Below are 57671 nucleotides of genomic sequence, written 5' to 3'. Positions count from 1 at the left end.
CATCATGATCGATTTTCCCATCTGCTATCAGGGTTACCTGGTGGATGAGACCAGGATGTTCGCCATCGGATCCATGCCCGAGCTGTTTCTGAAAGCCTACGATGCCTGCCGGGAGATTCAGTATCGCGTCCTCGACAAAGCCCTCACGGGCATGGGCAGCGACAAACTTTTTGAGTATTCACTGGATCTGGCCCGGCAGATGGGCTTCGGCGCCAACTACCTGGGCGTGAAGCAGCACCGGGTGAGGTTCCTCGCCCACGGCATCGGTCTCGAGCTTTCGGATATGCCCTTCATCGCGGCCGCCCACAAGTATCCCATTGAAAAAAACACCGTATTGGCCATCGAACCGAAGATGGTTTTTCCCGGCAAAGGGATCTGCGGCATAGAGAACACCGTCCTCATAAAGGACGGTGCATACCGGGTGCTCAGCAATACGGATGAGAGGGTTGTCGTCGTTTAGCCGCATGCAAGGAAACAGCGTGGTCAGTCGATCCAGCGGACGAACTTGTCCATCGTGTCACGCGGGGATGTGAAATGGTTGATGGGGCTGTCCCAGTCGGGATGCCCCAGGGCGACGGAAATCACCACCTCCTTGTTCTCCGGGATGTTGAGGGAATCTCTCACCTCGTCTTCGTAGGCCGCAATGAGGCCGATGGGGCAGGTCCAGATGCCGTGGGCATGGGCTGCGAGCAGGAGGTAGCCGAGGGTGATGCCCATATCCACGAGACGGGCCTTGGAAAAGGAATCATCCAGGCAGAGGATGATGGCGGCCGGCGCTCCATAAAAGTTGCAGCTCCCCTCGTTGATGAAGGTGTTGAAATCGACCCCCATCCGGTCCAGGATGGGCTTCATGGTCTGAAAAGATTCCACTCCCCGGGCGGTGAAGGCAGGGGCGAGGGGCTTCACATTTCCCGGGCTGCAGGAGATCTGCTTTTCCCGGTAAGCCTTGACGAGCTTCCTGCTCAGTCGGGCTTTCTCCTCCCCCAGGACCACCGTGAACTCCCAGGGCTGCAGGTTGATGGCCGACGGGGCACTGACGGCCAAATCGAGAATGGCTTCGATGGTCTCACGCTCGACGGGGTCGGGCTTGAACGCCCGTATGCTCTTGCGCTCCTTCATTGCTTGAAAAAGGTCCATGTGCTCACCATCACTTTCTTGGGCATGAGGCAATGAATGAAGATCGGTTTGGGGATATCCGTCTTGTGCTCGGTAACGTTCCACGGACGGGTGGCTCCCGAGGGAGCAAGCGCCCCTCAAGCCTGTCATGGCGATTACACCAATCCCCCAGTCAAGTCAAGAATCCTTCGAGCATCGAGGAAGACAAGATATCCAAGCCCTTTGAGGAGATTCGTACCGGAGTCTTTTAAAAATTCCGGGCGTCATCCCGCCCCTTGACAAAAACGGGATCGGCCCGTTACCCTGCGCTCCTCACACATGGAAGCAGCAAAGGAGAAGCAATATGGTTCGAGCAAAACTGTGGTTCCGCTGTGCGGCAATGCATGACCCCGTCACCCCCACGGTGGTGCGTCCGGCCCTCGTGGGGTGGGAAGCCAGGCACCGGAGGGTGGATCTCACCATCGAACGGGCCTTCAACGGCGAGGAGCTCGTGAAGCGCATGAAAGGCTGGGTCACGACGGACCCCCGAAAAGTGATCGACGTCGTCAACCAGTATGGACGCCTCAAGGTCCTCGACGACACGGAGCTCGTGGTCGAATTCGAAAAGCCCGAGGCGGCGGAGAATCTTCAGAAGGCCTTGGACGAAGCCTTCAAGGGGGAAGTGGATATCGAGGTGGTGAAGAGGTGAGTGCAGATCCACTCGAGGAAGTCAGCTCGGGCATTCGCGCAGCGAAGCTGCGCGAACGGGCGGACAACCCGCAAATAACCACGGCCAAAGATTTCGAATATAGCCAACGGATCTGCCTCGTGGTTGCTTGTCGGGTTCATTCGATAGTTGGGCTCGTTTTAGAGTCGATCCTCCCAGCAGTTTGGCTCTCTGTGCAGGTTTTCAACAGCAATAACAAGTATTTCCGCTTTTCGGATCTGGTAGATGATTCCATATGGAAAACGGCGCATCTGACACCTCCGTGTCCTCTTTGAGCAGGGATGCCATGCTTCTGGAAACCTCGCAATCCGATCCAGAGTATCCAAGACTTCAGTAAGAAAGTCATCGCCAAGTCCGGCGACCTCATAGTTGTAATACTGAATCGCCTCGTCGAGCTCGATCTCGGCAATTTCCAAAAAACGGATCCGCATTCCGTATCCTATCTATACTTGTTCAGTACCCTTTCCAAAGTCACTGCCTTTATTTTGCCCTTTTCATACGCGTCGATCCGGCTCTCGGCCTCTTTTGCCCACAATTCGTCGATGTCCTTATCCGGCTTATCCAGGCTTGAGAGCAGTTTATCGATTAATTCAGCTTTCTGAGCCGGTTTCAGAGTCAATGCTTCCTTCAATACCGCATTTGGATCGGTCATTGTTAACTCCTTTCTGTATGTGAATGGCGAAGTCCCAGGAAAGAAAACACCGCTCTGAGCTTAGTCGTCGGGGGAACGAGCGTCGACCAATGCGTCTCGCCAGCTGATGCCGTCGGCCTTTGATTTTTGCTGATCTACGAACTGTTCCCCCTGCTGCTCATGAGCGTCCCATAACTTCACATGAGCAACGCCGGATTATATCTTATGCCGAGCACCTCGTTGGCCTCACTAAGCTTCTTGTCATAGCTCCACAATGGGACACTTGTTAAGACAGCCGAAGCAGAGAGATGAACGTCAATATAGCCGAGTCCTTTACCCATCAGTTGGTTCGATTCAATGAACTGGAGGATCTCTTTGTGCGTCGCCAGGGTCACCAGGGGAAGGAGTTGCAGGAGCGAGAGGACTTCGCGTCTGTTCTTTATGTTACCACAGGCGAGTTCGCCAACAATATATGGGTGACACATCACTTGTCCATTATTCAGAAGTCGTTCAAGGTCAGAGTCGCCCTCCCGAAGGTGACGTACCCACACCGATGTGTCTGCAAGAACCATCTCTAATTCTCCGAAATCCTTCTGCGTGGAATGGCCTTCAACTGTTTCTCCGTCCCACCCAGTTTCGCCAGCCTTCTGGCACTTTCTCTGGCTATCAACGCCTCGAGACCAAGTTTCACCAAGGTGGTTTTTTCCTTGATCCCCGTTAATTCCGATGCCTTTTCAACCAATGCGTCTTCAATGTTCAGCGTGGTTCTCATCTTAATTCACCTTTCATTCTGAATGATATGCATCAATATGTATCAATGATATGTCTGTGTCAATGGATTTGTACCCTTTGCAGAACGCCCGTCATCACCGTCACGCAACCACTGCGCTGACGTCGCAATGGAGGGACATGTATTGCCTCCCGTCCGGCGAATAAATTTACAGCTCCTCACGATATTCGTCATTTCACGAGAAAATAGTTGTTGACATTCCGTGCGGCGTAAAGCTATGTTGTAGCCGTAATATAGCTTAATGTACCAGGCCGCTCGTTTTTGGGAGAAGACAAATTTTTCGGAGGGACGGCAACAGAGGTCTGTTGCCGGTCTTCGATGCGTATAGAGCGCATGTCTCATGGGGGGCAGGCGTATTTTGTCGTTACTTTCCGGGATGCGTTCAGCGGTTGGTAGCCAGGCCGGACAATTGAGGAGAAAACGTATGGGCAAGGTTGGAATTATCGGTGTAGGGCAGAGCACATTTGTTCGCACGTATCCCGGATCGATCCGGGAGCTGGTGTTCGAAGGCTTCAAGGAAGCCATGGAAAATACCGGGATCACCACCAAGGATATCGACGCAACGGTGGTTTGTTCCGCGCCGGAGTATGACAAGCAGCGGTCCCCCGCCGGCGTCATCGCAGAATACCTCGGCTTGAACCCGCAGCCCACATTCTATGCGGAGACTCTCTGCTCTTCCAGCAGCACGGGCGTCAAGCTCGCCTACTCGCTGGTCAAGTCGGGACTGCACGATGTGGTGATGGTCATCGGTTTCCAGATCATGTCTCAGTTGACGTCGGCGGAATCCCAGGAGCGTATGGGCCGCGGCGCCGACATTCAGTGGGAATCCCCCTTCGGAACCATGATGCCGGCGTATTATGCGCTCCATGCGCAGGCTCACATGGCCAAGTACGGGACGACCCCCGAAGATCTGGCCCTCATCCGGGTGAAGGCCGCCACCTACGGGCAGCTCAATGAAAAGGCCGTTTACCGGAAAGCGGTCGCCCTGGAACAGTTCACAGACCCCGCCAGCCCCATGGGATCGCCGGTATCCAGTCCGCTCCGCACGGGCGACTGCTGTGCCAACGCCGACGGCAGCTCCATCGTCATCGTCGCCAGCGAGGAAAAGGCACGTGCCCTGTGCAAAAAACCGGTGTGGATCAAGGGCATCGGTGCGGCTTCGGCTCCGGTGAATATGGCTGGCCGTGACCAGCTGAGCGGGCTCGCCGTGGCCAGGGAATCGGCTCGCCAGGCCTACGCCATGGCAGGCATCACCGCCGCCGACATCAATGTGGCCGAAGTGCATGACTGCTTCACCATCGCCGAAATGATGGCCTACGAAAACCTGGGCTTTGCCAAGCCCGGCGAGGGCAAGGAGCTCATTCGCGCCAAAGAGACCTACAAAGAAGGGCGCATCCCCGTCAACGTGGATGGTGGACTCCTTTCCAAGGGTCATCCCATCGGAGCGACGGGTGGATCTCAGATCCGGACCATCGTTCTGCAGCTCAGGGGCGAAGCAGGCGCCATTCAGGTGAAGGACCCGGCTTTCGGCCTGGTGCACAACATCGGCGGCGTCGGCCTCTACGGGAATGTCACCATTTTTGGCCTGGATTGATGCTCTCCGCGTCTGATCCCCTGTAGTATGGGGGAGGGCGATTCGTCCTTGCCTCCCATACGACCACCGACCGGTTTTTATGGAGAATTAGAGATGGCAAAACAAGAACTGGATACACGATTCGCAAAATTCGGAACGGTCAGCTTCGCCAGTGTCACGCAGGTCAACGATTTCATTGGACACCTGGAGGGCGGCAAATTGATGGGAACACGCTGCAAGGATTGCGGGAAGCATTTCTTCCCGCCCCGTGCGCACTGCTACCAGTCGCTTTCCGGCAACATGGAGTGGTTCGAGGTTACAGGGAAGGGCAAGCTCGTCAGCTATTCCACGCTGCAGTATGCTCCCACCGGCTTCACGGATGACCTCCCCTACACCATCGCACTGGTAGATTACGGCGACTACAAGGTCTTCGGACGCATCGACCGTTCCGTTCCCGTCGGGGAGCTTTCGGTGGGGATGGAGATGAAAGCCGTCGTCAGCAAGACTTCCAACGACAAGCTGACCTACGTGTTTCAGAAGGCATGATCTTATCAGATTCCTGAAATTTCAGGCCCGGGATGCATTCCCTCCGCAGGGGAATGCCGTGGATCCCTTTCGATGGTGGGGCGCAGTCGCTGCGCCCCACCGAGATGGCCTGCCGTCTATTTCACACAAGGAGGAGAACACATGATTCTTGAGTTGAACGAAGAACAAAGAATGGTTCAGGAGCAGGCACGCCGTTTCGCCGAAAATGAAATCATGCCCACCATGGAGCAGGACGAAAAAGAGCACCGTTTTCGTCCGGAACTGGTGCAGAAGATGGGTGAGCTGGGCTTTTTCGGCTGCGCCATCCCCGAAGAGTACGGCGGAAACGGCATGGGTTTTCTGGAATCCGCCATCATGGCAGAGCAGATCGCCAAGGTGTCTCCCTCCTGGCGCGTGCCCTTCAACATGCAGAACCTCGGACCCGCCTGTACCGTCAACAAGTTTGGGACCAAGGAGCAGAAGGAGAAATTCATCCCCGGTTGGGTATCCGGTGAGAAGCTTGGCTTCTTTGCCATCACCGAGCCCAACGTCGGCTCCGATGTCTCCGGCATGAGGACGACGGCCAAGGACAAAGGCGACCACTGGGAGATCAACGGTCAGAAGATGTGGATCAGCAACGCCCACGTCGGCGACTATGGGCTCGTTTATGCCTACACGGACAAGGAAAAGAAGTATAAGGGCATGACCTGCTTCATCGTGGACCTGAAGAATTCCCCGGGCGTCACGGCTCTGCCCATCGAAACGAAGCTGGGACTCCACTGCGCCCCCACCGGTGAAATCTCCTTCGACGCCGTCAAGGTCCCCAAGGAGAACGTCCTGGGCGAAGTGGGCCAGGGATTCAACATCTGCATGTTCCAGCTCAACAACACCCGTCTGGGCTGTGCTGCCGGAGCGCTGGGCGCGGGCGGCGGTTGTATCGATCTGGCCATTAAGTATGCCAACGAGCGTACTCAGTTCGGCCAGCCTATCTCCAAGTTCCAGTTGATCCAGGGGCAAATCGCCGAAATGGTCGCCGAGCATGACGCTGCTCAGCTCCTCGTCTACAAAGCCGCTTATTACAAAGACCAGGGCAAGCCCAACCAGCACGAAACCTCCATCGCCAAGTTCTTTGCCTGTGAAGCAGCCGTCCATGCAGCCAATGAATCCATGAAAATCTTCGGTTCTTACGGTTTCTCGACGGAATACCCCATCGAGCGCTACTATCGTGATGTCAAGTCTCTCCAGGTTGTGGAAGGGACCTCCAACATCCAGAAGACGATTATTGCCGGCATCTCCTGCGGCCATTCCCAGAATCGATAAAACACCGCCAAGGGGGCCCCGGTTTTTCCGGGAGCCCCAACCCGGCATGTCCGGGAGCACCGTACGATCGTACTCCCGGACATGAAAATCTCACGTCGGGCGTCACCTCCCGATTTTTTTTCGTTTTACGGGACGAGCGGTGTGAAGATCCGACTTGAAGATCATCGTTTTTCGCAGTAATACAGCATGAATCCTGAAAGTTATCACTCCCAACGACATACAGCTTGCTCCCTTTGAGCTGACCCGAAGAGGAAAAATATCTATGAAGCCTTATTTTGAAAAAATGCCCGAATTCGGTCGTCCGTTGACGGACCGACAGCTGTCCGATTCCGCCGAGAGCGTTGAACAGATCAAGCAGGTGGAGAAGCTGCTGGCCGAAGAGATTCAGCGCGTCAAAAATGCAGGCATTCCCGAGAAGAAAGTCAACGATCGCGGACAGATGACCGTCTGGCAGCGCCTGGAATACCTGGTGGACCCCGGCACCTGGTGCCCCCTCCATACCCTTTATGATCCCATGCAGAACGAAGAAGGCACCACCGGCGTGATCGACGGCCTGGGGAAAATCTCCGGCAAGTGGGCCGTCATCATCGGGTTCGACAACAAGGTGATGGCGGGTGCATGGATCGCCGGACAGTCGGAAAATATCCTCCGCGTGACGGACATGGCCAAGCGCCTGCACGTGCCCCTCGTCTGGCTGGTGAACTGCAGCGGCGTCAAGCTCCCCGAGCAGCATCTGGTCTATGCCAACCGCAGAGGAAGTGGAACGACCTTTTTCCGCCATGCCGAACTGCAGCAGATGGGCCTTCCCGTTCTGGCCGCCATCTATGGGACGAACCCCGCCGGAGGCGGCTATCAGGCCGTCAGCCCCACGATTCTCATTGCCCACAAGGATGCCAACATGGCAGTCGGTGGGGGCGGTATCGTCAGCGGCATGAGCCCCAAGGGCTCCTTCGATGAGGAAGGCTGCGAGGCCCTCATCGATGCGACGAGAAAGTTCAAAGAGCTGCCTCCGGGAAGCGTGCAAATCCACCACGATGCCACGGGTTTCTTCCGCTACGTGTACGAAACCGAGAAGGGCGCCCTGGATGGCATCAAGGATTACATGAAGGACATGCCGGCATATAACCCGAAATTTTTCCGCGTCGCCGAGCCCAAGCCCCCCCGTCTCGATCCGGCCGAAATCGAGCGGATTGTGCCCTTCAACCAGAAGAGAGTCTACTCTTTCGACGAAGTGGTGGCCAGATTGGTGGACGGCAGCGAGCACCTGGAGTTTCGCCCGGGGTATGGACCCGAGATTTATTGTGCTCTGACGAAAGTGGACGGCTTTCCCGTGGGTGTCATCGGCAACCGCCAGGGCTTCATGCCCAAAGGCTATCCCGAATACGCCGACTATCCCGGCATCGGCGGCAAGCTCTATCGACAGGGCCTCATCAAGATGAACGAGTTCGTAACCCTGTGCGGACGCGATCGGGTACCCATCGTCTGGTTCCAGGACACCAGCGGCATCGATGTGGGCGACATCGCGGAGAAGGCCGAACTGCTGGGGTTGGGCCAGTCTCTCATCTACTCCATCGAACAGACGGACGTTCCCATGATGCTCGTGGTCCTGAGAAAAGGCACCGCCGCGGCTCACTATGTCATGGGCGGCCCCACCGCCAACAACCACAACGCTTTCACCCTGGGGGTTCCCACGACGGAAATTTACGTCATGCACGGTGAGACCGCCGCGGCAGCTTCCTATGCGCGAAGGCTGGTGAAAGACAAGGATGCCGGCAAGCCCCTGGCTCCCACCATCGACAAGATGAACGAGCTCGTCCAGCTTTACACCGATACGTCCCGGCCCGCCTACTGCGCCAAGTCCGGCTTTGTGGATGAGGTCGTGAGCTTCGCCGACATCAGAAAATACATGCAGGCTTTTGTCGGCTGTGTGTACCAGAATCCCAAGTCCATCTGCGCCCAGCACCAGATGATTCTCCCCAGGATCATCCGCGGGTAAGTCTGCAATACCCTGCGCCCCGGCTCCACACATCGATCGCCGCCGATCATCGTGGTGCCGGGGCGCTCCTTACGGCAGGAATGAGGTGATCGATATGGATACACTCAGCCAGGGATTGGTAATCATGTTCGTTGGCATGGGCGGGACCCTTTTGAGCCTCGGATTCATTATCCTGGTGGTGAACATCGGGAAGCGCCTGCTGCCTTACACGGAGGAAGAGGCCGTGGAGGAGAATAAATAATGGAATCGATGATTCTGTCCGCGCTGAGCAGCCTGGTCATGGGACTCAGCGCCCTCACCATCGAGGGTGTGGTGATGATGGCTGTGGGATGCATGCTGCTCTGGCTCGGAATCCAAAAGGGCTATGAACCGCTGCTCCTGCTTCCCATCGGATTCGGGGCCGTGATGGTGAACATCCCCATGAGCGGGGTCATGGAGGAACATGGACTTCTTCGGTTCTTTTATGATTTTGGAGTCATTACGGAAGTCTTCCCTTGCCTGATTTTCATAGGGATCGGGGCGATGACCGATTTCACGCCTTTATTGGAAAATCCCAAGATCCTGCTCCTGGGGGCTGCCGGCCAGTTCGGTATTTTCATCACGTTGCTGGTCGCGTTGGGGCTGGGATTCAACCTGCTGGATGCGGCCACCATCGGGATCATCGGGGCCTGTGACGGTCCGACTTCCATCTATGTCGCTTCCAAGTACGCTCCACATCTCCTGGGTGCCGTCTCCGTCGCGGCCTATTCATATATGTCCCTCGTTCCCCTCCTTCAGCCTCCCATCATGAAGCTTCTCACAACGGAAAAGGAACGGAAGATCCGCATGCCGTACCCCAAAAAGTCCGTTTCCAAGAGCTTGAAAATCCTCTTTCCCATTGGCGTGACGATCCTGACCTGCCTCATCGCCCCCATGGGAACACCTCTCATGGGCATGCTGATGCTGGGGAATCTCATGAAGGAAAGCGGGGTCGTCAGCCGCCTCACAGGTGCTGCGGAAAATGAAATTCCCAACATCGTCACGCTCCTCCTGGGGCTTTCCATCGGTGCCACCATGGAAGGGGCGGCCTTCCTGAAAGCACAGACCCTCATTATCCTGGCGCTGGGACTGGGCGCCATCTGTCTCGACACCGTGACCGGGGTCCTTTTTGGGAAGATCATGTGTGTCCTGAGTGGCGGCAAGATCAATCCCCTCCTGGGAGCCGCCGGAATTTCCGCCTATCCCATGGCGGCACGTGTGGTGATGACGGAAGGCCGCCGTTACGACAGGAACAACTGGCTGTTGATGCACGCCATGGGCGCCAACACGGGAGGCCAGATCGGCTCCATCATGGCCGCCGCCATCATGCTCTCCGTACTCAAGGGAATGGGCCTGGGTTAGGGGCGGTTTTCGGCTCGCGAGTGTGGCGATGGGTAGAGGGCTTTCTCTGTGGCCCTCCTCCGCGTCTCATCTCGATGCAGTTCCGGAAAAAGGAGGATGACCATTGGACTGGAGCACACTGACAAGTTTTCATTTAGACTGGAATTTTTTCACTGCCCTCTTCAGTATCGTCATCATCGACCTGATCCTGGCAGGGGACAACGCAGTCGTCATCGCCATGGCCGTGCGGTCCCTTCCTGCAGACCAGAGGCGAAAGGGCATCTTGTTTGGCGCCGGTGCTGCGGTCATTCTGCGTGTCATTCTTACCTTTTTTGTCTCTCAGCTCCTGCAGATCAACTACATCAAACTGGTGGGCGGTTGCCTGATCCTGTGGATCGCCGTGAAACTTTTCATAGAGGGCGCTCCTGAGGAAAGCCTCGACAAAGAGGCGACGACCATCGGCCAGGCCGTCAAGCTCATCGTCATCGCAGACATCACCATGGCCCTCGACAACATGCTGGCCGTGGGAGGGGCCTCTCACGGAAACCTGTTCCTGCTCCTGTTCGGCCTTGGGTTGAGCATTCCCTTCGTCGTTTTCACGAGCAACCTGTTGTCCATGCTCATGGACAAGTATCCCATCATCGTTTACATTGGCGCTGCGATACTGGGCAGGGTGGGGGCCGAGATGATCTTCACCGATCCCGTTGTCACCCGTTGGCTGGCTCCGAGCAAAGCGTTCCAATATTCAATGGAAGCTCTTTTTGCCGTCGGCGTCATCGTGGTGGGCAAGCTCTGGATCAAGTGGATGGTCAGGACGCAGGAAGCCGCGGAAGGGCATGGTGAGCACGGAGGTCGTTCCGGGTGAGCTGCATAACGGGTGCATGCCTGTGGATGAATGCCTCGACGCATGCAGTGAAGGCTGAACCGGTGAACCAGGATGAGGAGCGGGTGAGGTAATTATGGCCATTCTATCAGTGTCGCGGGAATTTGGGAGCGGTGGAAGGGAGATCGGTCAGAAAGTCGCGGAATCCCTGGGATATGAGTATGTGGACAAGGAGTCCATCCTCAGCGAGATCAGGACCCTTGGGGACAAATGGGAGAAATGGGCAAAAGATCTCGATGAGCACTCTCCCAGTATCTGGGAGAAATACGACTGGTCATTCCGGGGCTTTGGCGCCATGATCCAGAAAACCATCCTGACCCATGCCGCCGGGGACAATGTCGTTATCATGGGCCGGGGGGGTGGGTTTCTCCTGAAAGGGATCCCGCACGCTCTCAGCATTCGAGTCGTCGCCCCACTGGATGCGAGGGTGGAAAGGATCATGAAGCGTGATTCCGTGGATCAGGGGATGGCCCGCTGGCTCGCGGAGAAGGTGGATCGCGAAAGAGTCGGCTTCATCCGCGCCCTCTACGGCAAAGAAGTGAATGATCCTTCCGAGTTTGACTTTACCTTCGATACGGGTAAAATGTCGGTCGAAGAAGTGGCGGCGGCAGTCATGGAGCTTCTGCGTGATCGGGATGGGCGAAAGACCGAAGCAGCTCAGAAGACACTTCTGATGCGGGCGGAGGCGGTGCGGATCAAGGCCGCCATTCTCACGAATCCCGCCTTTCTGCTTCCAACGTTCGATGTGGAATACGACGGCAAGCAGTTGGTGCTGCGAGGAGTGGTTCACAACCCGAAGGAGCACTCCCGGGTCGAAGACTTTGCTCGAAAGCTGGCCGGGGAATTGCCTGTCAAATGCGAGCTGCATTATCGCGGATAAGCATCCGGTGCGTACACTGCTGCTGGACGTGTTTGGAGCTCGAGCCCTGGAGGGATCGAGTGGGGCTCGGCAGTTCGTTGTGCCGTGATGGAGTAAGAAAAGGGATCAGGCGCCACCAGGCATCGAGGCGCCGAAGTTGAACTTGTTGAAGCATTTTAGCAAAGAGGAGGAGTAGTCAATGGCAACAAGTATTGAAGCACCAATGCCGGGTAAAGTCTGGGAGCTGACAGTCCAGGAGGGGCAAACCGTCAAGGAGGGCGATGTTGTGGTGGTGTTGGAAGCCATGAAGATGGAAAACGCCATCGAAAGCCCTGTTGCGGGTGTTGTTCAGAAGGTCAATTTCAAAAAGGGTGACGCCGTGGACGAGGGTGCTGTACTGCTCGTCATTGGTTGATCCCACGAGCAGTCCATGAGCTGACATTTCTTAGCATCTGACAGTCTTGCTGACTGAGTCACACCGGCCTCATGCCTTTGGCATGAGGCCGTTTTGTTTCATGGGCCTCCGTAAGTCTGTCCCCCATCCCTCGACGGGAGTCCGTCGTTTTCCGTCCCTCGTTCCCTCCAGTGGCGATTCCCACACGTGCTGGGATACTCCCCACGAATCATGGGTAAATTCATTATACTGAATTGAATTTAATTCATACCGATGAATTAAAAACCGCTTGTCATCTTCTGAAATTCCTGTCATAAGAATCTAGACATCTCAATATTTCTCTTGTTTTTATGGTGAAAATTTCATAATCCTATTATCGAGAGGATAGATCGAGTTCATTATAGTAAATTTATAACCACAAAAGAGGCGATTTTCTCCTCACCCGGACGGGACGAGTGTTCCTCCAGGAATCGGGCTGGATTTCACTCCAATGGATTGCCTGCGCCTGGAATGTCTTCAGATTCTCATCCCCACGGAAGCGGTGGATCAGCCCATGCATCTTTCCATCTCACGCTGTAACCGTTCCCGCTGATGCCGTCAGAAGCTGCCCGACTGCCCAGGATCCGCAGTCGCACACGTTGTCCATATGGTGTGTGACTACAAAGGTTTGTATTCTCCACGCGGATTCAAGGAGAAGCCGAACCGTCGGTGAATTGGTGAATAGAAGAGGTAAGGACCCTTATCATGCCCGTCAAAGAGGAGACCAGATCGATGGAATTCAAAGACATAAACATTAAACCCTGGGAAAATGGCTTTGCACTGCCGGAACAATTCAACATGGTAAGCCTGCTCTTGGAGCGGCATATTGAGAATGGACGGGGAAACCGGATAGCCATCTATTTTAAAGATGAAAGGATCACCTATCAGGATGTTTACCGCCTCACCAACCAGACGGGAAATGCCCTTTCCAAGCTGGGGGTTCAGAAGGGCGATCGTGTCCTGATGATGATGCACGACAGTCCCGATTTCATCGCCGTTTTCTTCGGGGCCATGAAAATTGGAGCGGTTCCCGTACCCCTGAACATCCTCACAACGCCGGCGGATCTGCAATACTTCATCATCGATTCGGAAGCCACGGTGCTGGTCGTGGAAGAAGATCTGCTCTCCAAGATCGCTGATTTGTCCGTCAGCCAGACAAAACTGAAGCGCATCGTGGTGCGAGGAAAATCTGTTGGGGATCACCCCTCCCTCGGACAAATCCAGTCGGAGGCGTCACCCGCCCTGGATGTCTATCCCACCACTCCCACCGACCATTCCTACTGGCTTTACACCTCGGGTACGACAGGGAAGCCCAAAGGGGTGATCCATTTGCACAAGGACCTGGTTTATGCTGTGGAAACCTATGGGCATCATGTTCTCGATTTTAAGCCGGACAATATCGTTCACGGAGTTCCAAGGCTGTTCTTTTCCTACGGCCTGAACATGGGGCTCTATCTTCCCTTTTATTATGCGGCGGCAGTCGTCCTGGATGAGCAGCGTCCGCTTCCTGAAAACACCCTCAACAATCTCCAGAAGTATCGGCCAACCATGTTTTTTTCGGTTCCGACCGCTTACGCCCAGATGCTGCAAGCCCTGGATGAGAAAAAGCTCCAACCCGATTTCAGCTTTCTCCGATATTGCACGTCGGCCGGTGAAGCGCTGCCGGGCCCCATCTACAAACGGTGGGTGGATCGCTTCAAGGTCGAAATTCTGGACGGGCTGGGGTCTTCAGAGGTCAGTTGGATTTACATCAGCAATCATCCGGGGAAGGTGAAGATCGGCTGTTCCGGCACGCTGCTGAAGGGCTACCAGGTGAAGATCCTCGACGACGATCTCGCCGAAGTCCCCATGGGCCAGACGGGTGATTTGTGGGTCACCAGCGAATCCCTTGCGGTCGGCTACTGGAACAAGCCGGAGCAGAATAAGGAGACCTTCAGAGACGGATGGATGAAGACCGGGGATGTCGTCTCCATTGACGAGGAAGGGTATTTCCACTACAGCGGCCGTTCCAACGACACGCTGAAAGTCAGCGGCATTTGGGTTTCACCCCTGGAGGTGGAAGCCACCCTGCTGGATCACCCGGCGGTCGCCCAGTGTGCCGTGGTGGCCAAGCGGGATGAGGAGGACCTCATCAAACCCAAGGCATTCATTGTCCTCAACAAGGGCTTCACCCCTGGAGATGACCTTGGAAAGGAGCTTCAAAAGTTTGTGAAAGATCGCCTTGCCCCTTACAAGTATCCCCGATGGGTGGAGTTCACGGCAGAGCTGCCCATGACCGCCACCGGAAAAATACAGAGATTTAAGCTGCGTGAATAGCGGACAAAGGTGAAAGTCACTGCGTACTTCCGTTTGGCGACCGTTGCGGTATGGTAGGGACACTGTGCCGCAGCGGGGAGTTTTGAAGGGAATTGCAGCGGGGATTCCGGTCTCAATGTCGTTGACTTAAGCTCCGATCGTCATTCCGGCAAAATCGGGAATCCAGGCAAATCCAGACTTTGGAGCCCTGTTTTCACTGGGGTGACGTCAAGTCAAGAACATTGAGTCCCGGTCTGAGAACCTTCCATCTCTTGACTGAGGTTGAGGCTTTGTCCATCTCAGTCGGAACCTTCCACGACGGCCAGTACATCGGGTAACAGGAGAAGGGATACTATGTTGAATACAAGGGTCCTGGGAGTTGTCGCGTCAGTTTTGATTGCATTGATCATAGGGCTGGTCGCCCCTTTTGCAGGGCTGCCTCAGCAGGGGCACTGGATCCTGGCGACCGTCATCGTCACCCTGGGCTTCTGGATCTTTCGACCCGGCGGTCTGCCGTTCATGGCGGGCGGTTCGCTGCTCCTGGCCGGGTGCCTCATCTTCGGCCTCAAGTACAATGTCGTTGCCGCGGGCTTCATCAGCCCGGCGGTGTGGGTGCTCATTCCCGCCCTCTATTTCGGCTTTGTCCTGCAAAAGACGGGGCTCGGGAAGCGCATCGCCTACCTGGTATTGAAGAGCTTCGAGCCCAGCTGGCTCTCCATGGCCGTGAGCTGGTTCATCATCGGCATCGCCCTCTCGGCTCTGACTCCGTCCATCACCGTCCGTATCGCCATCGTCATGCCCATCGCCGTCAGCGTCGTCGAGGCGTGCAAACAGGCCCCCCATTCCAAAGGGTCTGCCTTCATCACCATCATTGCCTGGGCCATGTGTCTTTTCCCCGGCACCGGCTGGCTGACGGGTTCTCTGACGGGCCCCATCATGCTGGGGTTCCTGCCGGCCGAATTGAAGGGCATGGCCACCTTTGACTCCTGGTTCCAGATCCTGGCATTGCCCTGGCTCCTGATCACGGTGATCTTCATCGTCTTGATTTATCTTACCATGCGGCCGAAGGAAGCCATCGGCATTCCCCGCGACACCTTCAGGGCACAATATGCCGCCCTGGGGCCCGTTACCCGTGACGAAAAAGTGGCGATTGCCATCCTCATCGGCTCTCTCATCATGTTCACGACGGAAAAGATGCACGGGATCCCGACAGCTGCTGTTGCGTTGATGGCGCTGGCATTGCTCATTATCTTCAAGATCATTGCCGTTCCGGAAGTCAGCACGGGTGTCAACTGGGACGTCATCATGTTCTTCGGGGTTGCCATCAGCCTTTCGCCCATCTTCGTCAATGCAAAGGTGTCCGACTGGATCGTACCTATCCTGCAGCCGAATCTGATGTCCCTGGCGGAAAATCCATTGGCATTCCTGCTCGTGACCACCTTCGGCATCATGGCGATCCGCTTCATCGATGTCCCCTGGGGCTTTTCGACCATCGCTCTCACGGTTCCCATCCTCATACCGGTCTTCAACCAGTTCGGCATTCATCCCCTGGTCGCCTCCATGGCCTACATCGTGGGCATCAACTTCTTCCTGCTGAGCTACCAGCAGCCCTTCACCCTGATGGCCGAAGGCATGATGCAGGGCAAAGGGTGGGCGCCGCACCATGTGACGCTGGCGGGTGTGTCCTATATCATTTCGGTGGTCGTGGCATTGCTCATCAGCATGCCCTACTGGCGCATGATCGGTGTGATACGCTGAATTATGGCCTGAGAGGTTTCTTGATTGCGGTATATCCGTTTGTCAGTATGGAACAAAATTCTCCGGTCGGTCAGTGGACAAAAGCATCCGTTGCCGGTGAAAACCGGAATTCAACTCGCTTCGAGACCCAGGATTCCAGCTTTTGTCCGGTGGTTTTCGATGGAACAAAGCTCAGCGAGTTTGATATGATTTTTGGACTCTTTCTCTGCGGTAGTTCCCTCCGTGGCATGTTCGGATGCATCGCTTCAGTCCAGCAGGCTCCAGAGAGGAGAGCTTTTTTGTAGATTCATTTTTATGGCGCCAGTGCTATTGGGTGAAGTGTCTGGCAAATTCATTTGATTCAGCATAAGCCGGTAAAGGATTTAAAAACTCTAAATTCAGCGTTCAAATTGGAGGTGTAATATGGAAGGGACACAAAAGTTTCTGACGGGATGTGCGCTTTGCTACCATAGCTGCGGCATGGAAGTGACGGTGGAAAACGGAAAGGCCGTGAAGGTGGAGGGGCAAAAGTCTCATCCCCTCAACAAGGGATACCTTTGCCCCAAGGGGCATGCAGCCATCGAGCATCTTTATCACCCCGACAGACTCAAATACCCCCTCAAAAAAGTCGACGGGAATTGGGTGCGCGTAACCTGGGACGAAGCCCTGGATGAGATTGCGGCGAAGTTGATGGACCTCAAGGAAAAGTACGGTCCTTCGGTGATCGCGTTCTTCTGTGGGTCCATCGGGGTTGAAAACCTGGAGATGATCTCCCTCACTCACCGGTTCAAAGCAGCCCTGGGCTCTCCACACTTTTTCTCCGTGGAAAGCATCTGCTATCGCATGAGGATCCGGTCCAGGCAGATCACCTTCGGGAAATACCCGGTGGAGGAGATGGACTCGAATCTTTACGTCCTCTGGGGCCATAACCCGGCATCTTCAGATTTCCCCCTGGCCCTGGCCATGGAAGAAAACATCAAGAAGGGCGCCCGGGTCATCGTCATCGACCCCAGGAGGATCTCCATTGCAGACCGGGCCGAAATGTATCTCCCCATCCGGCCGGGTACCGATGGTGCCCTCGCCCTGGCTCTCATCCATGTCATCATCAATGAAAAACTCTATGATACCGACTTTGTTGAAAAATGGACGATCGGTTTCGACGAGCTCGTACCCCACGTTCAACAGTACACGCCCGAATGGGCCGAGGCCATCACCTCCATTCCAGCGAGGGACATCCGAATCCTTGCACGCCGCTTTGCATCGACAAAGGGCGCCAGCATCTTTCATGGCACGTGCACGCAGGATCAATGCGCCAACGGCAGCCAGAATGGCCGCGCCTTTTCCATTCTCCAGACCCTGACGGGGAACATCAATGTCCCCGGCGGTTGGGTGCTGAGCCCACGGCTCAGGCTGGCGGACGTCAGCCTTCCATTCCCCGGAAAGCCGCTGGGAGCGGATGAGTATCCTCTCTTCTACGAGCTCTGGGGACGGACCAGCCCGTATGCCGTCATGAACATGGTGCCGGAAAGCGTTCCCGACAAGCTGAAGGCCTTCATCGTGGCCGGCGGCAATCCCCTGGTCACCATGCCGGATTCCAATGCCTTGAGGGATGCCTTCCGCAAGCTCGAACTGGTCGTCGTTTTCGATCAGTTCATGACCGAAACGGCGGAATTCGCGCATTATGTTCTGCCTGCGGCCAACCAGTTCGAATTTGCCGGGCTGGCCTATAACTACAACGTGTGTCACTGCATGCCCTACCTCATGTACCGTCAGCCGATCCTGGGGCGCTATCATGAATGCAAGTCCATCCGGGAGGTCTACACGGAGCTGTCTCAACGTTGCGGCTTCGGAGAAAAATTCCCCTGGAAAACCGGGGAAGAGCTGGTCGCTCACGAACTCGGACCCAGCGGCATCACGCTGCAGCAGCTGAAAGACCGGCCCGATGGCCGCGTTTACCAGGAGAAGCAGTACGGCTGCACTGAAAAGTCCTTCGCCACGCCTTCGGGAAAAATCGAATTGTACAGCGAAGCCTTTGAGAAAGTGGGGTTCGATCCTCTCCCCACCTACCTGGAACCTGAAAAAAGTCCCCAAGGATCGCGCTGGGTCGAGCTTGGCGGCAAGTATCCCCTCGTCCTTTCCACGGGACCCCGGGATCTCTATTACAATGGATCCATGCTGCACAACGTCGAAACCATCAAGCGCAAATCGCCTCATCCCAAGGCTGAGATCGGACCTAAGACCGCCCAGAAATTTGGCGTGGCACACATGGATGACGTCATCGTCGAGAATGACATCGGGTGGGTCAAGATGAAGGCCTACGTGGACGAACGGGTGATGGAAGGGGTCGTGCTGGTGCCCCATGGGTGGAGCGGAGACGCCAATTGCAACAACCTGACGGACTGTACCCTCAGGGAGCCCATCATGGGCTATCCTCACTGGAAAGGAATCCTGTGCAATATCAGGAAAGCTCCTGCCGAGGCAGCGTCATGATGCCGGCTCCATGAATCCGGGCCTCCCTTGACCGGGTGCTCCATGACTTGGTTGCATGCCCCACCGCCGGCTCGGGTCGCCGGGGGTGGGGCTGAGCCCTTTCCCCGTCCGGCAGGGAGGGACGGCCCACGTTTTTCGATCTGCCTTTCCGGACCATGTGCCGGGGATTTTCAGCTTGACAAATTTCCCGGCAATGTAATGATAATATTACATATCTGTTCTGGCCAGGTGCGGGCATCGGTAAATTGCTGCGAAGAGAGGGCAGTTTTGGACTCCACCGGTCGGGGGGAAACGGTAGATTTATCAGCAACGGGGCGTTCATTCATGCCGTTCGATTGGTCGGAGTTCTTTGACAGTCACAGCAAGAGCATCATCGAGGAATGGGCCCATCGCCTGCACACGGAAGTGCATCCCCTGTATGCCGAGCGGCCCATCGAGGAGCTCTACTGGACGGTGGGGCAGGCGATGGACGCCAACTGCCAGGCCATCATCCAGGGCGACTACACCCTCATCAACCGCTTCATCAATAAGATCTCCCAACTTCGACTGGCCGGCGGGTTTTCCATCAACCTGGTGGTGATGGCCTTCGAGCTGTTTCGCACCGTAACGCTCCCGAAACTCTACGAAGAAACGAGCCGGGATGAGCTTTATCGATGCCTCATTCAGATCAACGAATGCCTCACCTATACTTATCACTGCTTCATCGACTTTTTTGAAGAGCTTCACCAGCAGGAGCTGGTGAATTACACGCGCCGCCTGGAAGCGGATGTGGAGGCCAGGACTGCTGAGCTCCTGGAATCTCAGCTCAAGTTCAAGAACCTCATTGAAGAGATCAATGACGGCTACGTGATCCTGCAGAATGAAGTGATCGTTTTTGCCAATCCTGCCTTCTGCGACATGCACGAATGTGCGGTCGAGGAGGTCCTGGGGAATCGCTTCGATGCCTTCGTGTACCCGAGTGACCGGAGGCGCCTGGGGCGGTTGTGCTCCGGGGGGATGCCGGCTGGAAATGGACTCGCTCCCGTGGAATACATGCGCCTTACGCACAGCGGCAAGTCCAAGCCTACTGAGCTCAGTGTGAAATCAACATGTTATGGTGCAACCCAATCCACCATTTGCATCTGCCGGGACATCACCGAGCGTGTGACCATGGCGGCGAAGGTCAGAGAGGCCGAGCGGATGGCGTACATCGGCCGCATCACCACATCCCTTTCACACGAAATCCGCAATCCGCTGTCCGCCATGAAGATGAACCTGCAGATCCTGCAAAGGAACCTCAATCTCCAGGGAAACGATCGTCGCCGCCTCGACATCTCCCTGAGAGAAATGCAGCGACTGGAAGGCATCCTGGAGCAATTGCTCGATTTTGCCAAGCCTTTGCGTCTCCATCGGGCTCCCTGTGACTTGAACCGTTTCCTTCCGTCGTGTGTGGAGCTCCTTGAGAGCCGGTTCGACGAGCGTCACCTCTCCATCCACCTGCAGCTCGACCCCGCCATGCCCCAAATTTCCGCGGACCCCAATAAGTTGCGGCGTGCCATCCTGAACCTGCTCATCAATGCGGTGGAGGCCTCGGGACCGAGGGACCACATTCATGTCATCAGCAGGTCGGTCACCGGGGAATCTCCTCGCCGGGTGGAATTTGCCGTGGCCAACCCGGCCGCCATTCCCGACGAGGTGCTCCCCGATATATTCAAGCCTTTTTTTACCACCAAGCTGGAGGGAACCGGGCTGGGGCTCACGAACGTCAAACGTGTTGTGCAGGCCCATGGGGGGACAGTGACTGTCGAAACCGACCCCAAGGCCGGGACGGTCTTCCGGGTGCGCTTGCCCATTGGAGATGTGGATGGCCAAGATTCTGGTTGTTGATGACGAACATTCCATCTGTGAATCCCTGGAGATGTTTCTCTCGGAAAAGGGTCATACCGTTCACGCTGCGGGAAGTGCCTCGGAAGCCCTCAGCAGCTGCAGCCGACTGAAACCGGATGTCGTGATCCTCGACATCCGGCTGCCGGACAGGAGCGGGATGGAAGTCCTGGAGATCCTCAACACCACCCCGACTCCCCCCAAAATCATCATGATCACGGCGTTTCACGACATGGAAACCACCATCCAGGCGATGAAGACCGGGGCCTACGATTATATCCATAAGCCCCTCGATGCCGATGAAATCGAAAGTGCGGTGGACCGTGCATTGAATGTGTTGAAGGAAGATCGTGAGGCCGTAATCCAGGATGTCCCCGAAGAGTCCTGCCACAGCGATGAGATCATCGGCAAGTGCAGCTGGATGCGGGAAATCTTCAAGACAATAGGCATCCTGTGCCGAAGCCGCACGACGGCCCTGATCCAGGGGGAGACGGGCACCGGCAAGGAGTTGATTGCCCGCGTTATTCATCGGAACAGCCCTTTCAGCGCCGAGCCGATGGTCACCCTGGACTGTTCGTCCATTGTCGAAACCTTGATCGAAAGTGAGCTTTTCGGGCATGAAAAGGGGGCCTTTACCGGTGCCGTGGCGTCCAAGCCGGGCAGAATCGAAATGGCGGGGGAGGGGACCCTCTTCCTGGATGAAATCGGTGAGCTTCCCCTGAACATGCAAAGCAAGTTTCTCGGGTTTCTGGAGCGTCGCGAATACACGGCGGTGGGCGGGAGAAGGGTGCTGCATTCACGCTGCCGGATCATTGCGGCCACCAACCGGGATCTGGCGGATATGGTGCGCCGGGGCGAATTCCGCAAGGACCTCTATTACAGGCTCAAGGTCATCACCATTCAGATACCTTCCCTGCGGGAGCGCGCTTCGGACATCCCCCCTCTGGCCGAGCATTTCCTCAAGAAGGCCAATCGCGAGTTGGGGACGGCGGTATGCCGCTTCCAGGACGGGGTGATGGAACGGCTGCAGCAGCACCCCTGGACGGGTAATGTGCGAGAGCTGGAAAATCTCGTCACGGCGGCCGTGATCCGGTCGAGGGGAAAGGTCGTCCTGCTGGATGAAGTGGAGACGCTGCTCTTCGGGTCCCAGTCCATGAGCGGAGAGGAGTCGTCGTCCCTGTCCCTCTCCCACGCCGAGCGGGAACAGATCAGCAAGGTGCTCTCCCTGGTGCGCTGGAACAAGAGCCGTGCGGCCCAGCTGCTGGGCATCACCCTGCCGACCCTCCGGAGCAAAATCAAGGAATACGGCATCACTCCCAGCAGCGTGACCCTCCCATGAGCCCATGGTGGTGATGTGGTAGAAAGAAAATTTCCGGTAGGAAAAAAATCTTGCATGCTGCGTTCCCCCTGTTTCCCCATTCAAATTTTCTCCTAAAAAATATCACATAAAATCAGCTTCTTAGCCGGACCGTTCCGGACCCGCTTCTCTCTTTCTCATGGCACGATGCTTGCCTATGTAAGAGGACCGTATTCCCGAAACAGTGGACCCGTAGCTTTGGAACCTTGGGGAGCGTACCCCTGTTGTTTTGAGAAGATCAATACATCAACCAGGACCAGAAGACAGAAAACAGAAAATTCAAAGGAGCGAAACAATGCAATTTGACCTGCAATTACCGGAACTTTTCAACGCCTCAGACTATTTTGTGGATCGACACATTCGAGAAGGCCGTGGTGGCAAGATTGCCGTGAAATGCCAGGATCGTTCCTTTACCTATGCCGACATCCAGGCAGGGATGAATCAGGTGGGCAATGCCCTCAAGAGCCTGAATGTCAGAATGGAAGAGCGTGTGGCACTGCTCCTCCTCGATACCGAAATTTATCCCCAGGCATTCTTTGGAGCCGTCAAGATCGGCGCCGTCCCCATCTGCCTCAACACCCTCATGCGCCCCAAAGACTACCTTTATTTTCTCAACGACAGCAGGGCGAGAGTCTTGCTGGTCGATGCGGCCCTCTACGCCAATATCGAGGAAATAAAGGCTGAGACCCAGTTTCTCGAGCACATCGTGGTGGTGAATGGGGCGGCCCCTGCCGGGACGACGGCCTTCGCGGACTTCATAGCGGGCAAATCCAAGGAGCTGGAAGCGGCGCCGACGACGCCCGATGACTCCTGTTTCTGGCTCTACAGCTCCGGTTCGACGGGCAAGCCCAAAGGGACGATTCATCTACAGCACGACATGGTTTATGCGTGCGAAACCTATGGGAAGCAGGTCCTGGGGATCCGTGAAGACGATGTCTGCTTTTCGGCAGCCAAGCTCTTCTTTGCCTATGGATTGGGCAACGGCCTCTATTTCCCCTTCAGCGTCGGCGCCACCACCGTGTATATGCCGGATCGTCCGGTACCCGCTTCTGTGTACGAAACCATCCGCAAGTTCAAACCGACTCTGTACTTCGGAGTTCCCACGCTCTACGGCAGCATGCTGCAGGAAGAGGGGAGCATGGACGGCGTGAGGCTTTGCGTTTCCGCCGGTGAGGCGCTTCCTGCCGATATCCTCAAGCGCTGGGTGGAACGGCATGGGGTCCAGATTGCCGACGGCATCGGCTCCACGGAGCTCGTTCACATTTTCATTTCCAACCGGCCCGATGAGATCAAGCCGGGAAGCTCCGGGAAGATCGTCCCGGGCTACGAGGCTCGCATCGTGGATGAAGACTGGCGGGATGTCGCCGAGGGAGATGTGGGTACGCTGCTCATCAAGGGTGACAGTGCCGCAGCCGGCTACTGGAACAAGCACGAAAAAACAAAAACCACCATGCTCGGTGAATGGCTCAACACCGACGACCAGTACTACCGAGACAAGGACGGCTTCTTTTATTATGTGGGGCGCAGCAACGATATGCTCAAGGTAGGCGGCATCTGGGTTTCCCCCATCGAAGTGGAAGCGTGTCTCATCGAGCATCCCGCAGTCCTCGAGTGCGCCGTCGTAGGGTCTCCCGACAGTGAGAACCTCATCAAGCCCAAGGCCTTTGTCGTGCTGGATCACGGCTATACCGGGGATGAAAAGCTGGAAAAAGAGCTCAAGGAATATGTAAAGACCAAATTGGCCCATTATAAGTTCCCCCGGTGGATCGTCTTTCTCAACGAGCTTCCCAAAACCGCAACAGGAAAGATCAAGCGTTTCGAACTGAGAAAAGGAGACTTTGCATAATCTGATCTTTTCCTGAGGGAAAGCGTTGCAATGAATCCATTCCACCAACTGGGACACGAAGCGCAGAGGGAGGGCGATTCGTGTCCAGGTGGTGAGAAAATCATCCGCCGGTTCATTTCAGACGAGTTTGACGACAGGTTTTGCGGGGGCATGAGGTACGGGTCCTCCGGTGCAAGGGTCGAGGTTGGCCTGGAGCTGGCCTGGGTTGAAAGAGTCTGGAGCTCCGGCCGCCGCTTTGGAAATAACCGGGAGGGATACAATGTTGAATACAAGGGTCCTGGGAGTTGTCGCGTCAGTTTTGATTGCATTGATCATTGGGCTGGTCACTCCTTTTACAGGGCTGCCTCAGCAGGGGCACTGGATCCTGGCGACCGTCATCGTCACCCTGGGCTTCTGGATCTTTCGACCCGGCGGTCTGCCGTTCATGGCGGGCGGCTCGCTGCTCCTGGCCGGGTGCCTCATCTTCGGCCTCAAGTACAATGTCGTTGCCGCGGGCTTCATCAGCCCGGCGGTGTGGGTGCTCATTCCCGCCCTCTATTTCGGCTTTGTCCTGCAAAAGACGGGGCTCGGGAAGCGCATCGCCTACCTGGTGCTGAAGAGCTTCGAGCCCAGCTGGCTCTCCATGGCCGTGAGCTGGTTCATCATCGGCATCGCCCTCTCGGCTCTGACTCCGTCTATCACCGTCCGCATCGCCATCGTCATGCCCATCGCCGTCAGCGTCGTCGAGGCGTGCAAACAGGCCCCCCATTCCAAAGGGTCTGCCTTCATCACCATCGTTGCCTGGGCCATGTGTCTTTTCCCCGGCACCGGCTGGCTGACTGGGTCTCTGACGGGCCCCATCATGCTGGGGTTCCTGCCGGCCGAATTGAAGGGCATGGCCACGTTTGACTCCTGGTTCCAGATCCTGGCGCTGCCCTGGCTGCTGATCACGGTGATCTTCATCGTCTTGATTTACATCACCATGCGGCCGAAGGAAGCCATCGGCATTCCCCGCGACACCTTCAGGGCACAATATGCCGCCCTGGGGCCCGTTACCCGTGACGAAAAAGTGGCGATTGCCATCCTCATCGGCTCTCTCATCATGTTCACGACGGAAAAGATGCACGGGATCCCGACAGCTGCTGTTGCGTTGATGGCGCTGGCATTGCTCATTATCTTCAAGATCATTACCGTTCCGGAAGTCAGCACGGGTGTCAACTGGGACGTCATCATGTTCTTCGGGGTTGCCATCAGCCTTTCGCCCATCTTCGTCAATGCAAAGGTGTCCGACTGGATCGTACCTATCCTGCAGCCGAATCTGATGTCCCTGGCCGAGAACCCATTGTCTTTCCTGTTGGTGACCACCTTCGGCATCATGGCGATCCGCTTCATCGATGTCCCCTGGGGCTTTTCGACCATCGCTCTCACGGTTCCCATCCTCATACCGGTCTTCAACCAGTTCGGCATTCATCCCCTGGTCGCCTCCATGGCCTACATCGTGGGCATCAACTTCTTCCTGCTGAGCTACCAGCAGCCCTTCACCCTGATGGCCGAAGGCATGATGCAGGGCAAAGGGTGGGCGCCGCACCATGTGACTTTGGCGGGTGTGTCCTATATTGTCGCGGTGATCGTGGCCCTGCTCATCAGCATGCCCTACTGGCGCATGATCGGTGTGATTCGCTGATTTCCCGGGACGTCGGGTGTGAATCCGACATGAGCGTGCCAGGCAGGGTGGTGTGAGCATACGACTTTGGCGAGCACCCGGCGTCCTTGGAAAATTTTTCGGCAACCGCAATGCAAAAGGCTTGGTGCTTCCAATGGAAAAACCGACTGAGTGACGCCTTAGTACGACAACGAGACATTGTTTTCCCACGTAGGGTGGGCTTTGCCCACCAACCAATGTGTTCGGCGCAGAATGGTGGGCAAAGCCCACCCTACGCAAGAATTCTCGTTGTAGTAATAGGCAGCTCCAAAGAAATAACCTCGCAAAGGGCAGCTTGCTTTGTAGGAGCGGCTTCCAGCCGCGACCAAGCCGCATGGCGGCTTCTCCGATGTCGCGGCTGGAAGCCGCTCCTACAGTTCTGGTACCCTATTATTTGTGAGCTGCCTTAGGATTGTTTCTAACGGCAAGATGTCGATGCATTGTGGCGGGGGGCGACGTGCTCCGGTGGGCACGACAGAGTGTGCCCACCCGTTTTTTCATATGCTGGGCGAAGAGCGCTACAAGAGGGTAACCCAGCCCTTCACCCGATCTCCCGTACCGGGTGTCATTAGCTCTTCTGCTGCAATGTGGTTGGATATTACAAGGGCTTGGACAAGTTGATGAGCTCGCTCCTGTCGAAGCCAAGGCTCTTGAAAAAGGACAGAACGTCCGTCGAATCCCATCGAACCGACGTGTGAATCACGCTGATGCCCCGATCTTTGTAGTGGCTCAAGATCTCCCGTGCCATCTTTCCACCGATGCCCTGCCCCATATATTTGGGGTGAACGCCCATGGTGGCGATCCACGCACTGCTGCGCTCTATCCCAAATCCGAAAGGGAGGATGTAGGTGATCATGAATCCCACGATCTTCCCATCCCATTCCGCGACAAAACAGATCGCCGGGCCCTCCTTCTCGGCATGCTCTTCCAGCAACCTCTTGAAGTCGGACTCTACGAGCTCTTTGGTGATTTTGCCGTAAATGTCGCAGACTGCTTCGGCATCGTCTGCATTCATCCTTCTGATGGAAACATCCTCACCCACTGAAACCATTTTTCCCCCAAGCCATTTCAGTCAATCCGTATGATTTTCACCTGATGGCCAACCCAGTCGGGAGGAAGGTAAACCCTCCCGCTGTTGCCGCTGAGCTTGACTTCCTTCTCCAACATCTCTTCGCCAAAAACTTCGAACTTGACCCTTTTGGGAACGGCTGGAGCCGCGCCTTGAGACTGCTGGGCGCTCTCGGTGGTTCTTTCACTGTCAGTGGTTTTTTTTCCAGTTGCCACTTTCTTCATTGAACCTCGCTGAAAAAAACTGAACGGGGAGGTCTTCCCCGCAGCGCGTCATCGCAGCCTCTTCCACCTCGGGCAACGTGCCCTGCCGCGGTGGGCTCCATGGAAGACTCCCGCTGTCGCAATACGTCTCTCGGTGTTCGTGACGCATCCCGAGGAAGCAAGTGAGGTTGTCATGCTCTCTCCAGGAGTGTGGACGTGAAACTACCATGTGAAGGTAATCACGTCAAGAAATCGTGAGGCTAAAACGGCAGCTTCTTCGGAAGGTCACGTGAAAAGGGGAAATCTTGGATGCGCTGAATTCGGGCAGGAAATAAAAAAGCCCGGTTTTTACACCGGGCCTCTTTGGAGACGATCTTACTACGACAACGAGACATTGCTCTCCCGCGTAGGGTGGGCTTTGCCCACCAACCAATGCTGTTGGCGCAGGATGGTGGGCAAAGCCCACCCTACGCAGGAAATCTCGTTGTAGTATTACATCCAGGTCAGTTGATCTTCAAAACAAGACCCGCCCCGGTGTCGCCCGCTGCGCATCCTGCAAAGAGAAGGTAACCGCCGCCCAGTTGCACCGCTTCCTCGATGCCTTCGATGACGCATCGCCCGGCCGTCGGTCCCTGGGGATGGCCATAAATCAGCGAGCTGCCATAGTTGTTGAAGCTCATGACATCGATATTCATCGCCTTGGACATATAGAGATCGTTGGCCGCAAAGGGATTGTGGGTCTTGATGACCTTCATGTCCTTGATGTTGAGGCCGGCCTTGTCCAGGGCCATCTGCGCGGCTGGAACCGGGGCCATGGCCATGAATCCCTTTTTGGCCCTGGCGAAGCCGTAGGAAACCACCTGGATTTCCACGGATGAATCGGCGCTGAGCTCTTTGGCTTTTTCGCGGGATGTGACGACAATGCCGCAGTTTCCATCGGCGGGGTGAGTCTGGGCGCCGAAGGTGTGAATGCCGCCGGGCACGACCGGCTTGAGACCCGCCAGCCCCTCTTTTGTCGTAGGCGTGATCCCTTCATCGGTTTCCACGAGGATCGTCTTCTTTTTGGAAACCTTGACTTCCGCAGGGAACATGTAGCGCTTCTGAAATTCCCGGTCATTGGCCATGCCCATCAGGTACTGCTCGTAACGGCGCAGAGCGACTGCATCGGCTTCCTCGCGCGTGCACCCGCTTTCAGCGGCCACGTTCTCCGCAGTTTGAATCATGGCGTTCTTGGCGTTGGGATCATAGCCGAAGTTGTCCATCATCCAGTTCTCGGAAATGACTTCGCCGCCGGGGCCCGAAGGGTTCGGCCAGACGGTGTGCGGGCCGTTGGAGCATCGGTCGGCCATAAGGCAGAAGGGATTCTGGTACAATCCCGTCTCGACACCCACGGCGGCCTGGTAGATGCAGGTGACGGATGTGGTGCAGGCCTGGCTGATGGTCATGCCGGGAGTGCCGGTCGCCCCCATGAGGGCTGCGGCCCAGGTGCTTCCGTAAAACCAGCGGTGCTGGCCGATGGTTATCCCCAGAAAGAGATAATCGAAGATTTTGGGATCCCAGTTCTTTCCTGCCAGCCATCGACCGGCTGTCTCAGCCCCCAGCACAATGGCGTTCTCATTGGCCATGCTCCCCTGCCAGCGAGCAAACGGTGTGGAGTAATAACCTCTGAAGGGGATATACGCTTTTTTCAACATTACCAAATACCTCCATATGTTCGAGTTTTTGAACCATGCATCGGGGGCTCTGCACGACCTGCGCCGTTTCGCGCTGCGTCACGCTCCGTCAGTCGTGCCGGGACAAAACCCCAAGAATACCCCTAAACGACGTATTTGCCGACTTCGGATATGCTTGCGGCGATTTCCTGCTTCAATGCAATGACATCATCGGGAGCATATTGCATCAGCTTGGACAGGTCGGCCATCAAGGTCTTCGCCTCCTGGCCGCTGCAGAGGGCCGCAACGACTTCGCCGGCAAGCAATCCAAGCCGCGGAAGTCTCGAATAGATAAAGGCCCTGGCCATATTCATTTTGCGCTTGGCCAAGGCTTCGCTTTCCCGTCCCATGGCCTTTTGGGCCCGCAGCCATGAGCATTCCATGGCGAATGCCGTGATGACCATATCCGCGAGACGAGCCAGAATTTCCTGCTGCTTCAGCAGTTTTTCGCCTGCTTTCTCCCAGGCAAGCCCCATAACAAACAGAAAAATGTCCTTGGATGCCTGCACCAGATCTTCGACGCTTTCCCGGGTGGACATGCCGGATGTTAAACGTGCCTTGATCTCTTTGGCGGCTTCCAGCAGGGGAAGGTCTCCCTTGCTGGCCTTGCGGACCAGCAGAGTGGGAATAAGAACGCGATTGATTTCGTTGGTTCCTTCGAAGATCCTGAAAATGCGTGCATCGCGATAGAGTCTTTCGATGGGATACTCCGAAATGAACCCGTAACCGCCATGAATCTGCACGCCTTCATCCACCGCAAAGGACGTGACTTCGGTGGCAAAAACCTTGTTCAGGGAGCACTCCAGGGCATATTCCTCGATCCCCTTCGCTGCCACACGGCCCCCATCCGGCCCACTCGTGTCGAGGCTGTGCATGATGTCTTCCAGCAAGCCACCGGTCCGGTACACCATGCTTTCGGCGGCATAGATCTGGATCGCCATCTCGGCCAGCTTTTCCTTGATCATACCGAACTGAGCAATGGGGACTCCGAACTGTTTGCGTTCATTGGCATAGCCGGCCGAAAGCTCCAGGGCGAACTTCGCCTGTCCCACGGAATTGGCCGCAAGCTTGTAACGGCCCATGTTCAAAATGTTGAAGGCGACGACATGCCCGCGCCCGATCTCGAAAAGCAAATTCTCGACGGGAACCTTCACATCCTCGAAGTAGACCGTCCGGGTGGAAGAGCCCTTGATTCCCATTTTTTTCTCTTCGAGCCCCGTGGTCAACCCTTCGGAACCGCCTTCCACGATGAACGCGCTGAACTTGTCGCCGTCAATCTTGGCGTACACGATGAAAATGTCCGCCATACCGGCATTGGTGATGAACTGCTTGGCGCCGTTCAGGATGTAGTATTTCCCGTCCGGGCTGAGGACGGCCTTGGTCTTGGCCGAAAGCGCATCAGAGCCGGCACCCGGTTCCGTCAGGGCGTAGGCACCGATGCTCTCACCCGTGACAATGCCGGGGAGGTATTTTGTCTTTTGCTCGTGATTTCCAAAAAACACGATGGGCAGACTGCCGATACCCACCTGGCCTCCGTGGGTCATGGCAAAGGAGCCCGCCCTGCCCATGCCTTCAGCGATAACGGTGGAGCTGATCTTGTCCATCTCGAAGCCATTATACTGCTCAGGCACTTCAGCGCCCAGAAGCCCCAGTTCGCCTGCTTCCTCCAGGAGCTCCCGGATCAGCCCCTCTTTCTGGGATTCCAGCTCTTCAATTCTGGTTAGAATCCTGTCGGCCACAAATTTGGTGACCGTCTGCTCGATCATCCGGTGCTCTTCAGCAAAGTCTTCAGGCGTGAACACGCTTTGGGGGTCTGTCGGCTGAATGAGAAAACTTCCCCCTTTTGGCAACTGCGACATTGGTTTTCCTCTCGTCGAACACTCTATTATTCAGGGAAATGAGAGTGTGTTTTGCATGAAAGACTCAATACGTGCCGGCTACTTGGAATAGAATCCACCGCCGGTCTTCTTGCCCAGCTTGTTGGCCCGGACCATCTGTTTGATGACTTGAGGCGCCGCATACTGGTTGTTTCGCAGCTCGTCCGCAAAATACTCCATGACGAAATAGCTGATATCGATCCCCGTATAGTCCATCAGCTCGAAGGGACCCATGGGATAATTGAGACCCAGCTTGACGGCGGTATCGATGTCCTCGATGGAGGCCACCCCTTCTTCATAAAGGCGGCAGGCCTCGATGAACTGGGGAATCATGATGCGGTTGACGACAAAGCCCGGAGAATCCTTCTTGACCTCGATGGCCTTCTTGCCGAAGGACTCGGCCAGTGCTCTTGCAGTGGCGACGGTTTCGTCGGATGTTTGCAGTCCCCGGATCACTTCCACCAGCCGCATGATCTGTGCGGGGTTGAAGAAATGCATGCCGCAGACCTTGTCCGGTCTGCCCGTGCAGGCGGCAATGGCCGTGATGGACATGGATGAGGTGTTGCTGGCCAAAATGACCTCCGGGCGGCAGAGCTTGTCGAGGGCCTGGAACACTTCCTTCTTGAGGTCCATGTTCTCGATGACAACCTCGATGACGAAATCTACATCGGCGAAGTCGTCCAGCACGATGGTTTTTTTGATGCGACCCAGGGTAGCCTGGCGCTGCTCCTCGGTCATTTTGCCCTTCTCGACGGACTTGGCCATGAAGTTGTCCATGTTTTTCACGGAATTGTCCACGTAGGCCATGTCGATATCACGCAAAACCACATTGTATCCCGCCATGGCCGCAACATGCGCAATCCCTGTTCCCATGGCTCCTGCACCCACCACTCCGATTGTCTTAATGCTCATTGATATCCCTCCAGTTTAAGAATTCGTGCTGCATTGCCGCCGAGAATATTGTCCACCGATTCGGCATCCAGCGGAAGGGCGGCAATGGCTTCCATATTACGCTTGATATAAAACATTCCCGGCCAGTCACTCCCGAAGATCACCTTCTGTGTATTTCGGGGGAGCTCCGGGAAATAATCCAGCAGGCGGGCCGGGGGCAGGCCTGAGACTTCCATGTAAACGTTTTCATGCAGCCTGGATAGGAAAAAAGCCCGGTCGTACCAAAAACCTCGCCCCGAATGCGCCATGATGAGGGGGAGGTCGGGAAAATCCACCGCGACATCGTCCAGGTGCAGGGGGTCGCCGTACTTCAGTCGCGCCCCCCGAAACACCGAAGAGCCCGTGTGAATCAAGACGGGGATGCCCAGGTCCCGGGCGGCCTGGTAGATGGGGTAGATGCGCGACTCGTTGAGGTAAAAATGCTGGTAGGTCGGGTAGAGCTTTACCCCGCGAAAACCCTCCTCTTCCACCAACCTCCTCAGTTCCTCGCCCGGCCTGGCATAGAGGGCGGGGTTGACGTCGCAGAAGGGAATCAGGCGACGCCGCCCCCGGCAATAATCCCTCACCTGGTCGTTGGTGGTGACCCCGGTTGTGACGTAGGATTGCTCCACGAGGACACAGGCATAATCGACACCCTCACGGGTCAAAAATTCTTCAAAAAATCCAGGATCCTTGTATTGTTCAATGAATTCATCAAACTTTACCGGAAGGTTCCGATTGTACCATTCGACCACCCAAGGCTGCATGAAAGTACATATACCCGGATGGATATGGAAATCGATCCTTGGAATTCGCTTCCCTTGTCCTGTCGTCTCAATCAACATCACCATCCTTCTGCCACCCAGGCCCAGCTAAACGTCGAAGAATCAGCCTACTTGATGAACGGCGTTGATATGGGCAGGACCTGTCTGCCAAAGTGCAAGTTTAGAGAGAGCGCCCCCGCCAGATAGATGGCCAGGATGCCGGCGCCGAACAGGCACAGGGAGCAGATCTGCCTGAGGATGGCCAGCTTCAATCCAAAATTCACAGAGACGAGGCAGACCAGTGCAATGCAAAGGAGAAAGCCCAGGATGAAGAGGATCTTGGGGCTTTTCAGAAAGCATGGGAGCATAATGAAGATCCAAAGCGATGTCGCCAGCCACAGCCACCCTTCGATGGCAGGATCGAAAGTCATACCGGCATGGTGCAGGAAGTACTTGGCCCCGTTGCTGATGGCTCCCGTCAGCATGAAGATGCAGGAGAACACAAGGAATACGTTGGCGCCCGGCAGATTTTTGTCTCTGAATTCAATGATGGCAACGACGAGCTGCACAAAGAAACCGCCAAGGAGCCAGGCAGCCAGGATCGGTGCTGCATCATGCGTGACCAGGCCCGACATGATGGCCCCAAAGCCGAAACATGCTATGGCCAGAGCCCCCAAACCGGCGGGAAGAGGATTCGAGAACAGGTGATCTTGAGCGTGTGCGGACATGAAATCTCCTTGAGTTAAAATTCAGTTCATTCGACATGTGAAAAGCAATGCAACAACCTACCGTGAATGCTGCTCTCTGAGCTTGTATTTCAACAGCTTACCGCTGGCGCTCATGGGAAGTGTATCTACGAAAAGAACCTTCTTGGGCACCTTGTAGCCGGCGATCTCTTTCTTGCAGAAGGCCCGGATGTCTTCTTCCGTGGCGTCCACATCGGGCTTTTTGATGACGAGAGCGGTCACAATCTCACCCCATTTCTCATCCTTCAGACCGATGACCGCTGTCTGAGCGACGGCAGGGTGCTTGTACAGGACACTTTCCACCTCGGCCGGGTAAACATTCTCGCCGCCCGTGATGATCATGTCCTTTTTTCTGTCCACAACGTAAATGAATCCTTGTTCATCCACCTTGCAAAGATCCATGGAGTAATACCACCCGTCGCGGAAATCTTTCCGAGTCTCGGCTTCCTTGTTCCAGTACCCCAGCGTCGTGCCCAGTCCGCGGACCCGCATCTCCCCTACGGCCCCGGGAGGGACAGGGCGATCTTCCTCGTCCACCACCTGGCTCTGCATGTCGGCAAAGGACCGCCCGCAGGAAGCGAGGATATCCGTACGACCTTCCTTCAGTGCGTCGGCAATTTCCTCGGTCCTCAAGATCGTGGCCTGCCCCACGGTTTCCGTCGTTCCAAAAAGGTGGACGAAGACATTGCCGAACCGCTCGATGGCTTTCTGAAAAACGATGGGGGTGACAGGCGCGCCGGCGAAAAAGATCTTTTTCAGGCTGCTCAGATTGTATTTCTCCGCATCGGGATGCTGCACGAGGAACAGCATCATGGGTGTTGCCAGCATGCCTGTCGTGACCTTGTGTTTTTCAACCAGGCGCATGAATTCCACCGTGTCCCATGCGGTCAGGATGACGGAGGGCGTCCCGCTGTACATGTCGTTCATGAGAACGACTTCACCGGTGGCGTGGAAGAGGGGAGAGGCAATGATGCCCACGTCATCGCGGGCCATCTTCATTTCGAGGGTCAGGCTCCTGCCGGCGTGGTAATAATTGATATGGGTCGCCATGCAGCCTTTGGCTGCCCCGGTCGTGCCGCTCGTATACATGAGGGCGGCCAGGTCTTCTTCGAAAACCTCCACCTCGGGCTCGTGGGAGGGGGTTTCGGCAATCAAGGTCTCGTAATGGTACCATCCGGCGGGCGTTTTGGCCTTGTCCCCGATGAAGACGAATTTCTTAACAAAATCCAGTTCTTCTTTGATCTGTTCGTACTGTGGGAAGTACTCTTCGTTGACCATGAGCACCGATGCCCCGGAATCCTTCAGGATGGAGAGGATTTCAGGCGGAGCCAGCCGGAAGTTGAGCATCACCATGACGAGACCCGCATTGGGGATGCTGAAGTAGGATTCGGCATTCTCGATGCTGTTCTTGCTGAGGATGGCCACCCGGTCTCCCTTCTTCAGCCCGAATCCCAGCAGCGCGTTTCCAATACTGCGCGTCCGGTCGGCAAATTCCTTGAAGGAGTATGTTCTCTCCCCTTCAATGAGCGCGGTTCTGTCGGGGTTGTACTCCAGATTCCGAATGATCATCTGTCTGAGCGTGCAAAAATTTCCCATGTTTCAAAACCTCCTTTTCATCCAGTCCTACGGTTTAAAGTATGAACGGCTGCCGCGGTGGGAAAGCCCAGGCTGATTGTCCCATCGGGGAAAGGACCGGGCAATCCGGCCGTCAGCGGGAGCCTGGACCACCACCCCTATCATTTGCTCCCTTCTTATTGCTCACCGGCAATGCTGCCCGTGTCGGCACTGTGGAAACTCCCGGGACAAGTCCCTCAGGCGGGTTCATCAAAATGCTTTCCTTGACTTTCGACATATCCCAGCTCCGCGGAGATCCCCCTGGCGCTTTCCTTCACCAATTGGATCAGCATCTGGTGATTCTCGCCAAAAATCCTGTCTGAAGACCCGGCCACCGCGACGGACGCGATGACATCCCCCTTGTGATCAAAAATCGGGGCGCCGACGGAACAGATGTCGCAGATGCACTCGGAATCGCTTTTGCTGAACCCTTCTCTTCGGATTGCCGCCAGTTCAGCGTAGAGCTGCTCCACGCCCGTGATGGTATTCTTGTTGAGTTTGAGAAGTCCTGTGATCTCTATGAGCCGGTCTATGAAAGCCCGCTCCTTGAAGGCCAGGACAGCCTTTCCGGGAGCCCCGGCGTACAACGGAAGCGTTGCACCCTTGTTGGTGGTGATCCTCCAGGCCCTGGGACTGTGCCTGACGTCGACGCAGACGACCTGGAGACCATCCGGCACGGTCAAAACCGCAGTTTCGTGAGAGCGCGCGACCATCGATTCGAGATAAGCAGAAGCGACCTCGATGACGGAGGTTTTTTCCGCGGCCAGAAGACCCAGTTTCAGGGCGTTCAGCCCAAGGTAGAATTTGTTGGTCTTTTCGTTTTTCAGGAGGAACTGTTTGTTCAGGAAGGCCTGCAGGTACTTATAGGCCGAGCTCAAAGGCATGCCCAGCTTCTCCGCGATCTCCAGCGCGGACAACTCCGGATGCTCTGATGTGAAGAGGTAGAGAATATCCACTGCCTTTTCGACAGCGCCGATGGATCTCGTCATTGTATTTTCTCCCAATAGGCTAATCGATTGTCCTATTGGGAGAGAGCATAAATGGCTCCATTTCTCTGTGTCAACAAAAAAATAACGGTGTGATTGTCTGAACCGGGAGATTTGCAGGTATGGCGAGCAGGGGCGCGATGTCGGGGCAGGGGCCGGGACATGCAGCCCGGGAGCATGCAGTCGTGAGGCTTGGGACGATGATTGGAGCAATCAGCAATGAAGGGAGGGATCCCATGGGCTGACGTGCCCCTGCCGGCGGCGATAGCTCTTTTTGCAATGCAGGCTGCTTCCTGGGCGTGCGAGAGGCCGGGGTGAGCGTCGGCAGCGGACTGTCGCACTGGATCAGGGGTTTCCCTGCATGTCCGGGCAGACAGGCCTGGAGAGCCGCTATCCATCAGCTCCGCAGTGTAGCTGAATACCGGCAGGGGGCGCAGGGTCTGACAATATCTCGTCAGATGCAGGGCCGGCAGCGGCTTCCCCCTCGGGGAGGCGGACCGTCCGCATGGTTTTCGGTCTCAGTCTATGCGAATCACTTTGACCTTATGGCCGACCCAGTCCGGCGGCAGGTATACCCGGCCGCTGTTGCCGCTGAGCTTGACGCCCTTTTCCAGCATTTCTTCACCGAAGACTTCAAACTTGACCTTTTTCCGGGAACTGTCCGCCGCGCTGTCTGCCTCAGGGGAAGTATCGCGTGAGGTCTCCTCTTCCTTGAGCATTTTCTTGTTCAGTGCCACTTTGATTGCGCCTCTGCATTGGTACCAATTGGGATTGAAGGATTTGGCAGAGATCCATGAAGACGGGGTCACTTAGCACTGCCACGCGGTAGCGTTTTCCCTGCACCCATCGCAGGGCGCCAACGGCCTCCGCCGGTGGGGGGCGTGCACGCGTCCGCATTGAATTTTTTACCCAGATGGAGCATTCCATGGGATCCAAATGCTCCCAAGGCACGCGCTAGAAAAGTTAGCATTTGTCAAAGAGCAGGTCAAGCTGTAATGTAGCCATATCGTGATTACGTTCTAGCTATTTTTTAAGGGGCACGGTGGACAGGGCCGCGGGTGTCCGGACGGGCTGCTGGAGTCTCGTGAGGCTCCCGCTGGTCTCAGGGTATACCCGGGTCTCACTTTTACTATCAGCGAGGGAGGATAATGCAAATGGCAAAAACGCTGCTCGGTATCGTTGGTTCTCTCAGGAAGTCCGGCAATTCAGAGTTGTTCGTGAAAGAGCTCTTCAGGCAGCTTTCGGGGGATTGGGAGCTGAAGCTTCTCAGGCTGCCCCAGATGGACATTCGTCCCTGCAAAGCCTGCTATCAATGCATTTTTGACGAGGGGAAGTGTCCTCAAAACGATGACTTCAGCCTGGTCCTGGATGCATTGATCCATGCCGACGCCTATGTCATCGCGTCTCCCACGTACCTGCTGGGGGCCAATGCAAGCCTCAAGCGTTTCCTGGACAGGGGGCTGTGCTTTTATGGCCATCTTGACGGACTTTGGGGGAAACCCGCTGTTGCCGTGGCGATTGCGGGCATCGAGGGGATGGAAGGCCATACCAAGCTGGATGTGGAGAGCTTTGTCAAGTTGACCATGGGGGACCTCAGGGGCTCCGCCGTGCTTTACGGGGCCCTGCCGGGCGAGATTTTCCTGAAAAGTGGGGCGCGCGAGACGGCATTGCGCCTTGCCAGGGCGCTGGAAGGGGGCGGCGAGCCTGCTCAGCCCTCCGTGCCGCTCTGCCCCGTCTGCGGGGGAGATACCTTCCGCTTTCTCCCTGAAGGCCAGGTACGATGCATGCTCTGCAGCAGCGCTGGTCCTGCCGGTTGGGAAGAGGGGCGACTCCGGGTGCATACCCGGGCCGGTGAGCACACCCTTTTCCTGAGCTACGAAGAAGCCAGGCATCACGCCGATTGGCTTCGGACCATGAAGGACCAGTTCCTGGCGCGCAGAAATGAGTTGAAGGAAGTGGCCCAGGCCTATGCCGGGGAGGGGAACTGGGTGACACCCCAAAAGGCTTGAGGCCTTCTGTACTGAAAATGCCGCCCGATCCTGCGCACTTCTCTGCGAGGGAGGTGGAATGACCGTTGCGCCGACTACAGTGGTGCGACAAATTTTGATGAAAGTATCAAGTTCTTCTTGACTAAATACATTATAGCTGTAACATAGCTTTTATTTAGGCGGGTGCCAACTGAACGGACGTTGGGCTTTCGGCAAGAAGCTTGCCATATATCTTTAACTTTTATTGATGAACAGGGGTCATTATGCTGCTCGAAGGAAAAAACGCAATTGTTACGGGTGGATCGCTGGGTATCGGTGCCGCTACTTCCCTCATGCTTGCTGAGGAAGGTGCCAATGTTTGCCTGACGTATCGTAAGCACGAACAAGAGGCCAAGGATTTTGCGGAGCAGATCCGTAAGATGGGTCGGAAAGCTCTTGCAGTCAAGTGCGATATCGCGGTGTTTGCCGAGGCGGAGAATGTCGTGAAGCAGGCACTCGAGGCGTTCGGACGCATCGATATCCTGGTCAACAACGCGGGAATGAACTGGGATGCCGTTTCGTGGAAAATGACCGAAGAGCAGTGGGACCGTGTCATCGAGGTCAACCTGAAGGGCTATTTCAATTTTACCCGTCACGTGGCACCTCTGTTCAAGGATCAGAAATACGGAAAGATCATCAATGTGACCTCCATCAATGGCCTGCGGGGCAAGTTCGGGCAGTCCAACTACTCGGCATCCAAGGCCGGCATCATCGGCTACACCAAAGCGATAGCCAAGGAACTGGGAGCCTTTGGAGTCAATGTAAATGCCGTGGCGCCGGGCCTGATCGAAACGCCCATGCTGAGGGATTCCGAGGCGCGGGATAAGATTGTCGATATGGCCATGGGGGAAATCGTTCTCAAGAGAGTCGGGCAGCCCGAGGACCTTGCCAATGTCATCGCCTTTCTCGCTTCGGACAGGGCTCGACATGTCACGGGTGAAGTCATCAAGGTGGATGGCGGACAGTATATCTAACGGTGCCTGCGGTGAAAATGGCGCCTGAGCTTTCTGCAGCGGCCGATCGTTGCGCCGGCAATGGGGATTGTATGTCTTCGCCTGGAAATCCCTGAAACCACTGAACGGGAGAATTGGCAGATGTCCGATTTTAAGAACCTGATTGTAGAAATGACCGACGGAGTTGCCCGGATCACCCTGGCGCGCCCGAAGCATAACGTGTTGAACATCGAAATGATGAATGAGCTCAACACCTTGCTGGAATCACTCATTGCGGACAAAGAGCTGAAATGCGTGGTGATACGGGGGGATGGCAAAAGCTGGTGTGCCGGTGTCGAAGTCGGCGACCACAAGCCGGATATGGTTGGCGAGATGGTCAGAGTGTTCGGGCGTATTTTCGAGCTCATCAACCAGCTGGATGTGCCCATCATTGCGGCAGTGCACGGGGCTTGCCTGGGTGGCGGAATGGAGCTGGCCATCGGTTGCGACTTCATCGTGGCCTCCGAAAGTGCCAAGTTCGGTCAGCCCGAAATCAAACTGGGCTTTTTCCCGCCCTATGCCGTCGTCCGGCTGCAGGAGATCGTCGGCCCGGCCAAGGCCATTGAAATCTGCACCACCGGCAAAACCTATACCGCCGGGGATGCCCTCAAGCTGGGATTTGTCAGTCATGTGGTGGAAGATCACCATTTCGACCAAGCCGTCATCGACATGGTGGAAGAGATCCGCTACAACAGCCCGCTCATCATTCGCATGAACAAGCGCGCCGTCAAAATGACCCTAGGGCTCCCGTTTGCAGAAGCCTTCCAGAAATCCAACGATTACTTCCTCAATTCACTGATGAAGACCCAGGACACGCTGGAGGGAATCAAAAGCTTTGAGGAAAGACGCTCACCGGAATGGAAGAACTGCTAAGTACCCATAATACAAAAGTTTTCGAACATTTTGGATAGCCCTCATGCCTTTGTGTCATTCCGGTATGTTTCCAGCCGGAATCCAGTCTTTGCACTGGCCTGGATTCCGGCTTAGAGACTTCCGGAATGACGTGGGAGTGTTCGAGAACATGTGTTCAGGTACTTCAGTAGCCGGTGGTGCCGAGAATATTGTCCCCAGGAGAGTTGACCCAAAGCAGGTCAATTCCCTGTCCCCCAGAGGCAGCTTCGAGGTGGGTCCCTTCCCGCATGACCCTCCCCTCGGAGCTGTTTTCGTGCTGATGAGCCCCCTTGTGGATGTTTTGGGTCGGGCTTCCGACCCGCGTCCCATCACTCCGCAGTAAAACCCCTCACCATCTGACTTGTCGAAAAGGAGAATTTATGGGCAGTGATCCTGTGGAAAAACCCGCGTTACTCGTCATCGATATGGTCAAGGACAATTTCGTTGAGGCGAAGAATCTCCCCATTACGCCTTTTGCAAGAAAAATCATCGAGCCCATCAACCGGTTGGCAGAGGCATTCAGACGACAGGGATGGCCCGTGATTTATTCCACGGATTCCTTTCACGAAGGGGATTTCATCTTCAAAGGGAGGATGAAGCCTCATTCTCTGGCGGGAACGGAGGGGGCTGAGATCATTGATGAACTGAACCGCCAGCCGGAGGATCTCTGGCTGCCCAAGCCCAGGTTCTCTGCATTTTTTGGAACAGACCTGGACCAGTGGCTCAAGAGTCGGGGTGTGACGCTGTGCGCCGTCGGAGGCATTGCCACCAACTTCTGCGTCCTCACCACCGTTATGGACGCACTGTGCTCGGATTTTAAAGCGGTCCTGCTGGAAGACTGCTCCGCCACATGGTCGGAAGAAGTCCATAACCAGACATTGAACATCTACCGGCGCAATCCCCTTCACCCCCTGTTTCGAATTGCCGGGTCCGGTGAGCTGCTGAAAGATCTGGGGGTGTGAAAAAAGCCCGCCGAACCAGTGCATGAGTGCATTCTCTGAGTAACTGTCTGAAAATTCTTTTGCTCGTCATTCCGGCGGTCTTGAGGCCGGAATCCAGCCCGGCGAAAAAACTGGATTCCGGCTTCAAGACCGCCGGAATGACGAAACAAGGTGGATGCTAGAAGCGATGGACTCATTTCTCAGACAGCCTCCGAGGGAAGGGTGACCCTTTCACCCTCTCCTCGGCAAAGAGATTCAAGCGCCGGGAGGGGGGGGCAATTCCCGGCTACTCGCCCACCCGCCGCTGCATCTCGGCAAGCTTTCTAATGTGCCCCTTTTCCTGTTCGATCAATTCCTGGACAACCGCCCGATCCGATTCTGACAAATAGGGGATGAACTCTCTGAAGTACAGGATCGCGTCCTTCTCGAAGCCAATGGCTAAGCTGAAGACGTTCCTGGCCTCAATCGCTTGTTGGACAAACTCTTTCGAATCGATGCGGGAGTAGAGGCGCTCGTCAATGACGGAGTCCATGTAGGCATCCATGTCCGCACTGTACTCGCCGGAATCGGAACCCTCGGGCAGGCTGTCGCGAATCTGGGCGAAAGCCGCCACGTGCCGGGCTTCCTCTTCCGTCAGGAACTGAAAAAGATCTTTCATCTCCTGGTCCGTGCTCAGTTCGGCGACCGCGGCATAGAAACCCTTCCTCTTCTTTTCCTTTTCCACCGCTGCTTCGACAACTTCACGCGCAGAAAATATAACGGCCATCAAATACCCTCCTTATAAATACTCTCCTTAGAGAGTGGTCGTCGTCACCAGGCGTTTTGAAGCGGATCTGGAAGAGAGCGAGGGAAACGCCAGCGCTTCGGTCAAATGGTAGGCGGCCTGCAAATAAGACGTCGGACAGAGGGGAAAGCACTCTTTGCAGTTCCAGCACTCGCCGGCGGCGATCTCGGGAATGAAATTGATTTCCCGTCTTGCTCCGTTGTTGATGAACCCGACAGCATACTTCTTTTTGATTTCGGCGCAGTATCTTATGCAGAGTCCACAGAGCACGCAAAAGGAGGCTTCTTTCTCAAACCGGTCTCTGTCTGCACGGTATTCTCGAGCCAGGTCCTGGAGTTGGGGGGAATCCGGTGCGTGCGCCAGCAGCAGCTCCAGGATCATCTTGCGTATGGAGTCGATCTTCTCAGTCCGGGTTCTCACGATCAAATCGGGCTCTACGGGGTAAAGGCAGCCGGCAACGAGTCGTTTCCTGCCGCGCGTCTCAATTTCCACCGTGCAGAGGCGACATCCGCCGTAAGGCTCCAACTGCTCGTGGTGGCAAAGGGTTGGAATGGCGATATCGGCGCTTCGAGCGGCATCCAGTACCGTCATGCCCTGCTTTGCCTTCACTGCTTTTCCATCTATCTGCAAAAGGATTTCGCTCATCGTTGTATGCTTTCTCTGTCTTGGCTGTGCATTACTTGCCCTTGATGCTCGCCTCGTATTCTTCCCTGAAGTAGCGCAAGGTGCCTTTGAGGGGGTCGGAAGCGGTTTTCCCCAGAGAGCACAAGGACGCTGCACCGGCTACTTCGGCAATTTCTTCCAGGAGCTCGATGTCGCCTTCCTTCCCTTTTCCTTCGCACATTTTCGTCAGAATTTTGAGCATCTGGCGGATGCCTTCACGGCAGGGAACGCACTTGCCGCAGGACTCGTTGGTCAGGAAGTCCAGGTAAAACCGGGTCAGCTCCACCATGTTGGTGTCTTCATCCAGGACCAGCATGCCGCCGGCACCGATGGGGGCCCCCAGCTTCGACATGGCGTCAAAATCCAGGGGAGTATCCAGGAGACTCTCGGGAACGGACCCTCCCATGGGACCCCCGAAATGGACCGCTTTCAGCTTCTTTCCATTGGGAATTCCGCCGCCGATGCCGTAGACGATCTCCCGCAGGGTGGTCCCGAAAGGAACCTCCACAACTCCTGTATGGCAGATATTCCCAGACAGGGACAACAGCTTCGTTCCTTTGCTCCGCTCCGTCCCGATGCCGGTGTACCATGCAGCGCCCTTGCTGATGATCTGGGGGACGTTCGCCCAGGTCTCCACATTGTTCAGGTTGCTCGGCTTGTCCCAGATTCCACTGACGGACGTGCGGATGTACTTGGGCCTTGGCTCCGGGTTCTTCCCTTCAATGGATCGCATCAGTGCGCTGGATTCCCCCGAGACGAAGATGCCCACATCGAAATGCACCTCCACATCGAAGTCGAAGCCGGAGCCCAGGATATTTTTCCCCAGGAATCCGTATTCCCGGGTTTTGGCAAGGGCCGTGTCGATATTCGCCTTCAATTGAGGGGTGTCATGGCGCGTGTAGATGAATCCCTGGTGAGAGCCGATGGCGTGGGCACCGATGATCAGCCCCTCCAGCACGCAATGGGGGTTGCCCGTAAAGAGCGCCCTGTCCATGAAGGCGCCGGGCTCCCCTTCGTGAGCATTGACGATGACGTATTTCTCCTCGCCGGGAGCGTTGCGGGCCGTTTCCCATTTCAGGCCGGCAGGGAATCCCCCGCCGCCTCGACCGCGCAGGTTGGCCTTCTTGATTTCCTCCAACACCTGCTTGGGACCCATTTCAAAGAGGGCTTTGGACAAGGCGGAGTAGCCGCCTCCCGCCAGGTAATCCTCGATGCTACTGGGATCGATCCGGGTGTTGTTGCTGATGAGGTTCCGCATCTGGTTCCTGTAAAAAGGTATTTCCGACTGATGCGCCGCCTTTTCCCCGGTCATCGGGTCCGTGTAGATCAGGCGATCGATCACCTTCTTCCCCAGGAGGGTCTCCGAGACGATCTCCGGGACATCTTCGGGCGTTACCTGCAAGTAGCAGATTTCTTCGGGATAGAGGATGACATTGGGTCCCTTCTCACAAAATCCATGGCAGCCTGTTGCGCGAATCTCGATTTGAGCCTCGAGGGACCGCTTTTTGATTTCTTCCTGAAAGGCGCTGATGACCTTGTCGTTGCCGAGGCCCAGGCAGCCTGTTCCCGCACAGATGGCGATGGCAGGCTTCCCGGGATCTCGCCTGGACAGGATATCTTTCCTGAGCGTCTCCAATTCAGCAGCTGAATTTATCCTTGGCATGATTTTCCCTTAATTATACTTTTTCAACACTTCTTCCGCCTTTTCCGGCGTCATCCTGGCGTAGTGCCTGCCATCCACGACGATCTCCGGACCCAGGGTACAGCAGCCAAGGCAGTTGCCCTTTGCCAGGCTGAATTTTGAATTGGAATCCGTTTCTCCAGCCCTGATCCCGAGGAGGCTTTGGATTTTGTCGAGGACCCGCTGCGAACCTCGAATATGGCAGGAAGTGCCCGTGCACACGTGAACTTCATGATGCCCCTGGGGCGTCAAACTGAAGGTTTTATAAAAGGTGGCGATTTGCATCACCCGTGTGAAAGGCACACCAAGTTTTTGGCTCACCTTCGCCAGCGCCTCCCTGGGGATCCAGTGATTTTTGCTTTGAATCTCCATCAAGACGTGGATGAGTGAACCGGCTCTGCCCTCATGCCTGTCGATGATTTGATCGATGGTGTCGTTGTCCATGGTTGTATCCTGATGGTATGAATGCATTGCCCTGTTTGCCTTTGCGTGTTGCACTAGGCGGCGGCAATGAGGTTTCGCGTTGCGTCGAATTTGACCAATCCCTGTCTCGCCGATACATTGAGGTGCCTTGAAATGTCCGACGGGCTCAAGCCCAGGATCTGGGAGAGCTCTCCCGTTGACCGGGGTTTTTCTCGCAGGAGCGCCATCATTCGGCATATTTCAAATTTATCGGCTATCAGTTCCTTGAAGAGCCTCTCCACTGCGTCACTGTTGAAGAACTGTGTGTAAGCTTCCTCGGATTTGACGGGCACCCGGAGCCTTTCTCTTTCCACCAGCTTGATGTAGGGGACCATGGCATTCAATGCATCGAGCTTGAGCTTCAATCCATCCTCGCTCATTCCCGCGCCGTTGCCGATGGGACCGAGCTCCCTCACCTTGAGAGAAAAATCATTCATGACTTCGGCAAATCGGCTTCCCTCGGAGGCGGATATCCATTCGAGTCTCACCCTCTCGGGGCCGATCCCCGCCAGCTTCAGCAATTTCCTGGATAAGTGCACCGTGCTCAGTGCCAGGTAATTTCCCTCGGTCACATAGTGGCATTCGCCGGGCCAGCATCCGCCGATGAACACTCCGTCCGCTCCGTTGGAGAATGCTCGGAGTATGAATGCCAAATCGACCCTGCCCGTGCACATGAGACGGATCAGCTTGATGTCTGTCGCGTATTGTTGTCTGGAAACTCCAGCCAGGTCAGCAGCCGAGTATCCTCACCAGTTGCATAGAAAGCCTAAGATCTTTGCCTTAAACACAGGTCCTGTAGCCATAATAGGGTCACTCCTTCGTTGGCATCGCCTGTCCTGATACGAGCCTCATTTCTTCAAGAGCCGGTTCAGGCCGGCTGTGAAGCGGGAAGCGCTGCGTCAATCTGGGAAAAGACTTCGTCGTCGGTAAAATGCTTGAGCGTGATGGCGCCGGTGGGGCATCTCGAATTGCAGAGCCCATCGCCTTTGCAGAGGACCGGATTGACGGTGGCTTTTTTGCCCCGGGGAGTCTCGTGAAAAGCTATGGCGCCGTAATTACAGACAGAGATGCATGCCCCGCACGATACACAGTCGTCTTCTTTCACTTCGCACACGGCGCCGGAGGCAACGACGGAATCCTTCGTGAGAATCGTCACCGCCCGTCCGGCAGCTCCGTAGGCCTGGCTGATGGTCTCCGTGATGTGCTTGGGGTAGTGGGCCGTGCCGCACAGAAAGACTCCCTCGGCGGCAAAGTCGACGGGCCGCAGCTTGACATGGGCTTCCTGGAAAAATCCATCGGGATTCAAGGACGCTTTGAACAATTTGGAGATGGTATTGGTGTCGGCCGAGGGAACGATCGCTGCGGCCAGAGCAAGGATATCGGCGTCCAGGGCGAGCTGATTGCCCAATACCGGATCGGTGACGGTGACCCTCAAAACCGGCCGGCCCTCCTCCTCGACGGCCTCCACGGCGGGCTTGTCCTGCGGATCCCAGCGGATGAACCGGGCATCCTTTTCTGAGGCCTCCCGGTAGTAATCTTCCTTGAGGCCGTAGGTCCGCATGTCCCTGAAGAGGATGTAGACATCCATCTGAGGGTTTAATTCCTTCAATTTCAAAGCATTCTTGACAGAATGACTGCAGCAGATCCTGCTGCAATAGTTTCGATCTTCGTTTCTGCACCCCACGCACTGGATCATCACCAGGCTCTGGGCCTGAGCCACTCTTTCATCGCCCCGGGCGATGGCCTCCTCCAGTTCCACGGACGTGACGACTCGCTCGTCTTCCCCGTACAGGTATTCCGTCGGCTTGTATTCTTCGGCACCGGTGGCGATGATGGTGATGCCATGCCGAATCTCCCTGCGCATCATCCCGGATCTTACCGTTGTCGTGAAATTCCCCACGTATCCCGACGCATCCAGGAGTGTCGTGTCGGTGTAGACGTGAATGGAGGAATGCTTGTAGACCTTGCGGATCAAATCATCCAGGTACCCCTGAACATCGAGTCCTTCCAGGGTGTAATGGATTCTCCGCGCCATCCCGCCTAAATCTTTATCTTTTTCCAGGAGATAGACTTCGAATCCCTGGTTCGCCAGGCTCAGGGCGCTGGTCATTCCGGCGATGCCGCCCCCGATGACGAGGCCCCTCTTGTCTACCGGCAGTTCAAATTCCTGCAGGGGCTCCAGGAGGGCTGTCCGAGCCACGGACATGCGCACGACGTCTTTGGCCTTTTGGGTGGCATCCCTCGTTTCCCGCGAGTGGACCCAGGAGCAATGCTCCCGGATATTGGCCATTTCATAAAAATAGGGGTTGATCCCTCCCTCTCGCAGGGTGTCTCGAAAGAGCGGCTCATGCGTCCGGGGGGTACAGGCGGCGACGACTACCCGGTTGAGCCCTTTCTCCAGGATGGTGTTGGATATTTGCTGGGCATTGTCCGTGGAGCATGCGAAGAGGCTTTCTTGTGCATGGACCACATTGGGCAGGGTGGAAGCATATTCAACGACGGAAGGAACATCCACCACTCTGCCGATATTGGCGCCGCAGTGGCAGACGAACACGCCCACACGGGGCTCCTCTTCCGACACATCCTTTTCGGGCGGATAGACCCTTTCCTTGTCCAGCTTCCCGCGCCGGTAGGCGAGGAGCTGACTGCAGAGGGCATCCGCTCCGCTGGCGCTCACCACCGATTCGGGGATGTCTATGGGGCCCTGGAAGGCTCCACTGACAAAAATTCCAGGGCGGGATGTCTCGATGGGATTGACTGGATTGGTCCTGCAGAATCCGTGAGGGTCCAGCTCGATGCCGAACTTGTCGGCCATTCCCTTCACATGGCGGGGAGGGTTCAACCCGACGGACAGGACCACCAGGTCGAATTCTTCCTCCTGGACTCCATCCTCGAGGGTCGAGTACCGGATGGTGACATTCTTGCTTCCCGGGATCTCCTTTCCCACGGAGACATAGCTTCTGATGAATCGAACCCCCGGGAGATTCTCGGCCCTCTGGTAGAAACGTTCGAAGTCCTTGCCGAATGCCCGGATATCGTTATGGAATACGGTGGCTTGCAGATCTGCGTCGTGGTCTTTGGCCAGGATCACCTGTTTTTGGGTGTAGGCGCAGCATACCCCGGAGCAATAGCTGTTGTCGCCTGGAGTCACCCGCCTGGAGCCAACGCATTGAATCCATGCCACCTTATGGGGATGCTTCAGATCGGAAGGGCGCCGGATCTCCCCTTCATAGGGGCCCGTGGCGCAGAGCAGCCGTTCGAAATCGAGGCTCGTGACGACGTTCTCCATCCTTCCGTAGCCGTAATCATTCCGCCGCCCGGGGTCGAAGATTTCATAACCGGGAGAGAGGACGATGGCTCCCACCTCCACCTCGACCTCTTCGGCCTCCTGGTGAAGATCGATGGCGTTATTCTTACACGCTCCCACGCAAATGTTGCATTTCTCGTCCTGGAAGTACAGGCAGGTGTCGGGGTCCACATAAGTGATGAGGGGAACGGCCTGGGAAAAATAGATATGGATGGCCTTGTTCAGCGACAGGTTTTGGTTGAACGGGTCAGGGGCTTTGACGGGGCAGTACTCCACACAGGTGGTGCAGCCCGTGCATCGCTCCTCTATGACGTATCTGGGTTTTTTGATGAGGGTTACTTTGAAGTCCCCGGCCTCGCCGCGTACTCTGTCCACCTCGGTATACGTCAGGATCTCGATATTGGGATGCCGGGCACATTCGATGAATTTCGGAGATTCGATACACATGGAGCAGTCATTGGTGGGAAAGGTCTTGTCGAGCTGGGACATCTTGCCGCCGATGGCGGGGGATTTTTCCACCAGGAACACCCTGAAGCCCGTCTCAGCCAGATCCAGGGCGGCTTGAATACCGCTGATCCCTGCACCGACCACCATGACATCTCCGGACTCAATGTCTGCCCTTCTCTTGACAAACTCTCCTTCAAAAAATTCTTTTTCCACTTTGCGTCCTCGTCAGGTTTCTTCGGTGCCTAAATCATTTCCTGGATAATTTCGGTGATGTCTTTCACCTCGATCTTCTCGGCAAAACCCATGGTCAACCTGCTGTCCTCGAAATTGGTGATGCAATAGGGGCAGGCGGTGGCGAGCACCTCGGCCCCCATCTGGGCGGCCTGGTCGACCCGCAGGTCGCAGAAGCGCTCCCCCTTGAGGGTCTCCATCCAGATCCGGCCCCCGCCCCCGCCGCAGCACAGGCTGTCGGACCTGGAGTCGGGCATCTCCCGGAGCTCGAGGCCAGGCACCTGCCTGAGGACCTCCCGGGGCTCGTCGTAAATGCCGTTGTGGCGCCCCAGGTAACAGGGATCGTGCCAGGTGACCGCCCTGGGGTACTCTCCCTTGAGCTCCAGCCTTCCCTCCCGGAGGAGCTCCAGGAGGTACTGGGTGATGTGAACCACCTCGAAGTGCACCATGAACTCGGGATATTCGTTTTTGAAAGTATGGTAGCAGTGGGGGGAGGAGACGAGGATCTTCTTCACCCCGTTGTCCACGAAGGCCTTGATGTTTTCTTTGGCCAGGCGCTTGAAAACGTCTTCGTCGCCCGTCTTGCGGATGCTTTCCCCGCAGCAGCTCTCCTGGGAGCCCAGGATCCCGAAGTCGACGCCCGCCTTGTTCAAGATGGCGGCCGTGGCCCGGGAAACCTTCTTGAGCCTCGGGTCGTAGCTCAGGTAGCAGCCGGGGAAGTAGAGGATTTCCATGCCTTCCGTGAAGGTGTTGACGGGCAGGTCCTTCGCCCAGTCGCCGCGTTTGGCCCGGTCCTCGCTCAGGGGGTTGCCTTCCCCCACGAGGCTTCCGCTGATGGTGCGGATGGGCTTCACGGACTGGGGAAAAACCCCGTATTCCGTGGCGATCCTGCGCAGGGCCACCCCGGAGTCGATCTGCCTGACGTCCCTCGGGCACTGCTGAGGGCACCTTCCACAGGTAGTGCAGCGCCAGATCTCTTCGCTTTCGATGTCCGTCAGGCCGAAGGTGGCTTCCCGGACGAGCTTGCGCATGCTGAAGTTTCTCACCCGGTTCCAGGGGCAGACCACGTCGCACAGCCCGCACTGGAAGCATCGCTTGAAGGCGTCTCCACCGCTCGCTTTGATGACTTCAATAATATCTTTATAAGGGGCTACGGTTTCCACTGTTTTTTTCAAACCTCTTGTTTCGCCTGAATGTTTTCGTGCCTACCTCTTGGAAAGCCGGGAAGCGGTTTGCAAAACCTGCTTCAAGCCGTATTTCTTGATCAGCGACTCGAAGGCGATCTCCATTTCGTCCCGCTTCAGCTCCTCCTCCTCGTATTCCTCTTCCCGCTCTTCGTAAGTCAGTGCATCGAACTCGCATGCCTGTACGCACATGGGCTCCGGCAGGGGTGGTACGCTCTCGCACATGTCACACTTGAGAGGAAGACCTGAGTCGGGCTCTTTGAAATAATCCCTGGAGGGGCAGGACGCCGGGCAGAACGTGCACTCGGAGTATTCCTTCCCCGCGATGGTATAAATATTTCTTCCGTTGCACTCGGCTTGAGTGTATTCACCCGCACGGATGGGAACGTAGACGTCCCGCACCTCGTCCATGATCACCCGGATTCTGGACCTTGACGGATTCATGCTGCTGTACCTGGGCGCAGCGTGAAATGCCGAGCAGGCCAGCTCGCAGGAGCGGCAGCCCGTGCACTTATCCACATCCACCTTGATTTCCTTAACAATTTTCTTCTTTAAGCCGGCTTTCACGGTCACCACCTCCTTGACCTTATTTCTTTTCGCTTTCCACTGAAGTTTCTGTGGCAGGATTTTTTTCAGTATCGGCCAGGATCCCTCTTCGCAGGAAGTCTTCGCTGACATAGCTCAGGCCAAGTTTGTCCAGTGTTTCCCTGGTGGGAACACCCTCTTTGTTCCATCCCTTGAACGCGTAATAGTCGTCCAGGAGCTTCTGCTCGAAAGCCTCGTCTCTCACGGCCCAGTGGTCTTCCGGCGGCCTTTCATCTTTTCTCCTCATGCCTCTTCGGACGTTGTTGGCCCTGACGAGGGTCCGGATCCGCTGAAAACATTCCCAAAGTTTGTCTTTCGTCATGTCCACGCCCGTGGCCAGAGTGAGGAAATCCGGGATATTGTTGATGTGGTAGGCAATCTCTCCGCCGAACTGACCCCTGAAGGACGAGACGAACCCGCAAAGTCCTATGGAGTCATCGATGTAGTGCATCGCTTCATTCCAATCGGTGATGGCACAGGAGGCTTCATTGGATATGTCGTTGCGTTTTTCCCATTCCAGGAAATACTGTTTGAACTTTTCGTTGGGCACTGCTTCCCATTTGTCGACAAACGCTTGCCGCTCCTCCATGGTGGGGAGGGGATCCTGGGGGAAGGACCCTTCGATTTGGGTGATGGCCATTTTTTCGCCTGTGGCGATCATGAGGAAATAGGGCGGGTTGAGCTTTCCCAGCTTGATGGGCAACTGTTCAAATCTTTTGATGGTATTGTGGTCGTATTTCTCTGCACCGTTCCCGATCTGCTGGGCGGCCAGGGATACGCCGTTGGCCAGGATGTCTCCGATTCCTTCCCGGCGGACGATTTTTTCCATGAGGTAGAAGAACCGATCCCCGCTGTCGGCCGGTAGGCCCGGCAGGTCTTTATCCGTCAAGATGCCGTTTTCATAGAGCTCAAGTGCAAAAGCCATGACCTGAGGTGTGGAGTAGGAGTCGAGTCCATACTCCTGGGCGACTCCCAGGATGTCGTAAGTGAAGTCCAGCTCCTTGAAAGCCGCCATGTGGTAAGTGTCTTTTCCGTAGCATTTGTAGCCGAAGCGTTTCCGTCCCGGCCAGCTGATGACATTGCGGCACTTCTTCGGGCAGTTATAGCAGCTTGTCTGACGGTCCATGTGGTCGTATTTTAATCGACGCCACCGCTCTTCGAGCTCCTTGCTCCAAAAACCTCTTCTCCGTGTACGTGCATTGCCCCAGGCAAAATTGTCATGATGGAAACTGTCGTCCTCGTCCACCGCCATCCAGTCTCCGCATCCGTCGCTGCCCCCAATTTGCTGGTGCATGTGCATGCACAGTTCAAACAATTCAGCCGGTTTGGCCACATGGATATCTTTTGTTCCACGGACAGCGATGGCCTTCAGCCTCTTGTCCCCCATGATCACGCCCACCCCCCGCGCTGCGCTGGAATGCCCATGATCAATGGATGCCGTATAGACCCTGTTTTCACCGGCCAGGCCGATAGCCGCCACCTGGACTCGGTCGTCTTTCAGCTCCTTCTTGAGAATGTCGCCGGTTTCCGTGCAGCCCTTTCCCCGGAGGTGCGTGGCATCGCGTATTTCCACTGTGTCGTCGTGTATATACAAATAAACCAGGTCGGGAGCCTTGCCCCGGATGATGATCTTGTCGTAGCCGGCATGCTTCATTTCCGGTCCGAAAAAACCGCCCATGAGCGAATGGGACATGAGGTTGGTCTGGGGAGAAAATGTATTGACGGCGACACGATTGGCGGCGGGAACAGGTGTGGCGTGCAAAAGGCCGGTGCTGAATATGAGCAGATTGTCGGGAGAAAATGGGTCCACTTCAGGAGGTACCCTGTCCCAAAGTATCTTGGCGGCCGTACCCTGCCCCCCCAGATAAAGCTCCATATCTCTCGGGTCGGTTTCCACCCTTTCAATGTTTCCTCGGGATAGATCTATTTCCAGATTTACCCCTGTCTCTGCGTACCTCATTTTTTATCCCTCTCTATGTGAGTAAGCCTTCAATCCTGCATGCATGTCCCGGGGCAGAAGCTTGTCATCACGGTACGGGTGTGTGGATGACGCAAGCTGTGCCTTTTTTCCAGGATGCAATCCGCTGATGAGTCCTCTCCCTGCCATCACTCCAAAAATTTATCCAGGTGAAAATTAAAGAATCGTTTTGATGAAGCCCGGACAATGCCTTTGGGGAGTTTAAAGGGGCTAAAATCTAGGCTTAATAGTGTTATGGCAAATTTTTATGGTCATGACAAGTCTTTTGTGGCCTTGCCCTATTGGCCTATAAAATTCATTATAATGAAAATTATTTTGCATTGAATCCGTGGATTCTCTGTGCATCCCTCATGACCTCTTCCTCATGAAGCGGGCAGAAAGATGCCGCTGGAGAACCTCTTGACTTTCCCCGTCGGACCTGTTATCCGGAAGCCTCCCAACAGGCAACCGCCTGCCGCTGTATCGCCTTCCCTGTCACCAGAGCGCACTGTTTGAAAACCCTTGGAGAGAGACCATGGCCGAAAGGCAAGACACTCAAGAGATCCGGCTGAGCATTTCCGATGAGGTCAGAGCTGTATTGGAAAAACGGAAGATTCTCGAATCCGACATCCAGAAGGTGGTCGAGTTTGCCGAAAGGACCGGAACGAAGCTTCTCAACCAGCGGACCGGTCGTTTTCTGGCACACCATAACCCGGCTGTTACCGTGACTTACTGGGTGGAATACACTCCCGTCGAGGGTGAGTTTGTCATTCACAAAGCCTACAGCCACAGAATGGAAGTCATCTAGGGACTCAAAACGATGAATGAAAAAGAGACACCATCCCAAGAGCCTGAATGGATGTGCATCAAATGCTCGCTGCCCCTCGAATTGGGGCAGGTCAATATCGGGTATCTCGAATACATGTTTCCCGTGGATCTCCAGAGATGCCCCCGCTGCGGTCAGGTGTTCATACCCGAAGATCTTGCAGTGGGAAAAATGGCCGAAGTGGAGAAAATCCTGGAAGAAAAATGAGGCTTCCTTGCGAGCCTCTCTGAGGCCGGCAAGGGGTCGTATGGGTGAGGAGTCACATCGGGCTGATGTCTTCTTCGGATGAAATCTGCCGCATTTATGAGAGGACAGATCTGCGCAGAGCAGGGGGCGGGCTGATAAGGCCCGGCGGCCTGAAACTGACGCAGCGGGCCGTTGCCGCAGCCGCTTTGCCCCCCGGCTCCAGGGTGTTGGACATGGGGTGCGGAACCGGCGTGACCTTGGGCTATCTCATCCATCAGTGCCGGTTTCGAGGGGTCGGAATCGACCTTTCGACAAATCTCCTGGCCGAAGGGCGTGGGCAAGATCCGTGCCTCCCTGTGGCACAGGCATCGGGCGCTCACCTGCCTTTCATCGATGCTGCTGTGGACGCTATTTTAGCGGAATGCAGCCTGTCCCTCATGGAAGACGTGGGAAGAACGTTGGACGAATGCGCGAGAGTGCTCGCACCTGGGGGCATCCTGCTGGTCCATGATGTCTACGCGCGCAGCCCGGAGAGTGGATCCCGGCTGAAGGGGCTGCCCCTGCGATGCTGCCTGACGGGTGCTGTCTCCCGGGAAGAGTGGATCGAGAGGATCGAAGGAAGCGGATTTGAAATTACCCATTGGGAGGACCAGTCCCAGGCACTGAAGGAATTTGCTGCACGTTTGATTTTTTCTCACGGGTCCCTGGAGAGCTTCTGGTGCGGGGCCGGGGGTGGGGGAGGGATGGAAGGTGGCCGTGAGATCCAGCAGGCCGTAGCGTCTGCAAAGCCCGGTTATTTCCTCATCATCGCCAGGAAAGTCAGTACCGCCCCATAGAGGAGTGAAACTGTGACGGATGAAATGATACGGATGCTTCAACTGGCGCAGCAGGGCTTTCAATGCAGCCAGATTCTGCTGCTCATGGGACTGGAAGCCCAGGGGAAAGACAACGTCGACCTCGTGCGAGCCATGTCGGCCCTTGCGGGAGGACTCGGGTTTTCGGGGGACATCTGCGGCACCCTGACCGGGGGCGCATGCCTGCTTGGTCTTTACGCCGGCAGAGGAAGGGCCGACGAGGAGGAAGACCCCCGCCTGAAGATCATGATCGGGGAACTGGTGGAATGGTTTACGATGGAGCACGGCGGAAAATACGGCGGCATTCGCTGCGAGACCATCCTGGGGGATGATCCCCGCAGTCGGACCACTCGCTGTCCCTCCATGATCCTCGGGACTTACCAGAAAGTGAAAGACCTCCTGGTGCAAAACGGCTTTGATCTTTCAACGGGGCGGCCATGAGCGGCGAGGTCTTGTTGTCCGCCACGGGAAGCGTCTGCCCGGAGTGCCTGCAGAAGATCAAGGCGGTCCGGGTGATGTTAGGGGATACGGTCTTTCTCCGCAAAGAATGTCCGGAGCATGGATCTTTTCAGACCCCCATCTGGCGGGGTGATCCGTTTTTTGGGTTCTGGCAGCGCCCCAAAACCCCTTCATATCCCAAATCCCCCTTGACCACTGTACAAAAAGGGTGTCCCTGGGACTGCGGGCTTTGTCCTGAACATCGCCAGCACACGTGCACGGCTCTCATGGAAGTGACGCAGCGCTGTAACCTGAAGTGCGCTTACTGCTTTGCCGATGCGGGAGGGGGTGGGGTTCCAGACCCGGACCTCGATACGCTTCGACGCTGGTTCCAGGGGATTCCGGCGGCGGAGGTTCCCTGCAACATCCAGCTTTCGGGGGGAGAGCCGACCCTGCGTGATGATCTGCCCGAAATCGCATCCCTTGGCCGTTCTCTCGGATTCCCCTTCATCCAGGTGAACACGAACGGTGTTCGCCTTGCCGCCGATCGAAGCTATGTGAAGGCCCTCAAGGATGGGGGGGTGGCCTCCATATTCCTGCAGTTTGACGGGGTCGAGGATGCCACTTACCAGCGTTTGAGAGGGCGCGCTCTCTTCCGTGAGAAAGTCCGTGCGGTGGAGCACTGCGTCGAGGAGGGGCTGGGGGTGGTTTTAGTCCCGACGCTGGTTCCCGGGGTCAATATCCATGAAATCGGTGCGATCATCGGATTTGCCGTGGACCATATGCCCGCAGTGCGAGGGGTGCACTTCCAACCGGTCAGCTATTTTGGAAGATATCCGACTGCACCGCCGGATGAAGCCCGCATCACCCTTCCTGAAGTCATCAGGGCCATCGAGGCCCAAACGGAAGGCCGCCTCAAAGCGTCCTTTTTTCAGCCTCCGGGATGTGAAAACGCTCTCTGCTCCTTCCACGGCAATTTTGTCCTCCTCCCTGACGGTGAGCTCAAAGCCTGGAGCAGCTACGATCCCAGGAGATGCTGCTCGGAGCCGGAGTCGGCGGAAATCGGGGCCGAAAAAGCCCGCCGCTTTGTGAGCCGGTCCTGGTCCCAGGCTCCCCATCCCGAGAAGAGCCCGGAGGGTCCCTCTCTGGGCGGCTGGGACGATTTTCTCCACCGGGTTCAAACTTATTCCCTCTGCATCTCGGCCATGGCGTTTCAGGACGCCTGGAACCTCGACCTGGAGCGCCTCCGCGATTGCTGCATCCATGTGGTCGCTCCGGAAGGTGGACTCATACCCTTTTGTGCCTACAACCTCACCGACAGCCGGGGACGTTCCTTTTATCGAAGTATATGCACCAAGGATTGAGAAATCCCTTTTGTAGGAGCGGCATCCTGCCGCGACGGGCTCACCGTCGCGGCAGGATGCCGCTCCTACAAAAAACAGGGAGCCATCAAATCGAAAGTCTTGCACCTCATCGAATAGAGAAACCAAATCGAACCCCTATGAAGATCACTCCTCTCGAAAACTGGATCCTTCGAATGGTCGGCGAAACGGGGAAGCCTTTGACCCGTGAAGCCATTGAAGCGCATCAGCTCATCAAGCTGCGGGAAACCATCGCATGGGTGCGACAGAACAGCCCCTTCTACAGCAGACACCTGGCAAACTTCGAAGCAGCCGGGCTTTCCTGCCTGAAAGACCTGGAGCGTTTTCCGTTCACTACCGCAGAGGATATACGGAACGATCCGCTGCAGTTCCTGTGTGTTTCCCAGAGCGAAATCAAACGGGTGGTGACTTTGCCCACCTCTGGAACCACCGGAGATCCCAAGCGGATCTACTTCACCGAGGACGACCAGGAGCTGACGATCGACTTCTTTTGCGACGGCATGTCGACTCTCGCGGGTCCTGGCGACCGGGTCTTGATCCTTCTTCCCGGAGAGCGCCCGGGGAGTGTCGGGGATTTGCTCCTCAAAGGCCTGTTCCGCCTGGGAGCCATCGGGATTCCCCACGGCCTGGTGAAGGATGTGGAAACCACGCTGGATATCATGGAGCGAGAGAGGGTGGACACCCTGGTGGGAATCCCGGTGCAGATTCTCGCCTTGGCCAGGCTGGGCGGGGGCAGGGCGGCCCCTCGAAATATCCTCCTCAGTACGGATTATGCTCCCAAAGCTGTCACCGAGGTGCTTCGGGAGTTGTGGGGATGCGAAGTCTTCACGCACTACGGCATGACGGAGATGGGATTTGGGGGGGCTGTCGAATGCCAGGCCCATTTCGGCTACCATATGCGCGAAGGGGACCTGCTGTTTGAAATCATCGACCCGGTGACGGGGCATCCGTTCCAAGAGGGGGAACGGGGTGAAGTCGTTTTCACCACCCTCACGCGGCGAGGCATGCCTCTCATTCGCTACCGGACCGGTGACACCAGCCGGTTCATTCCTGAAAACTGCCCATGTGGGACTGTGCTGAAGACCATGGAGCAGATCAAAGGGCGAATAGAAGGGAATGTCCGGTTGGGCGCATCGCACATCCTGACCATGGCCGCTCTCGATGAAGCGCTCTTTCCCCTTCCGGGCCTTCTCGATTTCAGCGTGAGCCTGTCCTGCGAAAAGGGGAAGGATCGGCTGCATCTGGGGATTTATGCCTTGGAGTCCCATGGGGAAGAAATGGAGAAGCTTGTCCTGAGCGCGCTCCAAAGGGTGCCTTCCATACAGGCTGCTTGTGAAGAGGATGCTCTATCCCTTTCCGTGGAGATTCGGCGGGAAGGATGGATCCCCATGAGGGGGGCGGGCAAGAGAAGGATTGAGGACAGCAGGGAATAGAATCTGCCCCCCCCGGCAGTTTCTTTGAGGAATGGCACGCTTTGGCAGCAAAAACCTTGAGCTGAGCTGATATAAGGATCCGGCCGAGGTCCATGGAGATGGACCCCGACCGGTATGTGGACGAGTTGCGGAGCAGGAGAGCCCGCAATGCTGTTGGCTTAGCGTCACCCCGGTGAAAACCGGGGTCCCAAAAGGGTTTATTTTCCTGGATTCCGGCTTTCGCCGGAATGACGATAGTGCGTTAATTCAACAACATTGAGGGGAGCTCGTATCCTCGATAGGGAGAGGTTCCGCTACTTTTCCTTGCCTTTTCGGACGATGGCCCTGGCTTCCTCGGCAAGGGGGGGCGGAGCGGGCTCGCCGACAATTTTCGTTACGGCGCCGAAGCGGGGAGGGCAGGCCTCAAAGCAGGTCCCGCACTTGATGCATTTGTCCTGGTCGATGACATGGATCCGGTTTTTGCCGCCGTCGATGGCATCCGCCGGGCATCTCTTGGCGCAGGTCATGCACGCCTGGCACTTTTCCGGGTCGATGTAGTACGAGACGACCTCGCTGAACAGCTGGTCGATCTCCTCGCGGGTGAAAAGCCTTTCCCTGTCCTCATGGCTCTGAAGGCGCGAGGCGAGCTTCTCGTTTTTCACCACCTTGATGTAGGGAATGAGCTTGCCAACTTCGTCGAGCCTGGATTTGAGCGCCCCGTTGTCCATTCCCTCGCCGTTGCCGAGCGGCCCCAGCTCCTTGATCTGTTTTACAAAGTCATTGACGGATTCCACGAAGATGCCCGCGTCGGCGCCCGACATGAATTCGATCCGGAGCCTGTCGGGGCTCAGCCCCACGTGCTCCAGAACCTTCTTGAAGAGAAGCACCATGTTGAGGGCATGGTAGTTCCCGTGGGTGATGTAGTTGCACTCGTTCAAGTGACAGCCGCCGATGAACACGCCATCGATGCCGTTGGAGAAGGCCCTGAGCACATGCGCCAGGTCGACTCTGCCGGTACACATGACGCGGATCAGCCGCATTTCGGTCGTATATTGCAGTC

At 56.1% G+C, this 57671-nt stretch carries 53 protein-coding genes (1 of these 53 running past the window's edge); 28 read left to right on the top strand and 25 right to left on the bottom strand.

Annotated elements, in window-relative coordinates; all coding sequences use genetic code 11:
• Window positions 1-460, top strand: partial view of a Xaa-Pro peptidase family protein gene (locus MWC30_RS09155; protein ID WP_244083869.1) — the final stretch only. Its footprint begins 713 nt before the window's first position; 460 of the gene's 1173 nt are visible here — the last part of the coding sequence; its start codon lies beyond the left edge, outside the window; its stop codon occupies window positions 458-460.
• Window positions 461-483: 23 nt separating this feature from the next.
• On the opposite strand, the gene MWC30_RS09150 is transcribed toward MWC30_RS09155, so the two are convergent.
• Entirely contained in the window at window positions 484-1137 is a 654-nt protein-coding gene (locus MWC30_RS09150; RefSeq protein ID WP_244083868.1) for a nitroreductase, read from the bottom strand.
• Between the two features lie 322 nt (window positions 1138-1459).
• Here MWC30_RS09150 and MWC30_RS09145 point away from each other — a divergent pair, with 322 nt between their 5' ends.
• On the top strand, window positions 1460-1804 hold the full coding sequence (locus MWC30_RS09145) for a hypothetical protein (protein ID WP_244083867.1): 345 nt from the start codon (window positions 1460-1462) through the stop codon (window positions 1802-1804).
• 158 nt (window positions 1805-1962) lie between these two features.
• Here MWC30_RS09145 and MWC30_RS09140 read toward each other — a convergent pair whose 3' ends face one another.
• The 4 genes from MWC30_RS09140 to MWC30_RS09125 all read right to left on the bottom strand — a co-directional run bounded on the left by MWC30_RS09140 (window position 1963) and on the right by MWC30_RS09125 (window position 3225).
• Window positions 1963-2238, bottom strand: a complete 276-nt coding sequence (locus tag MWC30_RS09140; protein WP_244083866.1) for a type II toxin-antitoxin system RelE/ParE family toxin — start codon at window positions 2236-2238, stop codon at window positions 1963-1965.
• A 23-nt stretch (window positions 2239-2261) separates the two neighbouring features.
• Window positions 2262-2474, bottom strand: a complete 213-nt coding sequence (locus MWC30_RS09135) for an addiction module protein (protein ID WP_244083865.1) — start codon at window positions 2472-2474, stop codon at window positions 2262-2264.
• A gap of 176 nt (window positions 2475-2650) precedes the next feature.
• Window positions 2651-3025, bottom strand: a complete 375-nt coding sequence (locus MWC30_RS09130) for a type II toxin-antitoxin system VapC family toxin (protein WP_244083864.1) — start codon at window positions 3023-3025, stop codon at window positions 2651-2653.
• Window positions 3026-3027: 2 nt separating this feature from the next.
• Window positions 3028-3225: a type II toxin-antitoxin system VapB family antitoxin gene (locus MWC30_RS09125; RefSeq protein ID WP_244083863.1), complete on the bottom strand. Its 198-nt coding sequence runs from the start codon at window positions 3223-3225 to the stop codon at window positions 3028-3030.
• Window positions 3226-3667: 442 nt separating this feature from the next.
• On the opposite strand from MWC30_RS09125, the gene MWC30_RS09120 reads away from it, so the two are divergent.
• From MWC30_RS09120 to MWC30_RS09045, 16 genes are all read left to right on the top strand, one after another.
• Window positions 3668-4837, top strand: a complete 1170-nt coding sequence (locus tag MWC30_RS09120) for a hypothetical protein (protein ID WP_244083862.1) — start codon at window positions 3668-3670, stop codon at window positions 4835-4837.
• Between the two features lie 93 nt (window positions 4838-4930).
• Window positions 4931-5362 carry a Zn-ribbon domain-containing OB-fold protein gene (locus tag MWC30_RS09115; protein ID WP_244083861.1) on the top strand — a complete coding sequence of 144 codons (432 nt, stop codon included), beginning with the start codon at window positions 4931-4933 and terminating at the stop codon, window positions 5360-5362.
• Between the two features lie 141 nt (window positions 5363-5503).
• Window positions 5504-6661 carry an acyl-CoA dehydrogenase family protein gene (locus MWC30_RS09110; RefSeq protein WP_244083860.1) on the top strand — a complete coding sequence of 386 codons (1158 nt, stop codon included), beginning with the start codon at window positions 5504-5506 and terminating at the stop codon, window positions 6659-6661.
• A 262-nt stretch (window positions 6662-6923) separates the two neighbouring features.
• Window positions 6924-8657, top strand: coding sequence for an acyl-CoA carboxylase subunit beta (locus MWC30_RS09105; RefSeq protein WP_244083859.1), 1734 nt, complete (start codon window positions 6924-6926; stop codon window positions 8655-8657).
• 94 nt (window positions 8658-8751) lie between these two features.
• The gene (locus MWC30_RS09100) at window positions 8752-8898 is read left to right on the top strand and encodes an OadG-related small transporter subunit (protein WP_244083858.1); all 147 of its coding nucleotides are present in this window, start codon (window positions 8752-8754) and stop codon (window positions 8896-8898) included.
• The gene (locus MWC30_RS09095) at window positions 8898-10037 is read left to right on the top strand and encodes a sodium ion-translocating decarboxylase subunit beta (protein ID WP_244083857.1); all 1140 of its coding nucleotides are present in this window, start codon (window positions 8898-8900) and stop codon (window positions 10035-10037) included. The genes MWC30_RS09100 and MWC30_RS09095 overlap by 1 nt, the downstream gene beginning before the upstream one ends.
• Window positions 10038-10140: 103 nt before the next feature.
• Window positions 10141-10881 carry a TerC family protein gene (locus MWC30_RS09090; protein WP_244083856.1) on the top strand — a complete coding sequence of 247 codons (741 nt, stop codon included), beginning with the start codon at window positions 10141-10143 and terminating at the stop codon, window positions 10879-10881.
• Window positions 10882-10975: 94 nt separating this feature from the next.
• Window positions 10976-11779 (top strand): AAA family ATPase, encoded by an 804-nt coding sequence (locus MWC30_RS09085; RefSeq protein ID WP_244083855.1) that lies wholly within the window; start codon window positions 10976-10978, stop codon window positions 11777-11779.
• 178 nt (window positions 11780-11957) lie between these two features.
• The gene (locus tag MWC30_RS09080; RefSeq protein WP_244083854.1) at window positions 11958-12173 is read left to right on the top strand and encodes a biotin/lipoyl-containing protein; all 216 of its coding nucleotides are present in this window, start codon (window positions 11958-11960) and stop codon (window positions 12171-12173) included.
• 750 nt (window positions 12174-12923) lie between these two features.
• The gene (locus MWC30_RS09075; RefSeq protein ID WP_244083853.1) at window positions 12924-14507 is read left to right on the top strand and encodes a benzoate-CoA ligase family protein; all 1584 of its coding nucleotides are present in this window, start codon (window positions 12924-12926) and stop codon (window positions 14505-14507) included.
• A 333-nt stretch (window positions 14508-14840) separates the two neighbouring features.
• Entirely contained in the window at window positions 14841-16244 is a 1404-nt protein-coding gene (locus tag MWC30_RS09070; RefSeq protein ID WP_244083852.1) for an SLC13 family permease, read from the top strand.
• Window positions 16245-16646: 402 nt separating this feature from the next.
• Entirely contained in the window at window positions 16647-18713 is a 2067-nt protein-coding gene (locus MWC30_RS09065) for a molybdopterin-dependent oxidoreductase (RefSeq protein WP_244083851.1), read from the top strand.
• 324 nt (window positions 18714-19037) lie between these two features.
• Window positions 19038-20579: a nitrogen regulation protein NR(II) gene (locus tag MWC30_RS09060; protein WP_244083850.1), complete on the top strand. Its 1542-nt coding sequence runs from the start codon at window positions 19038-19040 to the stop codon at window positions 20577-20579.
• Entirely contained in the window at window positions 20557-21915 is a 1359-nt protein-coding gene (locus MWC30_RS09055) for a sigma-54 dependent transcriptional regulator (RefSeq protein WP_244083849.1), read from the top strand. The genes MWC30_RS09060 and MWC30_RS09055 overlap by 23 nt, the downstream gene beginning before the upstream one ends.
• Before the next feature lie 313 nt (window positions 21916-22228).
• Window positions 22229-23779, top strand: coding sequence for a benzoate-CoA ligase family protein (locus tag MWC30_RS09050; protein ID WP_244083848.1), 1551 nt, complete (start codon window positions 22229-22231; stop codon window positions 23777-23779).
• A gap of 259 nt (window positions 23780-24038) precedes the next feature.
• Window positions 24039-25442: an SLC13 family permease gene (locus tag MWC30_RS09045; RefSeq protein WP_244083847.1), complete on the top strand. Its 1404-nt coding sequence runs from the start codon at window positions 24039-24041 to the stop codon at window positions 25440-25442.
• 616 nt (window positions 25443-26058) lie between these two features.
• Here the strand turns inward: MWC30_RS09045 and MWC30_RS09040 are convergent.
• The 10 genes from MWC30_RS09040 to MWC30_RS08995 all read right to left on the bottom strand — a co-directional run bounded on the left by MWC30_RS09040 (window position 26059) and on the right by MWC30_RS08995 (window position 36098).
• The gene (locus tag MWC30_RS09040; RefSeq protein WP_244083846.1) at window positions 26059-26511 is read right to left on the bottom strand and encodes a GNAT family N-acetyltransferase; all 453 of its coding nucleotides are present in this window, start codon (window positions 26509-26511) and stop codon (window positions 26059-26061) included.
• A 17-nt stretch (window positions 26512-26528) separates the two neighbouring features.
• Window positions 26529-26753, bottom strand: a complete 225-nt coding sequence (locus tag MWC30_RS09035) for a DUF2080 family transposase-associated protein (protein WP_244083845.1) — start codon at window positions 26751-26753, stop codon at window positions 26529-26531.
• A gap of 482 nt (window positions 26754-27235) precedes the next feature.
• Window positions 27236-28426 (bottom strand): thiolase family protein, encoded by a 1191-nt coding sequence (locus MWC30_RS09030; protein ID WP_244083844.1) that lies wholly within the window; start codon window positions 28424-28426, stop codon window positions 27236-27238.
• Window positions 28427-28548: 122 nt separating this feature from the next.
• A complete protein-coding gene (locus tag MWC30_RS09025) occupies window positions 28549-30303 on the bottom strand; it encodes an acyl-CoA dehydrogenase family protein (protein ID WP_244083843.1) in 1755 nt (584 codons plus the stop codon).
• A 78-nt stretch (window positions 30304-30381) separates the two neighbouring features.
• On the bottom strand, window positions 30382-31233 hold the full coding sequence (locus MWC30_RS09020) for a 3-hydroxyacyl-CoA dehydrogenase family protein (protein ID WP_244083842.1): 852 nt from the start codon (window positions 31231-31233) through the stop codon (window positions 30382-30384).
• Complete coding sequence (locus tag MWC30_RS09015; protein WP_368860823.1) at window positions 31230-32096, bottom strand: amidohydrolase family protein; 867 nt, start codon at window positions 32094-32096, stop codon at window positions 31230-31232. Before MWC30_RS09015 ends, MWC30_RS09020 begins: the two co-directional genes overlap by 4 nt.
• A gap of 47 nt (window positions 32097-32143) precedes the next feature.
• Window positions 32144-32743 carry an acetate uptake transporter family protein gene (locus MWC30_RS09010; RefSeq protein WP_244083840.1) on the bottom strand — a complete coding sequence of 200 codons (600 nt, stop codon included), beginning with the start codon at window positions 32741-32743 and terminating at the stop codon, window positions 32144-32146.
• Window positions 32744-32800: 57 nt separating this feature from the next.
• Entirely contained in the window at window positions 32801-34357 is a 1557-nt protein-coding gene (locus tag MWC30_RS09005) for a class I adenylate-forming enzyme family protein (RefSeq protein WP_244083839.1), read from the bottom strand.
• Between the two features lie 215 nt (window positions 34358-34572).
• Window positions 34573-35364, bottom strand: a complete 792-nt coding sequence (locus MWC30_RS09000) for an IclR family transcriptional regulator (RefSeq protein ID WP_244083838.1) — start codon at window positions 35362-35364, stop codon at window positions 34573-34575.
• 515 nt (window positions 35365-35879) lie between these two features.
• Complete coding sequence (locus MWC30_RS08995) at window positions 35880-36098, bottom strand: DUF2080 family transposase-associated protein (RefSeq protein ID WP_244083837.1); 219 nt, start codon at window positions 36096-36098, stop codon at window positions 35880-35882.
• 417 nt (window positions 36099-36515) lie between these two features.
• Here MWC30_RS08995 and MWC30_RS08990 point away from each other — a divergent pair, with 417 nt between their 5' ends.
• From MWC30_RS08990 to MWC30_RS08975, 4 genes are all read left to right on the top strand, one after another.
• A complete protein-coding gene (locus tag MWC30_RS08990; protein WP_244083836.1) occupies window positions 36516-37370 on the top strand; it encodes a flavodoxin family protein in 855 nt (284 codons plus the stop codon).
• Window positions 37371-37615: 245 nt separating this feature from the next.
• Complete coding sequence (locus tag MWC30_RS08985; protein ID WP_368860826.1) at window positions 37616-38362, top strand: SDR family NAD(P)-dependent oxidoreductase; 747 nt, start codon at window positions 37616-37618, stop codon at window positions 38360-38362.
• Between the two features lie 120 nt (window positions 38363-38482).
• Window positions 38483-39253, top strand: coding sequence for an enoyl-CoA hydratase/isomerase family protein (locus tag MWC30_RS08980; protein WP_244083834.1), 771 nt, complete (start codon window positions 38483-38485; stop codon window positions 39251-39253).
• A 398-nt stretch (window positions 39254-39651) separates the two neighbouring features.
• Window positions 39652-40233 carry a cysteine hydrolase family protein gene (locus tag MWC30_RS08975; RefSeq protein ID WP_244083833.1) on the top strand — a complete coding sequence of 194 codons (582 nt, stop codon included), beginning with the start codon at window positions 39652-39654 and terminating at the stop codon, window positions 40231-40233.
• 265 nt (window positions 40234-40498) lie between these two features.
• Here the strand turns inward: MWC30_RS08975 and MWC30_RS08970 are convergent, their stop codons facing one another.
• The 9 genes from MWC30_RS08970 to MWC30_RS08930 form a co-directional block, all read right to left on the bottom strand.
• Complete coding sequence (locus MWC30_RS08970) at window positions 40499-40978, bottom strand: hypothetical protein (RefSeq protein ID WP_244083832.1); 480 nt, start codon at window positions 40976-40978, stop codon at window positions 40499-40501.
• Window positions 40979-41005: 27 nt separating this feature from the next.
• A complete protein-coding gene (locus MWC30_RS08965) occupies window positions 41006-41641 on the bottom strand; it encodes a 2Fe-2S iron-sulfur cluster-binding protein (RefSeq protein WP_244083831.1) in 636 nt (211 codons plus the stop codon).
• Window positions 41642-41672: 31 nt separating this feature from the next.
• Window positions 41673-43322 carry an NADH-ubiquinone oxidoreductase-F iron-sulfur binding region domain-containing protein gene (locus MWC30_RS08960; protein WP_244083830.1) on the bottom strand — a complete coding sequence of 550 codons (1650 nt, stop codon included), beginning with the start codon at window positions 43320-43322 and terminating at the stop codon, window positions 41673-41675.
• A 9-nt stretch (window positions 43323-43331) separates the two neighbouring features.
• Entirely contained in the window at window positions 43332-43784 is a 453-nt protein-coding gene (locus tag MWC30_RS08955; RefSeq protein ID WP_244083829.1) for an NAD(P)H-dependent oxidoreductase subunit E, read from the bottom strand.
• A gap of 53 nt (window positions 43785-43837) precedes the next feature.
• Entirely contained in the window at window positions 43838-44605 is a 768-nt protein-coding gene (locus MWC30_RS08950; protein WP_254006163.1) for a hydrogenase iron-sulfur subunit, read from the bottom strand.
• A gap of 65 nt (window positions 44606-44670) precedes the next feature.
• On the bottom strand, window positions 44671-47703 hold the full coding sequence (locus MWC30_RS08945; protein WP_254006165.1) for a CoB--CoM heterodisulfide reductase iron-sulfur subunit A family protein: 3033 nt from the start codon (window positions 47701-47703) through the stop codon (window positions 44671-44673).
• A gap of 95 nt (window positions 47704-47798) precedes the next feature.
• Window positions 47799-48950, bottom strand: coding sequence for a (Fe-S)-binding protein (locus MWC30_RS08940; protein ID WP_368860825.1), 1152 nt, complete (start codon window positions 48948-48950; stop codon window positions 47799-47801).
• Between the two features lie 42 nt (window positions 48951-48992).
• Window positions 48993-49538 carry a hypothetical protein gene (locus MWC30_RS08935; RefSeq protein ID WP_244083826.1) on the bottom strand — a complete coding sequence of 182 codons (546 nt, stop codon included), beginning with the start codon at window positions 49536-49538 and terminating at the stop codon, window positions 48993-48995.
• 19 nt (window positions 49539-49557) lie between these two features.
• Complete coding sequence (locus MWC30_RS08930) at window positions 49558-51516, bottom strand: aldehyde ferredoxin oxidoreductase N-terminal domain-containing protein (protein ID WP_256461235.1); 1959 nt, start codon at window positions 51514-51516, stop codon at window positions 49558-49560.
• A gap of 532 nt (window positions 51517-52048) precedes the next feature.
• On the opposite strand from MWC30_RS08930, the gene MWC30_RS08925 reads away from it, so the two are divergent.
• The 6 genes from MWC30_RS08925 to MWC30_RS08900 all read left to right on the top strand — a co-directional run bounded on the left by MWC30_RS08925 (window position 52049) and on the right by MWC30_RS08900 (window position 56632).
• On the top strand, window positions 52049-52321 hold the full coding sequence (locus MWC30_RS08925; RefSeq protein ID WP_244083824.1) for a hypothetical protein: 273 nt from the start codon (window positions 52049-52051) through the stop codon (window positions 52319-52321).
• Between the two features lie 51 nt (window positions 52322-52372).
• On the top strand, window positions 52373-52546 hold the full coding sequence (locus MWC30_RS08920) for a DVU_1557 family redox protein (protein ID WP_244083823.1): 174 nt from the start codon (window positions 52373-52375) through the stop codon (window positions 52544-52546).
• 65 nt (window positions 52547-52611) lie between these two features.
• Complete coding sequence (gene trsM / locus MWC30_RS08915) at window positions 52612-53361, top strand: DVU_1556 family methyltransferase (RefSeq protein ID WP_244083822.1); 750 nt, start codon at window positions 52612-52614, stop codon at window positions 53359-53361.
• 12 nt (window positions 53362-53373) lie between these two features.
• Entirely contained in the window at window positions 53374-53820 is a 447-nt protein-coding gene (locus MWC30_RS08910; RefSeq protein WP_244083821.1) for a DVU_1555 family C-GCAxxG-C-C protein, read from the top strand.
• On the top strand, window positions 53817-55181 hold the full coding sequence (gene trsS, locus MWC30_RS08905) for a radical SAM (seleno)protein TrsS (RefSeq protein ID WP_244083820.1): 1365 nt from the start codon (window positions 53817-53819) through the stop codon (window positions 55179-55181). The genes MWC30_RS08910 and trsS overlap by 4 nt, the downstream gene beginning before the upstream one ends.
• Window positions 55182-55318: 137 nt before the next feature.
• Complete coding sequence (locus MWC30_RS08900) at window positions 55319-56632, top strand: DVU_1553 family AMP-dependent CoA ligase (protein WP_244083819.1); 1314 nt, start codon at window positions 55319-55321, stop codon at window positions 56630-56632.
• Between the two features lie 293 nt (window positions 56633-56925).
• Here MWC30_RS08900 and MWC30_RS08895 read toward each other — a convergent pair whose 3' ends face one another.
• Window positions 56926-57669, bottom strand: coding sequence for a hydrogenase iron-sulfur subunit (locus MWC30_RS08895; RefSeq protein ID WP_368860822.1), 744 nt, complete (start codon window positions 57667-57669; stop codon window positions 56926-56928).
• Window positions 57670-57671: the final 2 nt, after the last annotated feature.

The sequence above is a fragment of the Desulforhabdus sp. TSK genome (genome assembly GCF_022836495.1).
Taxonomy (GTDB): Bacteria; Desulfobacterota; Syntrophobacteria; order Syntrophobacterales; family Syntrophobacteraceae; genus Desulforhabdus.
Note: the sequence above shows the minus strand (reverse complement) of the source record. Positions and strands in the feature narration are given on the sequence as shown.

Bases quoted from the DNA above. Each gene is read 5' to 3' on its own strand.
- MWC30_RS09045 (WP_244083847.1), top strand. From the start codon at position 24,039: ATGTTGAATACAAGGGTCCTGGGAGTTGTCGCGTCAGTTTTGATTGCA.
- MWC30_RS09080 (WP_244083854.1), top strand. From the start codon at position 11,958: ATGGCAACAAGTATTGAAGCACCAATGCCGGGTAAAGTCTGGGAGCTG.
- MWC30_RS08920 (WP_244083823.1), top strand. From the start codon at position 52,373: ATGTGCATCAAATGCTCGCTGCCCCTCGAATTGGGGCAGGTCAATATC.
- MWC30_RS08990 (WP_244083836.1), top strand. From the start codon at position 36,516: ATGGCAAAAACGCTGCTCGGTATCGTTGGTTCTCTCAGGAAGTCCGGC.
- MWC30_RS09120 (WP_244083862.1), top strand. From the start codon at position 3,668: ATGGGCAAGGTTGGAATTATCGGTGTAGGGCAGAGCACATTTGTTCGC.
- trsS (WP_244083820.1), top strand. From the start codon at position 53,817: ATGAGCGGCGAGGTCTTGTTGTCCGCCACGGGAAGCGTCTGCCCGGAG.
- MWC30_RS08960 (WP_244083830.1), bottom strand. From the start codon at position 43,322: ATGCCAAGGATAAATTCAGCTGCTGAATTGGAGACGCTCAGGAAAGAT.
- MWC30_RS08945 (WP_254006165.1), bottom strand. From the start codon at position 47,703: ATGGTGGTCGGTGCAGGGATCAGCGGTATTCAAGCCGCCCTGGATCTG.
- MWC30_RS09100 (WP_244083858.1), top strand. From the start codon at position 8,752: ATGGATACACTCAGCCAGGGATTGGTAATCATGTTCGTTGGCATGGGC.
- MWC30_RS09040 (WP_244083846.1), bottom strand. From the start codon at position 26,511: ATGGTTTCAGTGGGTGAGGATGTTTCCATCAGAAGGATGAATGCAGAC.
- MWC30_RS09075 (WP_244083853.1), top strand. From the start codon at position 12,924: ATGGAATTCAAAGACATAAACATTAAACCCTGGGAAAATGGCTTTGCA.
- MWC30_RS09015 (WP_368860823.1), bottom strand. From the start codon at position 32,096: ATGTTGATTGAGACGACAGGACAAGGGAAGCGAATTCCAAGGATCGAT.
- MWC30_RS09105 (WP_244083859.1), top strand. From the start codon at position 6,924: ATGAAGCCTTATTTTGAAAAAATGCCCGAATTCGGTCGTCCGTTGACG.
- MWC30_RS09135 (WP_244083865.1), bottom strand. From the start codon at position 2,474: ATGACCGATCCAAATGCGGTATTGAAGGAAGCATTGACTCTGAAACCG.
- MWC30_RS09010 (WP_244083840.1), bottom strand. From the start codon at position 32,743: ATGTCCGCACACGCTCAAGATCACCTGTTCTCGAATCCTCTTCCCGCC.
- MWC30_RS09060 (WP_244083850.1), top strand. From the start codon at position 19,038: ATGCCGTTCGATTGGTCGGAGTTCTTTGACAGTCACAGCAAGAGCATC.
- MWC30_RS09110 (WP_244083860.1), top strand. From the start codon at position 5,504: ATGATTCTTGAGTTGAACGAAGAACAAAGAATGGTTCAGGAGCAGGCA.
- MWC30_RS08955 (WP_244083829.1), bottom strand. From the start codon at position 43,784: ATGGACAACGACACCATCGATCAAATCATCGACAGGCATGAGGGCAGA.
- MWC30_RS09065 (WP_244083851.1), top strand. From the start codon at position 16,647: ATGGAAGGGACACAAAAGTTTCTGACGGGATGTGCGCTTTGCTACCAT.
- MWC30_RS09150 (WP_244083868.1), bottom strand. From the start codon at position 1,137: ATGGACCTTTTTCAAGCAATGAAGGAGCGCAAGAGCATACGGGCGTTC.
- MWC30_RS08980 (WP_244083834.1), top strand. From the start codon at position 38,483: ATGTCCGATTTTAAGAACCTGATTGTAGAAATGACCGACGGAGTTGCC.
- MWC30_RS09055 (WP_244083849.1), top strand. From the start codon at position 20,557: ATGGCCAAGATTCTGGTTGTTGATGACGAACATTCCATCTGTGAATCC.
- MWC30_RS09035 (WP_244083845.1), bottom strand. From the start codon at position 26,753: ATGAAGAAAGTGGCAACTGGAAAAAAAACCACTGACAGTGAAAGAACC.
- MWC30_RS09020 (WP_244083842.1), bottom strand. From the start codon at position 31,233: ATGAGCATTAAGACAATCGGAGTGGTGGGTGCAGGAGCCATGGGAACA.
- MWC30_RS09030 (WP_244083844.1), bottom strand. From the start codon at position 28,426: ATGTTGAAAAAAGCGTATATCCCCTTCAGAGGTTATTACTCCACACCG.
- MWC30_RS09125 (WP_244083863.1), bottom strand. From the start codon at position 3,225: ATGAGAACCACGCTGAACATTGAAGACGCATTGGTTGAAAAGGCATCG.
- MWC30_RS09005 (WP_244083839.1), bottom strand. From the start codon at position 34,357: ATGGGAAATTTTTGCACGCTCAGACAGATGATCATTCGGAATCTGGAG.
- MWC30_RS09145 (WP_244083867.1), top strand. From the start codon at position 1,460: ATGGTTCGAGCAAAACTGTGGTTCCGCTGTGCGGCAATGCATGACCCC.
- MWC30_RS09025 (WP_244083843.1), bottom strand. From the start codon at position 30,303: ATGTCGCAGTTGCCAAAAGGGGGAAGTTTTCTCATTCAGCCGACAGAC.
- MWC30_RS09115 (WP_244083861.1), top strand. From the start codon at position 4,931: ATGGCAAAACAAGAACTGGATACACGATTCGCAAAATTCGGAACGGTC.
- MWC30_RS09070 (WP_244083852.1), top strand. From the start codon at position 14,841: ATGTTGAATACAAGGGTCCTGGGAGTTGTCGCGTCAGTTTTGATTGCA.
- MWC30_RS09050 (WP_244083848.1), top strand. From the start codon at position 22,229: ATGCAATTTGACCTGCAATTACCGGAACTTTTCAACGCCTCAGACTAT.
- MWC30_RS08925 (WP_244083824.1), top strand. From the start codon at position 52,049: ATGGCCGAAAGGCAAGACACTCAAGAGATCCGGCTGAGCATTTCCGAT.
- MWC30_RS09000 (WP_244083838.1), bottom strand. From the start codon at position 35,364: ATGACGAGATCCATCGGCGCTGTCGAAAAGGCAGTGGATATTCTCTAC.
- MWC30_RS08970 (WP_244083832.1), bottom strand. From the start codon at position 40,978: ATGGCCGTTATATTTTCTGCGCGTGAAGTTGTCGAAGCAGCGGTGGAA.
- MWC30_RS09085 (WP_244083855.1), top strand. From the start codon at position 10,976: ATGGCCATTCTATCAGTGTCGCGGGAATTTGGGAGCGGTGGAAGGGAG.
- MWC30_RS08930 (WP_256461235.1), bottom strand. From the start codon at position 51,516: ATGAGGTACGCAGAGACAGGGGTAAATCTGGAAATAGATCTATCCCGA.
- MWC30_RS08965 (WP_244083831.1), bottom strand. From the start codon at position 41,641: ATGAGCGAAATCCTTTTGCAGATAGATGGAAAAGCAGTGAAGGCAAAG.
- MWC30_RS08975 (WP_244083833.1), top strand. From the start codon at position 39,652: ATGGGCAGTGATCCTGTGGAAAAACCCGCGTTACTCGTCATCGATATG.
- trsM (WP_244083822.1), top strand. From the start codon at position 52,612: ATGTCTTCTTCGGATGAAATCTGCCGCATTTATGAGAGGACAGATCTG.
- MWC30_RS09095 (WP_244083857.1), top strand. From the start codon at position 8,898: ATGGAATCGATGATTCTGTCCGCGCTGAGCAGCCTGGTCATGGGACTC.
- MWC30_RS08900 (WP_244083819.1), top strand. From the start codon at position 55,319: ATGAAGATCACTCCTCTCGAAAACTGGATCCTTCGAATGGTCGGCGAA.
- MWC30_RS09130 (WP_244083864.1), bottom strand. From the start codon at position 3,025: ATGGTTCTTGCAGACACATCGGTGTGGGTACGTCACCTTCGGGAGGGC.